41 protein-coding genes and 1 rRNA gene are annotated in these 52,429 nt (G+C 46.3%); 21 read left to right on the forward strand and 21 right to left on the reverse strand.

Features of this window, described 5'->3' with window-relative positions:
- Positions 1 to 273 precede the first annotated feature (273 nt).
- Positions 274 to 1,611, reverse strand: a complete 1,338-nt coding sequence (locus QT987_RS19945; RefSeq protein WP_333243333.1) for a hemolysin family protein — start codon at positions 1,609 to 1,611, stop codon at positions 274 to 276.
- A 516-nt stretch (positions 1,612 to 2,127) separates the two neighbouring features.
- On the opposite strand from QT987_RS19945, the gene mfd reads away from it, so the two are divergent.
- Positions 2,128 to 5,685, forward strand: a complete 3,558-nt coding sequence (mfd, locus tag QT987_RS19950; RefSeq protein ID WP_333243336.1) for a transcription-repair coupling factor — start codon at positions 2,128 to 2,130, stop codon at positions 5,683 to 5,685.
- Positions 5,686 to 5,817: 132 nt separating this feature from the next.
- Positions 5,818 to 6,471 (forward strand): S-layer homology domain-containing protein, encoded by a 654-nt coding sequence (locus tag QT987_RS19955; RefSeq protein WP_333243339.1) that lies wholly within the window; start codon positions 5,818 to 5,820, stop codon positions 6,469 to 6,471.
- 261 nt (positions 6,472 to 6,732) lie between these two features.
- On the opposite strand, the gene QT987_RS19960 is transcribed toward QT987_RS19955, so the two are convergent.
- Both QT987_RS19960 and gyrB read right to left on the reverse strand, forming a co-directional pair.
- Positions 6,733 to 7,449, reverse strand: a complete 717-nt coding sequence (locus QT987_RS19960; RefSeq protein WP_333154412.1) for a heme oxygenase (biliverdin-producing) — start codon at positions 7,447 to 7,449, stop codon at positions 6,733 to 6,735.
- Between the two features lie 709 nt (positions 7,450 to 8,158).
- Positions 8,159 to 11,404 carry a DNA topoisomerase (ATP-hydrolyzing) subunit B gene (gene gyrB / locus QT987_RS19965; protein ID WP_333243342.1) on the reverse strand — a complete coding sequence of 1,082 codons (3,246 nt, stop codon included), beginning with the start codon at positions 11,402 to 11,404 and terminating at the stop codon, positions 8,159 to 8,161.
- Between the two features lie 257 nt (positions 11,405 to 11,661).
- Here gyrB and miaA point away from each other — a divergent pair, with 257 nt between their 5' ends.
- A complete protein-coding gene (gene miaA / locus QT987_RS19970; RefSeq protein WP_333243345.1) occupies positions 11,662 to 12,567 on the forward strand; it encodes a tRNA (adenosine(37)-N6)-dimethylallyltransferase MiaA in 906 nt (301 codons plus the stop codon).
- A gap of 68 nt (positions 12,568 to 12,635) precedes the next feature.
- On the opposite strand, the gene QT987_RS19975 is transcribed toward miaA, so the two are convergent.
- Both QT987_RS19975 and msrP read right to left on the reverse strand, forming a co-directional pair.
- Positions 12,636 to 12,773 (reverse strand): hypothetical protein, encoded by a 138-nt coding sequence (locus tag QT987_RS19975; RefSeq protein WP_333243348.1) that lies wholly within the window; start codon positions 12,771 to 12,773, stop codon positions 12,636 to 12,638.
- A gap of 138 nt (positions 12,774 to 12,911) precedes the next feature.
- The gene (gene msrP / locus QT987_RS19980; protein ID WP_333243351.1) at positions 12,912 to 13,895 is read right to left on the reverse strand and encodes a protein-methionine-sulfoxide reductase catalytic subunit MsrP; all 984 of its coding nucleotides are present in this window, start codon (positions 13,893 to 13,895) and stop codon (positions 12,912 to 12,914) included.
- A 303-nt stretch (positions 13,896 to 14,198) separates the two neighbouring features.
- On the opposite strand from msrP, the gene QT987_RS19985 reads away from it, so the two are divergent.
- From QT987_RS19985 to QT987_RS20000, 4 genes are all read left to right on the forward strand, one after another.
- Positions 14,199 to 16,487, forward strand: a complete 2,289-nt coding sequence (locus QT987_RS19985; protein WP_333243354.1) for a serine/threonine-protein kinase — start codon at positions 14,199 to 14,201, stop codon at positions 16,485 to 16,487.
- Between the two features lie 387 nt (positions 16,488 to 16,874).
- On the forward strand, positions 16,875 to 17,444 hold the full coding sequence (locus QT987_RS19990) for a tetratricopeptide repeat protein (protein ID WP_333243357.1): 570 nt from the start codon (positions 16,875 to 16,877) through the stop codon (positions 17,442 to 17,444).
- 55 nt (positions 17,445 to 17,499) lie between these two features.
- Positions 17,500 to 18,462, forward strand: coding sequence for a hypothetical protein (locus QT987_RS19995; RefSeq protein WP_333243360.1), 963 nt, complete (start codon positions 17,500 to 17,502; stop codon positions 18,460 to 18,462).
- A 157-nt stretch (positions 18,463 to 18,619) separates the two neighbouring features.
- Positions 18,620 to 18,913: a DUF3288 family protein gene (locus QT987_RS20000; protein ID WP_333243363.1), complete on the forward strand. Its 294-nt coding sequence runs from the start codon at positions 18,620 to 18,622 to the stop codon at positions 18,911 to 18,913.
- 355 nt (positions 18,914 to 19,268) lie between these two features.
- Here QT987_RS20000 and QT987_RS20005 read toward each other — a convergent pair whose 3' ends face one another.
- From QT987_RS20005 to QT987_RS20030, 6 genes are all read right to left on the reverse strand, one after another.
- Positions 19,269 to 20,210, reverse strand: a complete 942-nt coding sequence (locus tag QT987_RS20005) for a hypothetical protein (protein WP_333243366.1) — start codon at positions 20,208 to 20,210, stop codon at positions 19,269 to 19,271.
- An 860-nt stretch (positions 20,211 to 21,070) separates the two neighbouring features.
- A complete protein-coding gene (gene secA / locus QT987_RS20010) occupies positions 21,071 to 23,887 on the reverse strand; it encodes a preprotein translocase subunit SecA (RefSeq protein ID WP_333243369.1) in 2,817 nt (938 codons plus the stop codon).
- 610 nt (positions 23,888 to 24,497) lie between these two features.
- Positions 24,498 to 24,806: a hypothetical protein gene (locus QT987_RS20015; RefSeq protein WP_333243372.1), complete on the reverse strand. Its 309-nt coding sequence runs from the start codon at positions 24,804 to 24,806 to the stop codon at positions 24,498 to 24,500.
- 105 nt (positions 24,807 to 24,911) lie between these two features.
- Positions 24,912 to 25,292: a retroviral-like aspartic protease gene (locus QT987_RS20020; RefSeq protein WP_333243375.1), complete on the reverse strand. Its 381-nt coding sequence runs from the start codon at positions 25,290 to 25,292 to the stop codon at positions 24,912 to 24,914.
- A gap of 37 nt (positions 25,293 to 25,329) precedes the next feature.
- A complete protein-coding gene (locus tag QT987_RS20025) occupies positions 25,330 to 25,644 on the reverse strand; it encodes a hypothetical protein (protein ID WP_333243378.1) in 315 nt (104 codons plus the stop codon).
- Between the two features lie 91 nt (positions 25,645 to 25,735).
- Positions 25,736 to 26,674 carry a ribonuclease Z gene (locus QT987_RS20030; protein ID WP_333243381.1) on the reverse strand — a complete coding sequence of 313 codons (939 nt, stop codon included), beginning with the start codon at positions 26,672 to 26,674 and terminating at the stop codon, positions 25,736 to 25,738.
- 264 nt (positions 26,675 to 26,938) lie between these two features.
- Between QT987_RS20030 and QT987_RS20035 the strand changes: the two genes are divergently transcribed.
- Entirely contained in the window at positions 26,939 to 28,114 is a 1,176-nt protein-coding gene (locus QT987_RS20035; RefSeq protein WP_333208884.1) for a SpoIID/LytB domain-containing protein, read from the forward strand.
- Positions 28,115 to 28,584: 470 nt separating this feature from the next.
- A complete protein-coding gene (locus QT987_RS20040; protein WP_015174403.1) occupies positions 28,585 to 28,809 on the forward strand; it encodes a hypothetical protein in 225 nt (74 codons plus the stop codon).
- A gap of 191 nt (positions 28,810 to 29,000) precedes the next feature.
- Here QT987_RS20040 and QT987_RS20045 read toward each other — a convergent pair whose 3' ends face one another.
- On the reverse strand, positions 29,001 to 30,323 hold the full coding sequence (locus QT987_RS20045; protein WP_333243385.1) for a hypothetical protein: 1,323 nt from the start codon (positions 30,321 to 30,323) through the stop codon (positions 29,001 to 29,003).
- Positions 30,324 to 31,074: 751 nt separating this feature from the next.
- Between QT987_RS20045 and QT987_RS20050 the strand changes: the two genes are divergently transcribed.
- The 3 genes from QT987_RS20050 (at position 31,075) to QT987_RS20060 (ending at position 33,041) form a co-directional block, all read left to right on the forward strand.
- Positions 31,075 to 31,596 carry a photosystem I assembly protein Ycf3 gene (locus tag QT987_RS20050; protein WP_333039118.1) on the forward strand — a complete coding sequence of 174 codons (522 nt, stop codon included), beginning with the start codon at positions 31,075 to 31,077 and terminating at the stop codon, positions 31,594 to 31,596.
- Between the two features lie 238 nt (positions 31,597 to 31,834).
- Positions 31,835 to 32,116, forward strand: coding sequence for an Asp-tRNA(Asn)/Glu-tRNA(Gln) amidotransferase subunit GatC (gene gatC / locus QT987_RS20055; protein WP_006635952.1), 282 nt, complete (start codon positions 31,835 to 31,837; stop codon positions 32,114 to 32,116).
- Between the two features lie 208 nt (positions 32,117 to 32,324).
- Complete coding sequence (locus QT987_RS20060; protein ID WP_333243388.1) at positions 32,325 to 33,041, forward strand: TrkA family potassium uptake protein; 717 nt, start codon at positions 32,325 to 32,327, stop codon at positions 33,039 to 33,041.
- Here the strand turns inward: QT987_RS20060 and QT987_RS20065 are convergent.
- The 3 genes from QT987_RS20065 to QT987_RS20075 all read right to left on the reverse strand — a co-directional run bounded on the left by QT987_RS20065 (position 32,998) and on the right by QT987_RS20075 (position 38,174).
- Entirely contained in the window at positions 32,998 to 34,629 is a 1,632-nt protein-coding gene (locus QT987_RS20065) for a sodium:proton antiporter (RefSeq protein ID WP_333243391.1), read from the reverse strand. The two genes, QT987_RS20060 and QT987_RS20065, sit on opposite strands and share 44 nt — an antisense overlap.
- A gap of 117 nt (positions 34,630 to 34,746) precedes the next feature.
- Positions 34,747 to 35,274 carry a hypothetical protein gene (locus QT987_RS20070; protein WP_333243393.1) on the reverse strand — a complete coding sequence of 176 codons (528 nt, stop codon included), beginning with the start codon at positions 35,272 to 35,274 and terminating at the stop codon, positions 34,747 to 34,749.
- A gap of 185 nt (positions 35,275 to 35,459) precedes the next feature.
- The gene (locus QT987_RS20075; RefSeq protein WP_333243396.1) at positions 35,460 to 38,174 is read right to left on the reverse strand and encodes a cation-transporting P-type ATPase; all 2,715 of its coding nucleotides are present in this window, start codon (positions 38,172 to 38,174) and stop codon (positions 35,460 to 35,462) included.
- Between the two features lie 431 nt (positions 38,175 to 38,605).
- On the opposite strand from QT987_RS20075, the gene QT987_RS20080 reads away from it, so the two are divergent.
- Positions 38,606 to 39,010, forward strand: coding sequence for a BON domain-containing protein (locus QT987_RS20080; RefSeq protein ID WP_333243399.1), 405 nt, complete (start codon positions 38,606 to 38,608; stop codon positions 39,008 to 39,010).
- Between the two features lie 258 nt (positions 39,011 to 39,268).
- On the opposite strand, the gene QT987_RS20085 is transcribed toward QT987_RS20080, so the two are convergent.
- A complete protein-coding gene (locus QT987_RS20085; RefSeq protein WP_333243401.1) occupies positions 39,269 to 39,655 on the reverse strand; it encodes a hypothetical protein in 387 nt (128 codons plus the stop codon).
- A gap of 171 nt (positions 39,656 to 39,826) precedes the next feature.
- On the opposite strand from QT987_RS20085, the gene rppA reads away from it, so the two are divergent.
- The 5 genes from rppA to QT987_RS20110 all read left to right on the forward strand — a co-directional run bounded on the left by rppA (position 39,827) and on the right by QT987_RS20110 (position 45,814).
- Positions 39,827 to 40,504 carry a two-component system response regulator RppA gene (gene rppA, locus QT987_RS20090; RefSeq protein ID WP_333243404.1) on the forward strand — a complete coding sequence of 226 codons (678 nt, stop codon included), beginning with the start codon at positions 39,827 to 39,829 and terminating at the stop codon, positions 40,502 to 40,504.
- An 18-nt stretch (positions 40,505 to 40,522) separates the two neighbouring features.
- Positions 40,523 to 41,803, forward strand: coding sequence for a HAMP domain-containing sensor histidine kinase (locus QT987_RS20095; RefSeq protein ID WP_333243407.1), 1,281 nt, complete (start codon positions 40,523 to 40,525; stop codon positions 41,801 to 41,803).
- An 85-nt stretch (positions 41,804 to 41,888) separates the two neighbouring features.
- Positions 41,889 to 42,440, forward strand: a complete 552-nt coding sequence (locus QT987_RS20100) for a DUF3124 domain-containing protein (RefSeq protein WP_333243410.1) — start codon at positions 41,889 to 41,891, stop codon at positions 42,438 to 42,440.
- Positions 42,441 to 42,757: 317 nt separating this feature from the next.
- Positions 42,758 to 43,717 carry an aldo/keto reductase gene (locus QT987_RS20105; protein ID WP_333243413.1) on the forward strand — a complete coding sequence of 320 codons (960 nt, stop codon included), beginning with the start codon at positions 42,758 to 42,760 and terminating at the stop codon, positions 43,715 to 43,717.
- A gap of 225 nt (positions 43,718 to 43,942) precedes the next feature.
- A complete protein-coding gene (locus QT987_RS20110) occupies positions 43,943 to 45,814 on the forward strand; it encodes a serine/threonine-protein kinase (protein WP_333243416.1) in 1,872 nt (623 codons plus the stop codon).
- 131 nt (positions 45,815 to 45,945) lie between these two features.
- On the opposite strand, the gene QT987_RS20115 is transcribed toward QT987_RS20110, so the two are convergent.
- Both QT987_RS20115 and QT987_RS20120 read right to left on the reverse strand, forming a co-directional pair.
- Positions 45,946 to 46,587 (reverse strand): Uma2 family endonuclease, encoded by a 642-nt coding sequence (locus QT987_RS20115; protein ID WP_333243419.1) that lies wholly within the window; start codon positions 46,585 to 46,587, stop codon positions 45,946 to 45,948.
- Positions 46,588 to 46,642: 55 nt separating this feature from the next.
- Entirely contained in the window at positions 46,643 to 47,149 is a 507-nt protein-coding gene (locus QT987_RS20120; protein WP_333243422.1) for a hypothetical protein, read from the reverse strand.
- A 140-nt stretch (positions 47,150 to 47,289) separates the two neighbouring features.
- Between QT987_RS20120 and QT987_RS20125 the strand changes: the two genes are divergently transcribed.
- Complete coding sequence (locus tag QT987_RS20125) at positions 47,290 to 47,502, forward strand: hypothetical protein (protein WP_333243425.1); 213 nt, start codon at positions 47,290 to 47,292, stop codon at positions 47,500 to 47,502.
- Positions 47,503 to 47,740: 238 nt separating this feature from the next.
- Entirely contained in the window at positions 47,741 to 48,142 is a 402-nt protein-coding gene (locus QT987_RS20130; protein WP_333243428.1) for a hypothetical protein, read from the forward strand.
- A 309-nt stretch (positions 48,143 to 48,451) separates the two neighbouring features.
- On the opposite strand, the gene QT987_RS20135 is transcribed toward QT987_RS20130, so the two are convergent.
- The 3 genes from QT987_RS20135 to QT987_RS20145 form a co-directional block, all read right to left on the reverse strand.
- The gene (locus QT987_RS20135; protein WP_333243431.1) at positions 48,452 to 49,387 is read right to left on the reverse strand and encodes a branched-chain amino acid ABC transporter permease; all 936 of its coding nucleotides are present in this window, start codon (positions 49,385 to 49,387) and stop codon (positions 48,452 to 48,454) included.
- Between the two features lie 111 nt (positions 49,388 to 49,498).
- The gene (locus QT987_RS20140; RefSeq protein WP_333243435.1) at positions 49,499 to 50,449 is read right to left on the reverse strand and encodes a branched-chain amino acid ABC transporter permease; all 951 of its coding nucleotides are present in this window, start codon (positions 50,447 to 50,449) and stop codon (positions 49,499 to 49,501) included.
- 163 nt (positions 50,450 to 50,612) lie between these two features.
- The gene (locus QT987_RS20145) at positions 50,613 to 51,869 is read right to left on the reverse strand and encodes an ABC transporter substrate-binding protein (RefSeq protein WP_333243432.1); all 1,257 of its coding nucleotides are present in this window, start codon (positions 51,867 to 51,869) and stop codon (positions 50,613 to 50,615) included.
- 484 nt (positions 51,870 to 52,353) lie between these two features.
- On the opposite strand from QT987_RS20145, the gene QT987_RS20150 reads away from it, so the two are divergent.
- Positions 52,354 to 52,429: ribosomal RNA gene (locus QT987_RS20150) — 16S ribosomal RNA — on the forward strand; the annotation flags it as partial.

Raw genomic sequence — 52,429 nt, forward strand, 5'->3', positions numbered from 1 at the left:
GATTTTAAAATCCCAAAAGCCTTTCGACCCCAATTATTTGACTGCTACCCCTTGACAGGTCAAGACAGTATCTACGGGTATTATGTCGATGGATTAAAATTACATGGTTTTTAGTTTTAGGTTTTTGGCTGGCTGGGGGAGCGATCGCCCGTTGAGTTGAGATGATTTATCGTTGGGTGGGGGCGGGTTTTTGAGATTGTTTGTTTCCGGCGATGATGGTTGGTGAACCCGCCCCTACGGGTATTATGTCGATGGATTAAAATTACATGGTTTTTAGTTTTGGGTTTTTGGCTGGCTGGAGGAGCGATCGCCCGTTGAGTCGATCGGCATTACCAAGATTTTATCAACTCGGTTCCCGTCCATATCGACTACTTCCACGCGCAAACCGTTCCACTCAAAATGCTCGGCTGCTGTGGGAATTTTCCCCAAATTTGTAATCACAAAACCGCCCATTGTGTGGTAACTTCCTTTGTGTTCGGCTGACAATTCTTCGATTCCAAATAGCTCAAAAAAATCTTCGACTGCTAGCATTCCGTCTAACAGCCAAGAACCGTCTTCGCGCTGCACGGTTTGAGGTTCGTCAGCATCTTCAATCGAGGGAAAGTCGCCAACGAGTTCGACTAAAATGTCGTTGACTGTAACCAATCCTTGAATCACCCCGTATTCATCTACTACCAAGGCAATTTGATTGCTAGATTGTTTGAAAAGTTCTAATACTTTTAAACCCCGCGTGCTTTCCGGTACAAATAACGGTCGTCGTAAAGAAGCGCTTAAATCTAGGGGTTGACCAGTTAAAGTCCGAGACAGCATATCAGTAACGTGTACTAAACCGACAACGTTGTCGAGTCCTCCTTGACACACAGGAAACCGAGAATGACCACTGCCGAGCATTTTTTGGCGGTTTTCTTCCACTGAGTCGTCGAGATCGAGCCAGGTAAGATCGGGACGCGGGGTCATTAAGGCGCTGACTCGCCGATCGCCCAAACGAAACACTCTTTCCACCATATCTTGTTCGGCTTCTTCAAAGGTTCCGGCTTCTGTTCCTTGCTCTATTAAAACTTTAATTTCTTCCTCTGTAACTTGCGGTTCTGTAGAAGGCACAATCCCCATGATCCGCATCACTAAGTCAGTGGAATAACTTAACAGATAAACCGCAGGAGCGCCAATTTTTGAGAGCATTCGCATGGGAATTGCTACGCTTGAGGCGATCGGCTCTGGGTTGTTGAGTGCCAGCCGCTTCGGCACGAGTTCCCCGATAATTAAGGTCAGATAAGTGATGGTTAAAACTGCTACTACTGAGGCGATCGTCTGAGAATAGGGGCCCAGGGCAGGAATCAACCGTAACAAAGGCTCCACCCTTTTAGCAACCGTCGTTTCCCCAAAAGCGCCCGACAGAATGGCTAGCATCGTAATCCCGATTTGAACTGTCGGCAAGAACTGATTGGGGGCATTCGCCAGATCCAAGGCTACACGGGCATTGATCGAACCTTGGTTGGCCATCTGTTGCAGTCTCACCTTCCGTACAGAGATGATGGCCATCTCTGACATCACAAACAAGCCATTGAGGAAAACCAGCAGGAGAACAATCAGAAGGTCTATATTTGAGGACATTTCTAAAATTTTCGGTAGTAACGGCGAAGCGCTCTGCCCGGTTAGTTGATTTGAGATTTGAGATTTTAGATTTTAGATTGACGACGCCACCAGTATCTGGGGGATTTCCCTCATATCTAAAATTCTTCGATCTTCACAACTTGAGTACGTGGCAGGGTATCCGTCTTTGGGTGCAGTCACAGGAGAGGTCTGGAAGCTGCGAATCTCGATCGCAAAATCGAAATTGTTGTCAACCTGGCCCTATATTAACGGAACTGGCTCGCTCAAGATCGCCGGATCGACATATTAAAGCACAAATCTATCTCCAGTTAAGTTCCCAGGCGTCAATCGATTTTAGATTTTAGATTTTAGATTTTAGATTGAAGCCTTGACTTGCGCGAGATGAATCACGTGGCGGGTATCCTGGATGCTTTCGGTCAACAGCAGAGCGGCACAATCATGGATGTTTGTCGTACAATCTCCTTAACAGGCAAAGGGAAAGAGCCTTCGCCGATCAGGGATTAAAATTAAAAGCGCATGACTTTCTCTTCAATAATTCGTACCCTGGGGCGATCGCCCCTAGCAACAGAACTCCTCAACAAGCTCAAGCGCCATCGCTACGTGCAACTGTCCGGCGTAGCCCGTTTGCCCAAAGGTTTAGTAGCTTCCGCCCTCGCACAGCAAGAAGGGCGGAGTTTACTGGTAGTGACAGCAACTCTAGAAGAAGCCGGCCGTTGGGTGGCAGGGCTGGAGGCTATGGGCTGGCAGACTGTGCATTTTTACCCAACTTCCGAGGCTTCGCCCTACGAGCTATCTTACTCCGACGAGAACGAAATGACTTGGGGACAAATGCAGGTGCTGGCGGATTTGGTCGAGAAACGAGAAACAAACCCTAATTCTAAGCCGATCGCGATTGTAGCCACCGAAAGAGCTCTCCAGTGTCACTTGCCCCCGCCTGCTGCTTTTGAACCCTACTGTCTGACGCTGAAGCGAGGTGCGGTTCAAGACTCGAAGATACTTGACCGCCAACTTGTGTCGATGGGGTACGATCGAGTGACTCTGGTAGAAATGGAGGGCCAGTGGAGTCGCCGGGGCGATATTGTCGATGTGTTTCCGGTAGCGGCGGAGTTGCCAGTGCGGCTGGAATGGTTTGGGGATGATTTGGAGCAAATTCGGGAGTTTGACCCGTCTTCCCAGCGATCGCTCGATAAGGTCGATCGATTAGTTTTAACCCCTACTAATTTTAACACAATTATTAAAGCAGTTTTATCTGAAAAAAAGGTTGACGAAATCAACCACATAGGCTCGGTTGACACAGAAAATGAAGGCGAAAAATTTGTCCGCAGGCTGTTGGGTTTAGCCTTCGAGCAACCTGCATCTTTGTTGGATTATTTGACTGAAAATACTTTAGTTGTTATTGACGAACCACAAGGGTGCGAAGGTCACAGCGACCGCTGGTTTGAGAATGCACAGGAACAGTGGAATAATTGCAATCGCGAATCGACAGTTGCTGGTGAGGAAACAGAAAACTTGCCAATTGCTAATTTAAAAGTTCCGAAAATTCACCGCACTTTTGCTGAATCTATGGCAGATGTCGCAGCTTTCGAGAGGCTAGAACTTTCAGAATTGGCAGAAGATTCTACAGCTAAAAAAATTCAAAGCTCTGCGGAGGGCGACCAGCTACCGTCTGCGATTAATTTGGCTTCTCGGCCTGTGCCGGTGATGCCTCACCAATTTGCGAAGCTGTCTCAAATGCTCAGGGAAGAGCGCGATCGGGGTTTTACCATTTTTCTGGTTTCTGCTCAACCGAGTCGTTCTGTTTCTTTGCTTTCGGAGCACGACTGTCCGGCTCAGTTTGTGGTGAATCCGCGCGATTATTTGGCGATCGACAAGTTGCAATTGCAGCACATTCCGGTTGCTTTGAAGTACAGCGGGCTGGCAGAATTGGAAGGTTTTATCCTACCGACTTTTCGGATAGTTTTAATTACCGATCGGGAATTTTACGGTCAGCATTCTCTCGCTACTTTTAGCTACGTCCGCAAGCGCCGCCGCGCTGCTTCTAAGCAAGTAGACCCGAATAAATTAAGCCCTGGTGATTATGTGGTTCACCGCCAGCACGGAGTGGGTAAATTTCTCAAGTTGGAACGTTTGACGATCGATCGGGAAACTCGCGAATATTTATTGATTCAATACGCTGACGGTACTCTGAGGGTGGCGGCAGATCAATTGGGCGCTTTGTCGCGGTTTCGGACTGTAGCCGATAAAGTACCGGATCTAAACAAGCTGACAGGTCAAACTTGGGAAAAAACTAAAACTAAGGTTCGCAAAGCTGTTAAAAAATTGGCAGTGGATTTGCTGAATCTTTATGCTAAAAGAGCTAAACAAACAGGTTACGCTTTTCCTCCTGATATGCCTTGGCAACAAGAATTAGAGGATTCTTTTCCTTACCAGCCAACGCCGGATCAGTTGAAGGCAACTCAGGATGTGAAACGCGACATGGAGGGCGATCGACCGATGGATCGTTTGGTCTGCGGCGATGTCGGTTTTGGTAAGACAGAAGTGGCTCTGAGAGCGATTTTTAAGGCGGTTACGGCGGGCAAGCAGGTGGCTTTGCTCGCGCCGACGACGATTTTGACCCAACAGCACTATCACACGCTCTCGGAGCGTTTTTCCCCTTATCCGATCGAAGTTGGTTTGCTCAATCGCTTTCGCACTGAAACCGAGCGCCGAGAGATTCACAAGCGTTTGGCGACTGGGGAATTAGATGTGATTGTCGGTACTCAAGCTGTTTTGAGCAAGGCGATTAAATTTCGGGATTTGGGCCTGTTGGTGGTGGATGAAGAACAGCGGTTTGGAGTTAAGCAAAAGGAAGCGATTAAATCTCTCAAAACAGAGGTAGATGTTCTGACTCTGACAGCAACGCCGATTCCCCGGACTTTGTATATGTCGCTGTCGGGGATTCGCGAGATGAGTTTGATTTCGACTCCGCCTCCTTCCAGACGCCCGATTCAGACGCATTTGGCTCCCTATAACCCGGAAGTGGTGCGATCGGCAATTCGTCAAGAATTGGATAGAGGCGGTCAGGTTTTTTACGTGGTGCCGCGGATTGAGGGGATTGATGAGTTGGCCGTTCAGTTGCAGGAGATGGTTCCGTCTGCCAGAATTGCGATCGCCCACGGTCAAATGGAGGCGTCGGAATTAGAATCAATCATGCTGACTTTCAGTGCGGCGGAGTTTGATATTTTGGTGTGCACGACGATTATTGAGTCGGGTTTGGATATTCCGCGAGTCAATACTATTTTAATTGAAGACGCGCAGAAGTTTGGTTTGGGTCAGCTTTACCAGTTGCGGGGACGGGTGGGACGCGCGGGGATTCAAGCTCATGCTTGGCTGTTTTATCCCAAGCAGAACCAACTTTCTGATGCTGCAAGGCAGCGGCTGCGGGCAATTCAAGAGTTTGCCCAGTTGGGTTCGGGCTATCAGTTGGCTGTCCGAGATATGGAAATTCGCGGTTCGGGTGATGTTTTGGGTACTGAACAATCTGGTCAAATGGAGGCGATCGGTTTTGATTTGTATGCTGAAATGTTAGAGGAGGCGATTCGCGAAATTAAGGGTCAGGAAATTCCGAAAGTTGAGGACGCGCAAATTGACCTCACTTTGACGGCGTTTATTCCTGCCGATTACATCGCAGATTTGGATCAAAAGATGAGCGCTTACCGGTCTGTGGCTTCTGCTAATACCCCTGAAGAATTACAGCAGATTCAGGCTGATTGGTGCGATCGTTATGGGCCAATTCCTCTGCCAGCCCAGCAACTTATCCGTGTGGTCGAACTCAAACAAATCGCTAAAAAAATCGGTTTTTCTCGGATTAAGCCGGAGAATAAGCAGAACATAGTTTTGGAAACAGCTATGGAAGAGCCTGCTTGGAATTTGCTCAAGGCTAATTTGCCGGAACATTTGCGCTCTCGTTTTGTCTACAGCAAGGGGAAGGTTACTATTCGAGGTATGGCGGTTTTGACGGCCCAAAAGCAATTAGATAATTTGATTGATTGGCTGGGTAAAATGCAGGGCGCTTTGCCAGAAGCAAATGTTTGATTTTAATATATAATCCCCAACTCTAGCGCACCGCCGAAACCACAGAATAATTCCGATGGAACCATAAAAAATATTACTGCTGTTTTCATGATGGTTTTAGCGACAGAAAGGATTAAAATCGTGAAAAAGTTAGTGAGTATTTTTTTGGCGATCGCGCTAATGCAAGGAGTCCCAATGGCGGTTCAATCTCAACAAATAATTGACCCGATCGATCGGGTTGTGAGTGCTGGATTGATGAATAAAGATGCCAGTGGCAATTTTAATGCTGATGGCCTTGTCAGTCGCGCCGATTTGGCGGTGATTTTAGTGAAAACTTTTGGTTTGGAACGCCGGAAAACAGCTCAGAAACCGGATAGGGAAGTGCCGGACGTACCGAAGAGTTACTGGGCTTACAGTGCGATTCAAACTGCTTTGAAAACGGGAACGATGAGTGGATATCGCGACGGAATGTTTTTCCCAAATCAAAGGGTGACTCGCGCTGAAGCTTTGGCGATTTTTGCTCAAGCTTATGGGGTTTTTCAGTTTCCAGATCCCAGCATTTCCGAGATTTTAGCTAAGTATCCCGATGCAGGCGAAATTCCTAATTGGGCTAGAAAATCTATAGCTACTGCACTTTATGAAGGGTTCGTTAATGTTGATGTCGCAACTAATAAAATTAATCCTTTGAAACCGATGACTCGTGGAGATATCGCTTACGCTTTGAGCAAGTATTTGGAGCGACAAGTAAGGCCCACTTCTTTGCCTGTCCCCGACGAGGAGCCTCCCGATCGCGGCATGGGAAGGTGATAGTGTTTAGTTGTGATATCAAATCCGGTAGCATCCGAATTATTCCTCTCTGTATTCTCTCCCTCTGCGTTCTCTGCGCCCTCTGCGGTTAAATAATCCCGATACAACCGGAAACGATATGAGTTAAAAAGTCGATCGCCCGCAATTCAAACACCATGCAAAATCCCGGAGATTTGGTGACTGTAAAAGCAGCCATCAAACCCCCAGGATTTAAGTTTTTCCTCTTAAACGAGGCTCAAATTATCCCCAGTGAGCTTTAACTCAATCAGCAGTAGCCAATTCGGTACTGGCACCACCGCGCTTCCGTGTCAGGGTATTGAAAAGCATCTGACCGACTGCTTTAATCAAATTGCCCTCTAACTCCATGAACATCTTCATGTTCATGCCAAAAGCTGCATTAGCTTCGTCAACAATTCGCTCTGCTGTTGCTTCGTCAATCGGCAGTTCATTCATTGCCTGACGGTAGTTAGCCTTGAATTCTTTTTCATCAGGAATATCCTGGAATTCATAGAAAGCAGTGCCTTCTCCGTCGGAAAGATTCATCCCGCGCTGGGCAATTCCCTTCAGGATTTGTCCGCCGGATAAATCGCCAAGGTAGCGAGTGTAAGAGTGAGCTACTAACAGTTCTGGTGCGGTCGCCGAAATCTCTCGAATGCGCTGCACATAAGCTTTAGCTGCGGCTGAGGGGGCTACTTGTTCGCGCCAATTCGCACCGTAGTAGTAAAATAAATCTTGCTCTAAGCTGTGTTTGCGATTCAACTCAGAAAAGTAAATTTTTGAAACAACCGGATGCTGTTTTTGGCGTTCCATTTCCTCTTCCATTGCCGAGTAGACAAAGTAGAGGTTTCCTACTAACTTCCGGTAAGAAGTTTTTTCTACAACGCCTTTTAAAAAACACTTGACAAAACCGACGTTTTCTGCCATTGTGTGGGACTTTTTGGTTCCCTCACGCAATTTGGTCGCTAAATTGATGCTCATAAAAAAATTCGGTAAGTGGGAAACTCAGCGTCTTTAGACCTGAGAGGGAAACGGCTCGGCGGTCGAAACCGCCGTCAATCTTTGCATTACACGAGGATTGCTAGATGGGAGTGTAATGAATGTAATGTAATTTCGATGGGACACTTCAGCTAGGGGAGCGTGCATCGAAATTACCCTCTCAAATTTGGCAACCCGCGATCGCATAATGTTTGCTCTTTCGAGCCTCCCTTTCGGGGTGATGTTAGCTTCGACAAAGTTAACGGCCGGTACTATATCTAGGACACTGATTTAACCCAATAAGTCTGTTTAATCCTAAATTTCTAGAGCAAGGAACTAGCTTCGCATTCCCTGGTAGGTCTTTAACTCTTACCGTTAACGTAGTACCAAGGTACTGAGTCTGGTCAACTGCGGTTTAAGTCTTAGGCTAGAAGCCCAATCTCTTTAGACCTGGGTCGTTGACGCTATATTTGTCCAACCTTCTATTTTTGTGGTAGCTGATGGATGCGCCAAAAATCTAAAATTTACCTAAGTGTTTACCTTAGATCGATTTGATGAGAGATTGTATTAATTTTTATAACAAAACCTAGAAACATCAAAGGGCCCTGATGCCCGATCGCCCGAAAGGGCAGAAGGCATCAGGGCCGCAAAAGTTTAGTCATGAGTCCTGAGTCATTAGCTGCTAGCTAACGACTCAGGACTCAGGATTAATTTAGATGTCCAAGTCGAGGAGGTTGAGTTTGGGGCCGTAGGTTTCAATGAATTCGCGGCGGGGGGCGACACGATCGCCCATTAAGATCGTAAAGATGCGATCGGCCTCAGCAGCGTCTTCAATCTCAACCCGTTTCAGCGTCCGAGTTTCTGGGTTCATCGTTGTATCCCACAACTGTGTCGGCATCATTTCACCCAAACCTTTGAACCGCTGAATGGTGTAGTTAGCATTCGCCGGAAATTCATTGCGGACGAGATTGTTCATTTCGCGATCGCTGTAACAGTAGTAATGATTGCGTCCCCGTTCCACTTTATAGAGAGGAGGACAAGCAATGTAGATGTAACCTTGTTCTACAAGTGCCCGCTGATAGCGGTAGAAGAAAGTCAGCAACAGCGTGCGGATGTGAGCACCATCTACGTCAGCGTCAGTCATAATTACGATGTGGTGATACCGCAATTGACCCGGATCGAATTCTTCGCCTTTGATGCCCAAACCCAGGGCTGTAATTAACGATTGAATTTCGTTATTTTTGTAGATTTTGGCGTCGTCGGTTTTCTCAATGTTGAGAATTTTACCGCGCAAAGGCAGGATTGCTTGGAATTGGCGATCGCGCCCTTGTTTGGCACTGTTGTGGACAAAAATTCCCGCCCCTAATGCAAAGTTGTGACTGTTGGGCACTTCGATGTCGTAGACATCGTAGCGTTCCTCTACAGCTTCGATCTTGACAACGCGGTGGTTGTAATTCCGAACCGCTTGGCGAGCATATACTTCATCACCATTAAAGTAGCGATCGCAAAACGTCTCAAACTTCAACAAAGTCTTATCACCCTTCATGCGGCGATAAAGATTGTAAGCATCTACATTCATCCAACCTTCTTTCAGGTGGACTGTCTTCAAAGCTTCCAGCGTCTGGCGGTAATAAGTTTCCTTCAAAGTCGCTTTACGTTTCTGGCGAAACTCCGGCGTCCACTGTTCCTTAGTTTTTTCGCGCCGCCACTCCAACAAATTCTCATCTTGCCACTGTTCTTTAGCAAGTTGAGAATGAGTCTCCCGTGCTTCAGGATTGTTAGCAAAATGATTACTCACCCGTTCCGACTGAGCCAAACGGTTTTCTTCGGAACTCCAATACTCTTGCTGGGCTTGGTTCAGCAGTTCATTATTTTGCTGGCGATAAGTTTCATCACTATCGTAAAACTCCCGCCACTTGCTCATCATGTAAGCTTTATACTCTTCATCTTCCCACTGAGCTTTCGCCTGTTCCGAAAGAATTTGTAGCGTTTCAGGCTGCCGCATCCGCTCTTTCATCATCGCCCGAAATTCATCGGTCATGTGAGCTTGACGGCTCTTTTCAATGACATCGGGCCTGTGCAAGGTTTTCTCAAGGTTCGCGCGGTGAAGAGCCAAGTGATCCTCAGCAGGCAATCGCTGAATATTTGTCGGATTGTTGTTGAGTTTGTTAAAGTCAACGTGATGGCGGTGATTGCCGTCAGATGCGAGATAAACGCCATGTTTCAGGTTGTAGAAATCCGCTAAAAGATGGGTGTAAATCCACTTATCACTGTTGGGATTCCAAACCATTTCGTAACCGTTAAGTCCCTGACCCTGTTTGTTTTTTTCCGACAACTTGCTGTGGAACGGCATTAATGAATCTTCCGGTGTCAGCATGGCGGCTGCTTTGTAAGTGCCATCCCGCAACATGAATGGATGGTCGGGAGTGCAAGTTATTGTCTCCCCATTGTCTAATGTCAGTTTGACAACTTCAGCATTTGCTTTAGTCATCCGAGCATTAGTTATTCGCTCAAACCCGATGTTTCCACTCTCGCGAATGGTGTAGCAAAAGTGTTCTTTACCTTCTGCTTGTTCGTCAACTATCTGTTTGATAGTTTTTGTGGTGCCGTCAGCTAATTTTATTTCCTGAGATGAAAAAAAACAGCCCCCCGCTGAATCCCCCTCGACCAGGTATATCTCAGACAGGGCGGGGTCTCTGGAGCTACAGTCCGCTAATTTTCCCGGCAAAGGAGACGATTCTAAGACAGATTTTCGGCGCACTAAATCGCGGGCACGACGGGCAGCTTCAGCGGCCTTAAATGCCTGAATTGCTTTTTCCAAAATAGCGTCGGCTACTTGGGGGCGAAACTCTAAATATTCTGTCAATACTTCGCCTACCAAGGAATCGACAATTCCCCGAACTTCTGTATTTCCTAGCTTAGTTTTAGTTTGACCTTCAAATTCAGGGTCTGGGACTTTGACAGAAATCACTGCTGTCAAACCTTCGCGCACGTTTTCGCCGGCGAGGTTGGGCTCGTTTTCTTTGATTTTGTTGCGCTTGCGGGCGATCGAATTCATCGTCCGCGTCAAAACAGCCTTCAAACCTTCTAAGTGCGTGCCACCGTCGATCGTCCGAATGTTGTTAGCAAAACCTAGAACGTTGTCGCTAAAAGCATCAACGCACCACTGCAAGGCCACTTCTATTTGCACGTTGTTGCGTTCTCCTTGCACGTAGATCACTTCTTCGTGCAGAGGCTGCTTTTCGCGGTTCATGTAGGCGATATATTCCTTGATTCCGCCCTCGTAACAGTAAGTTTCGATGCGAGGTTCGCTACTTTTGAGCAGTTCCAAACGGTGGTCGCTAAACGTAATTCTCACGCCCGCATTCAAGTAACCCAATTCTCGCAAGCGCCCCGCGAGTGTAGTGTAATCAAATTCAATGCCAGTGCTAAATATTTGAGTATCTGGCAAGAAAGAAACTGAAGTGCCGGTGCGAGTGCCTTTGTTGGGCTTGGCAGTAAGTTCCGTAACTGGATTGCCTCTCTCGTAGCGCTGTAAATGTTCTTTTTGGTCGCGCCAAACTGTCACTTCTACCCACTCGGACAGCGCGTTAACAACAGAAATACCTACACCGTGCAATCCTCCAGAAACCTTGTAGCCACCACCGCCAAATTTACCGCCGGCGTGGAGTACAGTCATTACTGTTTCTATTCCCGATTTGCCAGTCTTGGCAACGATGCCGGTCGGAATACCCCGGCCGTCGTCTGTCACGGTAACGGAACCGTCGGCGTTGATGTCAATCTCGATGTGAGTGCAGTGGCCAGCCAGCGCCTCATCTATGGAATTGTCCACAACCTCGTAAACTAGATGGTGGAGTCCTCGCGGGCCGGTGGTACCGATGTACATCCCCGGTCGTTTACGGACTGCTTCGAGACCTTCGAGAACTTGAATCTGGTCGGCGCTGTAGCTGCTGGTCATACAAAAATAGCTCCAATAATGAGGCCTAAAGCCCCGAAAGCTTCTAAAATGGGAAAACTCCTAAAATTATAGCACAAAACCGTTAAAGGCTATGCTAGGGCTTTCTGAAGGGAAATTTATCGGGGGGACGGAGGGGAATAGTTTGGAGATTGCTTCGCGACTCCCAGGCGTAGCGCGGTGAATCAGTGAAGGGAGAGAGGGGAAAGCATGGATAGGAGAGGATTTGAGAGTTTTTATAGGGAAATGTGCGACAGCTTATGTCTAAATTAATTACGATTTGTGGGGCGACGGCGACGGGGAAGTCGGGAGTGGCTTTGGCTTTGGCGGGGCGACTGCAATCTTCGATTCTGAGTGCGGACTCTCGTCAAGTGTACCGCGAATTTGACATCGGAACCGCAAAACCGACGGCGGTCGATCGCACTTGTGTACCGCATCACTTAATTGACATCTGCGATCCCACAGAAACTCTGACACTAGCAGATTACCAGCAACAAGCTCAAAATTTAATTGCTGCTGTCGATTTTCCTGTTTCTCCTCCCCTGTTGTTGGTTGGAGGGACGGGCTTATATATTAAATCGATCGTGCGCGGTTTAAAAATTCCGAGGGTAGCACCGATGCCCGAATTGCGATCGCAACTTGCAGAACTCGGACAATCTCAATGTTACGCGATGTTGCAGCAGGTCGATCGCTCTGCGGCTGAGAAAATTCACCTCAATGACCCAGTAAGAACTTTAAGAGCACTGGAAGTATTTTATGTCACCGGTCGCCCTATTTCCGAACAGCAGGGCGAAACTCCTCCCAATTATCCTATTTTACAAATTGGGTTGGATTGCGCGATCGAAGTTTTGGTCGATCGTATCAAACAGCGCACCGAACAAATGCTAGAACGCGGTTGGATTGCTGAAGTAGAATATTTGTGTAAAAAATACGGCTGCGATTTGCCACTTTTGAACACGCTGGGCTATCAGGAAATGAAACAATATTTGGCTGGCGACATTAAGCTGGAAGAAGCTAAAGAATTAACAATTTTGCACACGCGGCAATTTGCGAAGCGTCAGCGGACATGGTTTCGAGCCTATCCTGAAATTGAATGGTTCGATGTTAGCATACCCGATTTGTGCGATCGAGTTTGGCGGAGGGTTGCAGAGTTTTGTGAACAATAAAGAGTTTTTTTACCGCAGAGGGCGCAGAGGGCACAGAGAAAGAGTAAGGAGAGATGTAAGTGTTATTTTTAATTTGGCAAAATTTCTCTAATTCTTTGCCGAAACAAACGCACAGCAGCACGCTGTCCGACTGTTCTGCTTTGTGCGATGAAACCGGGAATTTCAGCAACTGGTAAAAAGGGAAATGCTAAACTGCGATCGCACATTTCATATTTCCCTTTTCTCGTTCCCAGGATCTGCCTGGGAATGCCTGAATCCGAGGCTCTGCCTCGCACAAATAGGGAGGCAGAGCCTCCGGATCTGCGTTCCTAGGCTGAGCCTAGAAACGAGGGGAAATCCGTCAATTAACTGTACAAACTCGCCACATATTCGCCGTAACCGTTATAGGGCAAAGTTGGGCGAGTTTCCCACGACCAACTGTTACCAGGGCCGACTATGCGTTCGCTGGCCTGCGACCATCTGGGGTGCGGCTTGTCGGGCTCGACATTTGCTTCAAAGGCGTATTCGTTGGGGCCGATTGTATTCCAAAAAGTGGCGGGCTGTTGTTCGACAAATTCAATTTTTACGATCGACTTTGCGCCCTTAAAACCGTATTTCCAAGGAATCACTTGCCGCAGCGGCGCACCATTTTGTTTTGGTAGCCTTCGGCCATACAAGCCTGTGGCGAAAAATGCTAAATCGTTCGCCATTTCTTCAATTCGCAGGCCTTCGGTATAAGGCCAAGGATAAAATTGCGACATCAAACCGGGGCCGGGAGTAATTTTGGGGTCGTAAAATGAGGTAAAGCGAACGAATTTAGCCTTCGATTGCGGTTCGACATCGGCCATCAGTAATTTCATGGGAAATCCGACCCAAGGAACTACCATCGCCCAGGCTTCTACGCAGCGAAATCGATAAACTCGTTCTTCGATAGGAAATTTTTTGTAGAGGTCGTCAATATCATAAGTGCGGGGATTTTTTACTAAACCTCCTACTTCTACTTTCCAGTTTTCTGTTGGCAAAGCTTGAGCGGCTTGCCAAATTGATTTTGTGCCGCCGTATTCGTAAAAATTGTTGTATTTTGTCGCTAAGGCTTCGTCGGTAATCGCTCGATCGACTTTTGCAAAGGCGGGATTCCGGCTCAATTCCGAATATGCTTGGGTTGAGCTTTGCTCCAGAGCAGCTTTTGAGCTAGCATTGCTTTGGCAGCCAGTCAGCGGCAGCAGCGAAGCTGTCACGCCGGCGCCAATTAAATTTGTCATGAACCGACGGCGGTTGAGAAAGGCTGTTTCTGGGGTAATTTGGGGTTCGAGAATTTCCCAAGGTTTGGGAACGCGAATTAACGGCATAAGTAATAGTTAAAAGTTAGTAGTTAGTTTGGGAAAATGTGCCTAAGTTTTAATCTGTTAGTGGATTTGACATGGGAAATTTGAACTTTTAGATTCACTCCCTAGAACAAAGAATCGCGGATATTTGGCAAGCTCTCGCGATTGATTTGGTGCGATCGCAATGCAAGTATTCGCAATGACAGTATAGCTTAATTCGGTAACAACTGAGATATTGCACCATTCTAAAGAACAAGCTTTCGGGCCTGTTCCACAAAGAATGATTTTCTTGTGGGGAGTAGGGGTTGGGCAGGAGAGCCCGCCCCTATGCTCGACCTATTAAACCTTGCTCGCAGGAAAGTCAGCAATTATTTACGCGCGATCGACGGCAGCAATTGTGGCGAAAATCTGGGAAACAATTATGATCAAGCAAAGATTCCAATTAATTATTTAATTTGTCCACAGGAAGCGGCACGCACCGCCCCGCTTTCCTCCCCCACCAGCAAGAATGTCGGACGGGGGTCTCCAGCGGAAAGACAAATGAGTTACTGCACCAATCCCCATTGCCAGAATCCCCAAAATCTCGATCGCGCGACAGTATGCAAAAGTTGCGAGTCGAACTTGCTGCTAAAAGGCCGCTACCGAGTTTTTCACACCCTCGGTCAAAGTCTCACTTGCCGCACCTTCTTTGCAGTCGATGAAGACCAGCCTTCGCAACCCCGCTGCATCATTCAACAGTTCTGCAGCTCAGCAGCCGCAGACGGTGGCACACAGCAAAACCGGACATTTCGCGGCTCAGCCTCAGTTCTCGACGAGTTGGGGAAACATCCGCAAATACCTAAACTGCTGGCATCTTTTGAACTCGAAGGCTGCCAGTATTTAGTGCAAGAATACATCGAAGGCCGCAATTTAGCCGATCGGCTTTCAGAAAAAGGTGTTGTTAAAGAAATTCAAATTTGGTATCTGCTGAGCGAATTGTTGCCCGTCCTGCAATTTGTTCATGAAAATCAACTGATTCACGGAGATATCAAACCGTCGAATATTATTCACCGCAAAAATCCCCAAGCATCCCCAGCTTGGGCAGGGAAAGAGGATTTACATTCCGTGTCTCAGGAAAATTCCTCTGGGCTAGTTTTAGTCGATTTCGGCGCGGCAATTCGGGCTAATAGTGGCCCGATCAAAACAGAAACGGTGACAGGTTCTGCCGAATACGCGGCGCCGGAACAAATTAAAGGCCAAGCGATTAAGAGCAGTGACATCTACAGTTTGGGCGTCACTTGCATTCACTTGTTAACGGGAATGTCGCCCTTTGATTTGTTTGACATCAAAGCCGAAAGTTGGGCTTGGAGGCATTATTTGAAAGTACCAGTTTCGGCGCGACTCGGCCGCATCCTGGATAAAATGGTGCAGCGAGAACCATCAAAACGCTATCGCTCGACCGAGGCAATTCTCACAGACATGAAATACGGCCCGGCACCGGTAGACGTGATTCTCAGCAAACCCAAGTGGACTTTGGCAATGTGGGGAGCAACTACGGTTGCCCTGCTTTCCGTAGTGCTGGGTGTTCGCTTGCCATCTCCTGCACCGCAGGCTTTCACTTCTGGTGAGCCTGCTTCTAGCATTCCCGAAATTCGGTTCAATCCGCCCCCGATGCAGAATTTCAGGAGTAAGGCATCGCCGTCAGGGCCTGCTGTACGCACTCTGGCGGATCAAGACAAAAACCCAATTTGGGCGGTAGCAGTTGCTCCCCAGGGCCGCGTGATCGTCAGCGGAAATAACGACGGCACAATTCACTTGCGGCACAAGCGTCACGGCAAGCTGCTCAAGGTTTTAGCAGGACATTTGGGGCCGGTGTGGTCGGTGGCTGTCAGTCCCGACGGCAGGACGATCGCCAGCGGCGGCGTTGACGGTACGATTAAATTGTGGAGTTTCTATTCTGGCAAGTTAATTCGGACTTTGGACGGACACCAAGACGGCGTGTTCTCGGTGGTTTTCAGTCCCGATAGCCAGACCGTGGCCAGTGTCGGTAAGGACAAAACTTTGAAGTTGTGGCAAGTCGAAGGCGGGGCCGAGTTGGAAACTCTCAAGGGGGTTTTGGACGAGGTGCAGTCGGTGGCTTTCAGTCCTGATCGAGAAACTTTGGCGATCGGCAGCAGCGACGGTAAGATCAACCTGTGGAACTGGCAGACTGGGGAATTCAAAGACACTTTTTGGGGTCATTCCGAGGCGGTTTGGTCTCTTGCCATCAGCCCGGACGGTCAAACTCTCGCCAGCGGCAGTTGGGACAAGACGGTGAAGTTGTGGGATATCAGCCCAAATCATCACTCCCAGAAGCCCGACGGTTCTCTGCTGCGGACTTTGAGTGCCCATTCCGACAAGGTTAAGTCCTTGGCTTTCAGTCCCGACGGAGACAAACTCGCCAGCGCCGATTTGAGCGGCACTATCAAGCTGTGGCGGCTGAGTCCCGGCCAGCGGTGGCAGATGAGTCCCGCCGACACGGTGGTCACGCTGAAGGGTCATTCTACTTGGGTGGATTTGGCTTTTAATCCTCAAGACAAAACTCTGATCAGTGGCAGTTTTGACGACACGATTAAGGTGTGGCGACTGTATCCTTAATTTTTTCGATCGCCCGTTCGATCAATTTTTGAACAGCTAGGGCGATCGAACATTCAGTTAATTGATATATCAACACTTCGGACAGTTTCAATGCCCACGCATGGGGTGTTAGAAACCTGGTTTCTATGAGTTTTGCTAACAGGAGCGAGAAATATAGTCAGCAACCGGGTTTCAGATCGTCAAGAGTGCGTCCAGAACTTTGCTGACTTTTATCTCGCTTTAATCGGAGTTCCCTAAAACCTCTATGCTACGGTTGGTAATCAAAAACTGTCCGAACTGTTGGTACAAAAACAAATTTAAAATTGAAAATAGTCATAATATCCCTAGAAATCGCGGTTGCTAACTAACAGTTGTGGTAAAGTAGTTTTGGCTGTTAAAGTAAAATCTATGACCGCAAATTCCGAGTTAGCAGAGCAGTATTTGTCAGCGGGCGAGAGCCTCCAGAAATCAGGAAAACTTGAGGAGGCGATCGCTCAATATCAAAAATTACTAGCCATTCCAGCAGATAATGCGATCGCACTCAACAAGATCGCAGAAATTTATTATACGCAACAGAAATATGTAGAGGCGATCGCCTCCTGTTACCAAGCACTTCGCCAGCAACCCAATTTCGCCGCCGCCTACAAAACTCTAGGCAATATCCTGCAAGCCCAAGGCAAAATAGAGGCGGCGATTCGCGCCTACTCCAAGGCGATCGAATTCGATCCTAATTTTGTCGAAGCCTATGTTAACTTGGGCAGTATGTTTTACAAACAAGGCCAGCTCGATGACGCCATAACTTACTATCAAAAATCTATCGTTATTCAACCAGATTTAGCCGTCGCTTATTGGAATTTAGGCAAAAGTTTGGAAGAGCAAGGTCGAATTAATGAAGGTTTATTTTATCAAAAAAAAGCTCTAAATTTACAGCCGGAGTTAGAAGCTAGAAGCAATTTAGTAAAAAATCACACTTACTGAAGAGGAATGTTATAGTCGGAATAATTCAATTATTAATGATGCAAGCTGGATCAACATGGAAATTAGCCAGAATCCGCTCCAATTCCTAACGGCTAAAGTACAAGAAACTGTTGCCGATACCCAAAACTTAGCCAACGAAATCGCTGCTAAAGTTGAGGAAAGTGCAACTGTATTAACAGGGTGGGTACAATCAGCGCCAAGTTCAATGGTTAGTGCTGGGGCGATCGCCACTCAAGAAGCTTTTAAAATAGCACATAACATCCGTTTTGAGAACCTGCCAAGAAATCTGCAATTGAAATTTGCTAGGGCTGGCGTGCGTGACGGAATGCGAAATGTTAAAGAAGCAGCAAAAGTATTTGAATCCATACCCGCCCAAATTCGTGCCCAAGGCCCAGAAGCAATTCGCAACTTCTGTCAAGATAAAGATTGGAGTCACATCCAAGCGCACGTCAATGGAGGCGGAAGCGAAGCTGCTAACGGGATTTTTGAATATTTTTGGGTGAATCGTGCTCGCGGTGGTGTAGACATGACTGCTGCAGAATTAGCAGTCGCTAAGCAAGTTTTAGCGGATGCAGCGTTTAAAGCAGCAGTTGCGGAAATCGTTGGGGCTGCAATGAAAGGGGCGATCGCCGCCGCAGTAATTGAGTTAATATTTTCTATCTTAGAAAACTCGCTATTGTGCGTTGAAGGCAAAATTACCCAGTCAGAGTTAGTCGAACAAGTCGCCACCGCCACCGCCAAAGCTGGCATTGCTGGTGGTGTTATTACTGGCATTCTGTTAACACTGTGCATGATATTTCCCCCCATTGCCGCGCTTTTAGGTGCTGCTGCGATGCCCTTGGCGGTTGCAGGTATTGGTTTTATGGGAATTCGCGCCTGGGAAATCTTTTGTCAGGGCGATCGACTATTTGGTATTACTCAACAAACACAAAAATTTCTGGGGATGACTGAAGCGACAACACAAGCAAATAATCAGAATCTTGACTTTTTCAAGAAGTCGAAGTTTTTGGTATTCTGATGATTGGGAAATATAAATATGTAGTTAAACACCAAAAATAATCCTAGAACAACCTGAATTGTAGGGGCGGGTTTTACCAACCATAATAGCCTAAGACTAATAATCTTATAAACCCGCCCGCTCCCATGTAATGTTTATTTCTACCCACTTACTTAATATGGATTCATTAGAAAAAACTCAAGATCAGCAGCATCCGCAATACAAGCGCGATCGAGCCAGTGTCGATACTTTATTAGCAGGAGAAGCAACCGAATACAATTTATCGGAATTAGCAAGATTAATAATTCGCTACCGAGGATTTCCCGGCGCTAGAGATATCCAAGCAGACTTAAAAAAAGTCCTGCAAAAATGGAATTATACCGAAGAAACTCTTTATGAACAAACCCGCCAAATTCACGCTACAGGTGAGGTTTACAGGCGACAAAAAAGCGATCAAGAAGATTGGGTCTAACTTTAGAAACCGGGTTTTTGGCAGTTTCTGCGGGCTGTAACGCGTCTTCTCGTAAAAAAAGCCGGTTTGTGACCAGTCGTGCGTCTACGAGTATTAAAGCAAAGTGCGATCGCCTCAAGTCAAACTCAAAGGCGATCGCACTTAATTCCACTCAACTAGGCCTGAAAAGCCCGCGCTACAGAAACTACCTTACAACAAAAACATTTGTTGTAATATCGCTTTGAGCAACCGCTTCAACCATACCCAAATAGTTAGTGCCGACGTTAATTGCCGTAGCACTGACAGCAACTCCTCCATTCAGATTCAAACTTACAGCTTCATTAGTTTCTAACCACTAAATCGCCCGTACTGCTATTTATTGACAAGCTACCCTCGTAAAATACATCCCACAACTCGGGCAGGGTGTCCAGCTTCCTGTGCTTGGATCGAATTGCAATGTACCCCTGTTGCTTCCACTTGCCAATTGGAAGTTCACAGCCTTTCCATATCCCCTCAACCGACAAAACGTATCTGCCCCCAATTGGCGTGCGTTAGGATCTAGCCCATTAGCACCTTTTAGCGCTACATCAATTGGGATACCATTTTCACCGACAGGATTTTCAAAAAGGCGGATGCCACTGTTACCTCCATTTGGCGTTGGAGTTGGTGGTGTAGGCTGTGGTTTAACTGGGGTAGGCGGTTGTGGTAATTTGCACCAGCTAAACTCTAAATCATTCAAAGCAGTATCATCTCCCCTTCCTTGCTGACCTTCAACTTTCGCGCGAACACCACAAATTGCCGAATTCGGCGGACCTGTTACCCAATTTGGTGTCCAAGCTCCCCATTGAGCTCCACCAGATGCTTCAATTACAGTGCTATTACTATTACTACAGCCAAAAGTTACAGAATTTGCTCCTGTATCATCACCATTGCCTTGTGGTGGTTCTACTTTCAGTTTAAATGCTGTTGCATAACTTCCTTTCGGGCAATTAGCTCCTTCACCCCAATTCCCCCAAAATCCCGGATGTGGTACAATCCGCTCGACCATGTTTCCCGCACGATCGTAACAATATAAGGCAACAGCATTGAGTGCAGTATCGTCGCCCCCACCTTGATTCGGTTCAACCCTCATCGAATATCCACCCACGTAGCTACCACCAGGGCAATAAATTGCGGTAGACCATCCTCCCCAAGGTGTGGCATTAGGAGCATTTTTTACGCCAGTAATGTCATTGCGAAAAGAAGCAGCACTAGCAGTCAAAGCGCTAGTGATAAGAGAAAGCGCTAAACCGCTGGCAATCCACACATTATTTTTCATAACTAAACCTCTCAATTGTGATGATTCTGGTCAATCGTCAGGGGATATTTTTTACACTCCCCGATAGCAATAATCCGGACAGTTTTTAGGCGTTGCTGAATTTAGGTAGGAATTCACATTTCCCAATTGCTATAAGACCCGGGAGGGTGAGTTTTGTAACATCAAGCGAAAAGTTGATTCATACCGTGAATCAGCAACACCAGTTTGTATATGGCCCAATGGCTTATTCTGTAGGACTTTGAGCCACTGTGGATAATTAAATCAATGTCAGCTCCACCCCGCTCGTTGCATTTAATTGGACTTTATTTATCATCCTTGCGCCGCGTAAGCTTGTAGTCTCGTTCCAAAAACTGTCCGGAGTATTGCGATAGCAAAGGCGGTTAAAAATTAGGCTAAAATGAAAGAGCGACAGTCAAAGTTCAAGAATTCACTAAATTGTAATACCCTTACTTTGCACCACTATTTGTGATGTATCCCCACCCAATAAAAATTATGGTTGGGGCTTCCGATATAGTGATGGGATGAGCCAGACGGAGCTATTTTCTGATGTATTCTAGCTTCTTTAATGGCTAATATCGTTTCCGGTTGGAACGGAATTATTTATATATTTGGATGGTCAGTGCGAGCGAGACGCTCGCACTACTCTATACTGCATGATTCCGATTTAACCGGATTTGATATAACTTCTTTCTGGCACGATCGCCCTTTTTCTTAACAGACTTCTTGGCAGAAACAGATGAGAGTTTTGACTCAGACGATTGTTGGTTCGCTTTTATTGGTTGCATATCGCTAACCCCACCCAAATCAAAGATTATGGGTGGAGACTGCGCGATCTCATTTTCCTTCAATTTTCAACTGCGTCAAACCATCTCTGGTGAAACTTGCATTGCCGGCTGCGGCTGGAACTGGAACAGCGAATAAACCACATTGCGGCGGATATCCGTCATCATGTCCAAGAACAGCTCGTAACCTTCAGTTTTGTACTCGATCAGCGGGTCTTTCTGGCCGTAACCGCGCAGCCCTACAGACTCCCGCAAAGCATCCATTTGTTGCAAGTGTTCCCGCCACAAAGTATCAATTTGCTGCAAAATAAAGAACCGTTCCGCATCTCGCATCAATTCAGCTCGGATTGCATTAACTTCCGCTTCTTTAATGTCGTAAGCATTGCGGACTTGTTCGTGCAGGAATGTTTTAATTTCCTCAACAGACAAATCTTCTAGCTGATCCGGTGTCATGTCAGCCAGCAGATAAACAAATTCCTTCACCTTGCTGACAAGTTTGTCGAGTTCCCATTCTTCCGAAGGTAAATCGGGATTGATGTATGCTCCCACGATGTCGTCCATCGTCTGTTCGGCATATCTAATTACCTGTTCTTTCGAGTCCAAACCTTCCAATACTCGGCGACGTTCTGCATAGATTGCTCGACGCTGATTGTTCATCACTTCGTCGTATTCAAATACCTGCTTGCGGATGTCGTAATAGTAGGTTTCGACTTTTTTCTGAGCGCCTTCGAGGGAACGAGTCAGCATTCCCGATTCGATCGGCATATCTTCCTCAACACCGAAAGCCTTCATCATACCGGCCACCCGTTCGCCGCCGAAAATCCTGAGCAAATTGTCATCCAAACTCAAGAAAAACCGTGTAGAACCCGGGTCTCCTTGGCGTCCCGCCCGGCCGCGCAACTGATTGTCGATCCGGCGCGATTCGTGGCGTTCGGTACCGATGACGTGCAAGCCTCCCAACCGCACGACTTCATCGTGTTCGGTGCTGGTAAAAGCATCGTACTCCCTGCGAGTTAAATTGTAAGCTTCCCGCAATTTTTGAATTACGGGGTCTTTTGTCGGCGCTTTTTCCGAAGCTATAGCCACGATATCATCGGCTTGCAATTCCGTGAGCGATCGCTCGCCGTACTCCTTCACCGCCAATTCCACCGCCGCTTTGAGCATTTGCTCAGCATCTTTCGATAGCTGCGTCGGGAAAATCTGCGCCGAAGCTTTCCAAGACTTTACCTTTTTCGCAGTTTGACCAAAACCTTGAGGTGCGGGGCGGCCGCCAATACCGGGTACTTGCACCAGCGAAAACCCGTCCTCATCTTCGGGTTGCACAATCCGGGGCATAAAATACTCCCGCAACTTGAGGCGCGCCATGTACTCAGAATTACCGCCCAAAATAATATCAGTACCGCGTCCCGCCATGTTGGTCGCGATCGTGACAGCGCCTTTGCGTCCGGCTTGAGCAATAATTTCTGATTCCCGCTCCACATTTTCCGGTTTAGCATTCAGCAAATTGTGAGGAATTTTCCTCTCCAGCAGCAGCCGCGACAGCAACTCAGACTTTTCCACACTCGTAGTACCCACCAGCACCGGCCGACCGATCTCGTGCATTTCCGCGCATTCTTGGGCGATCGCATTCCACTTCCCAGGCTCCCCCTTATAAACCATATCCGAAAGGTCAGTACGGCTGGTAATCCGGTTAGTGGGAATCAGCGTTACTTCCAGATTGTAAATCTTCTCAAACTCAGTCTCTTCAGTCTTCGCCGTCCCCGTCATCCCCGACAGCTTCGGATAAAGCAAAAAGAAATTCTGATAAGTAATTGTCGCCAGCGTCTGAGTTTCCGGCTGAATTTCCGCCCGTTCCTTAGCTTCGATCGCCTGGTGCAAACCGTCACTCCAGCGCCGTCCCGGCATCACCCGGCCGGTAAACTCATCCACAATCACGACTTCGCGATCGGCATTGACGATGTAGTTAATATCCTTAATAAACAATTCCTTCGCCTTAATCGCATTAAAAATGTAATGCGCCCAAGGGTCAGCCGGGTCGTACAAATCCGTAACACCCAACAAATTCTCAGCTTCACCAAAGCCTTCATCGGTCAGTAGCACATTCCGAGCTTTTTCGTCAACCTCGTAATGTTCTTCATTTTCCTTTCTCAGAGCAGCAGCCACCTCAGCCGCCCGGATATACTTCTCACTGGGGCGTTCCACCTGGCCGGAAATAATTAAAGGCGTCCGTGCTTCATCAATCAGCACCGAGTCAACCTCGTCAATCACGCAAAAATTAAAAGGACGCTGCACTACATCTTCCATGACAGTAGCCATGTTGTCCCGCAAATAGTCAAAGCCGACTTCGCTGTTAGTCGCGTAGGTAATATCGCAGTTATAATTTTTCTTTCGTTCCACCTGATCCATGCCCTGCTGAATCAGTCCCACAGTCAATCCCAGGAAGCGGTGCACCTGTCCCATCCATTCCGCATCCCGCCTTGCGAGATAATCGTTGACGGTGATGATGTGTACGCCTTTACCGTTGAGGGCATTGAGGTAAGCCGGTAGCGTCGCCACCAAAGTTTTGCCCTCACCGGTTTTCATTTCGGCAATTTGGCCTTTGTGGAGGATGATGCCGCCGAGGAGTTGGACATCAAAGTGGCGCAGTCCCAAAACCCGCTGTCCCGCTTCCCGCACCACTGCAAAAGCTTCCGGCAAGATTTCGTCTAGGATCTCTTTTTCTTCGTTGATAGATTTAGCTTTTGCCAGACGTTGTTGAAACTCGGCCGTTTTTCCTCTGAGGCCGTCGTCTGAGAGTGCGCGGAAGTCTTCTTCCAAAATATTGATATCAGCTACCCAAGGCTGAAATTTTCTCAGTTTGCGCGCGTTGGGATCGCCTAGCAGATTTTTAAACATGGCAGGAGAGGCAGATTTTTAATAATTTAGCTATTAGCTTTCAGGGTTACGGGCTGTAGTGTTAGCCACAACATATACCCTCCCCGATTGTAGCAACCATTGGGTCTCCTAGGCCGTCGCTGGGGGCGATCGATCGATTTTAGATTTTAGATTTTGGATTTTGGATTGAAGAATTGACCGAAAGCATCCAGGATACAAGCCCCCGGATTCATCCGTCCAGAAATAAAAAACCTGTATCCGATAAAGGAGCCCCCCAATTTATCCGTGGGGTCAATGCTTCAAATCTAAAATCTAAAATCTAAAATCTAAAATCTAAAATCGATTGACTTCTCTTGTCCCTTGCTGATTAAGCAAATCATTTCCACAAACTATTGAGTAGGGGCGTTATGCGGGCAGTTTGTGGATTAGGTGTATAGCCCGAAGGCGGATGAGGAGATTTTAGAGCAACGAGAAGTCATTGTAATTATGTCATTCTGAGCGAACCGAAGAATCTCGCTCGATTCTTCGCGGAGTTTACTTGCAGAACCCTTCACTCCGTTCAAGGGTAAACTCCGGCTCGGGCTCAGAATGACAGACAATAGATGCGTAAGTCCTGTAGTCAACAAAACGGTTACTGATTTTTATTGACGAACTTATAAGCTTGATAACCTCCGTAGGTTAAAAGTGCCCCTACTGCCACAATTCCTGCAACTGGCAGAGTCACTGGAGCAGCAACAATAGTTGTGGCTGTCGTTGTCAAGCCCAACCAACCTGCGACACCAGCAGCAGGCACTGTTGCAGTAGTGGCTATAGGTACGGTGGCAATTGTAATTGAACCCGCCAATGACGAACCACCAAGTGAACCACCAAGTGCAGCGATTCCAGCGAGCAAATCGTTTTTTTCCATTTTTATAACTATTATGATAATTACATATTTCATAATTTACTGCATATTTTATGTCCTGTCAATATCGAATCAAAAAAAATTAGGATTTTCCAGTGTATATACCGGGCTGCAACGCAGCTTTTTTAAAGATTGATAATCTCAACTATCCTTAAATTTAGGACACACTTCAAACGCTAATTGTGACCCATAAAAACAAACATCAAACTCAGTAAAAAAATTAGTGCGCCCTAAAAGAATGGGAATATTATTCACCCTAGTCCAGGCAAAAACTAACTGAACTGGCTCAAAGTCCCCTACTTTTGCCAAGACTAATAACCCTTTTGTTTCAGCACTCGCTAAATTCCCCGCTAAAGTAACAGAAAATCTTTGCTCTTCCCAAATTGCCCCTAACTGCACCCCAACATTATAGGGCAAAACATTTACGCTAGCTCCTGTATCCAGTAAACCCATAACCTCCACAGAACGATTTTGATAAGTTAGTGTTAAAGGCAGATACGGAACATCAGCTAAAACACCCATTCCATCTCGTTTAGGTTGAAAAGGATATCGCCTACTATTAAACATTTTGAGTTTGTTTCTGCTCAATTTCTAGGAACTGCGTCAATTGCTCTGCTGCACTATTAGAAGTATGTACTGAATACATAATTTCAGCAGATTCATTACCCATGACAATTCCTTCTTCTTTTGCCAATTCGGCTATTAAAAACAGCATCATTTGAAATTTTTCAGCACGGGACAATTGAAGCAGTTGGGCTAATAATTCAAGATTTGACATAAAACGCCATTGAATTCGTTTTTCTATTTTACCATGACCTTGAGATTTAAACCACTCCATAACAGCAGTGTCAATCCTTAATTCCTGAACAGGCAAGATGCCTGTTCCACAATCAAAATCAAATTGACTCTTTGTGGAGCAGGCATCTTGCCTGTTCTTGAGAATAGTGCAACATCTCAGATTAACCCTACTCTTCAACAGGCCTGGGCACTTCGTAAGTCAAAAAGTCATAGGCCATTTTCGTATTCGGAAAAATAGCCTGCGCTTCCTTGAGCAAATCATCCAGGACGATCGCATTTCCAGGAGCATAACGCGGGCTAAAATGCGTCATAATTAGCTGTTTCGCCCCAGCGATTAAAGCAACTTGAGCCGCCATTGTCGAAGTTGAATGCAGGCGATCGAAAGCCATTTGAGCATCTTGATGAGCAAAAGTAGCTTCATGCACCAACAAATCAGCATCCTTCGCTAATTCCACGGCCCCGTCACAAAAAACCGTGTCAGTACAGTAAACAAACTTCCGCCCGACTTGATCCGGGCCGCAAAAATCCGTACCTTTAAACTGTCGCCCATCCTCTAACTTTACCGTCTTTCCTTGTTTTAATTGACCGTAAAGTGGCCCGGAAGGAATGCCCGCTGCCTTCGCTTTTTCTACATCAAAATGTCCCGGACGATCTTTCTCAGTTACTCGATAACCAAAAGCAGTAACTCGGTGCTTCAAAGGGCCGCAGCTAACAATATATTCGTCATCTTCATAGATGACTCCCTCGTGAATTTTGTGTACCTTAACCGGGTAAGAAAAATGAGTTTGAGAATAACGAACGCCAGCTTGCAAATATTCTTCAAGTCCCGGAGGCCCGTAAAGATCGATGCGCTTGACATTCCCCGCCAAACCGCAGCTAGCCAGCAAACCCATTAAGCCGAAAATGTGGTCGCCGTGCAGGTGAGTGATGAAAATGCGGCTTAGTTGGCTGACTTTGAGCTCGCTGCGGAGAAACTGGTGCTGAGTTCCTTCGCCGCAGTCAAACAGCCAGAGTTCCGCTCGCTGGGGCAAGCGGAGGGCGATGCTGGAAACGTTGCGCGATCGCGTGGGTACGCCGGAGCTAGTTCCGAGAAATGTAATCTGCAAGAGTCAAATCACCTCAATTAAGTCTTAAAAAATATGTTACATATATCCAGAGTGCGGCTGATCCGACATACAGGAAATAGTCGCAGGCAGGAACCGGGATAAATCGCTGTTCCTGGGAACATCTACTTGCTAAAATCATTTTCGACAAGCGCACAGAGTGCCAAACCCAATTCTAACGTTTTCTTTCTTCCGTTCCCCTTCCTTTTTCCCTTCCCTTCCCTTAAAAATTCTTAAACTCACACAGCACAGGAGGAAAATTTTCAAATGCAGTCAGGAGTATTCTTTGTTTCCGTTCTTTCGACATTAAAAAAACGCTACTTTTGGATTTCCTTGTTGTTTTGGCTGGCAATGGTAGCCCCAGCACAGGCCGCGCTGATCTTGCGAGTGGCGGTACAAGACGGGGCAAGTCAGGTAAAAGTCGGCAGTTCTACTAAGGCTGCAATCCGCGACGGTAGCGGGCGCAATTTGGGCGAACTGCCGGCAAACAGTTCTCAGTCGGCTCAATTTCGATCGGGAACAGTGGCAATTGGTCGCTGGGCCGCCAACCAAGTTTGGATCGAGCCGACGGGGAACGGTTATGTCTGGATTGGCGATCGGTGGTATCGGGGACGCACGCTTCTAGTTCCTCAAAAAGGAGGCTTGACTGCCATCAACTACGTCAATATCGAACAATATCTCTACAGCGTTCTCGGCGCCGAGATGAGTGGCAATTGGCCTCAAGAGGCTTTGAAAGCCCAAGCAGTCGCCGCCCGTTCCTACGCTATCCACCAGCGCCTGAAAAGCGAAACCGACCTTTACGACGTGGACAGCACTCAGTATTCGCAGGTTTACAAAGGACTGCAAACAGAATCTTCTGGCACTTATTCTGCAGTCGATGCAACCGCTGGTCAAGTTCTGGCCTACAACGGTCAAATTATTTTAGCCGCTTTCCATTCTGCGTCTGGGGGACATACTGAAAATGTCGAGGATGTTTGGACAGAACCTCTGCCTTACCTGCGTGCTGTTCCTGACTTCGACCAAGGGGCGCCGGTTTACCAATGGAAAGAAAATTTTTCTCGCGCTCAAATCAGCAGTAAGATTTCTGGCGTGGGCAATGTGATCTCGATGAAGCCAGAACGCACTACCGCTCACGGCAGCGTTTTGAGGATGAAAGTAGTCGGAGATGGCGGTTCTAGGGTCATGACTGGCGCAGATTTACGCCGAGTTTTAAATTTGAGGAGTACGCGGTTCACCGTGATTCCTCAATATGGGGGCGGTGGGAACTCAAGGAACAGCGGCCAAGCTCCTACCGGTTTTCAAGTTGCTGGCAAAGGTTTCGGCCATGCTGTAGGAATGAGCCAGTGGGGTGCCTACAATTTGGCCAGGCAAGGATACGGCTACCAGCAGATTTTGTTGCACTATTACCGAGGTGCTACTTTGGCTAGAATTGCAGTCCAGTAACTGCTGGGAGTGGGCAAAAAAGAAGTTCGGCAACGGATTATGTAACGGATGTAACGGATGTCAGGAAGAAGGAAGAAGGAAGAAGGAAGAAGGAAGAAGGAAGAAGGAAGAACGGAAAAACAACTATTCCTGTATCTCTGACTTCCGTGTCCTGAATACAAGGAATTGGGAACTTGTACGGCCCTTCGACTACGCTCGGGAACCGCGTAGTGGCAGGCCAGAAACCGCGTAGCCGAAGTATTGGAAATTGGGAATTGGGAATGACTAATGACTAATGACTAATGACTAATGACTAATGACTAATGACTAAGCTGTCACGCATTTAAATTGCATATTCAGGGCGGGCGAGACGCCCACCCCACAAGAATTAGATTGTTTTTTGACATTCTATTTAAATGCACAACAGCTTAATGACTAATGACTAATGACTAATGACTAATGACTAATGACTAACTACATTAAGGATTGCTATGCAAAAGTGGGAGTATTTATTTGTGGATGCGAATATGTATCCTTTTGGAAACAAGCTGATTAGTTTATATGTAAACGGTGAAGAACAGCGAGATTGGAAACAAGGCTCGCTGCATCTATTTGTCAATCATTTGGGGGAGGAAGGATGGGAACTTGTGGCTCTGGATCATGACTCGAAGTATGACCAAAATTGTTTAATTTTTAAACGCCCTAAGCTTATTTAATAAAAATTAGAGTAGGAAAAATTATGAGATCAATAAAATTTGATATTTGCCACAATTATTAGCAATGAGATCAAAGCCCGTTCCCCAACAAAGATATTTTATTGTGGAACAGGCATCCTGTCTATTCTTGAAAATGGTGCAAAATTTTAGCAACCTAACTTAACAACAAACAACGGTTTTTTTCATTAGTATTACAAGTTTTCGGATCGATCGATCCGGCGCTGCCATTCGGCATCTATTTTGGCTGACTGTTCTAGTTCTTGTTGGGTTAATTCTGTTTCTGTTGTATAAGCTAAGTCTTCTCCAGTCAGAACGTTTTCTGCTGCAAATTCCTGGGCGTAGGCTAGTTTTTTGAGCAAGTTGGCATCGGGTTCGTTTAATAACATTGCTCGCTGCTGACGCTCTTGATTGCGGGATTCTATCCGGCTATTTTTCCATTGAATCCAGAAGTAGCGAATTAAAGGAATTGCGAGAAATCCGACGCCGTAAATCAGGATCATGGGATAAACAGCGCTGACGAAACCGATAAATCCACCTGCGATTAAATTATTAGTTAATAGATTCCCCAAAACTAACGCACCGACAAGATTGACGGCTCCTAACCCTGCTGCGAGCATGATTTTGCCGGAACTGGCATTGCTGAAACGCCACAGCATTTCTCGCAAATAAGCTGCTACTGGTTCAGAATTTCTCTCGGTGGCTGTGGTTTGCAATTGCGGAAAATGGTAGACTATTTGCCCTTCGGGACTGACTTCGGGGCGGCCGTCAAAACGGGCGAGAGCCGGTAACATATATTCTTCGTATTCTCGGGCGTATCCTTGTCCGAGATTGTCTAGATATGGGGCAATTTGTTCGGCCGCGACTGCGCCTCGGTTATTGCGAATTGCCGTGGCAATATCGCTCCATTTACGCTCTTCTAGATTTTTATTCGGATTGCCATCTCCAAATAGAAATGAGAAAACTGCTTCCAGAAAACTCATCTCGGGTTTTTGGTCAGTTAAGCGCGATCGCTGCTGGTAGTATGGTTGGTCATGGTTCCAGTAAAATATCCAGCTTAAGTCGTTCCAGAAGTAGGGAAAAAAGGAAAAGCCGCCGCCTCTGCCGCCCCCGCCGCCACCGTCTCCTCCTCCCCCGTTATTGCTGTCGCTGCTGGAGAGTAAACTGGAGATTAAAATAGTGATAGCAACAAAAATTAAGAGGATGGAAGCTACCAGCACTATGCCAAAAGATATCCGAATCAGGTAAAATAAAACTCGCCAGATTTTTTGCCACCATTCCTGCAACTGCAAGCGCAAGAATTTGTTTCGCAAAATATCTCGAAAGTTCTTGGGAAATAGGTAGGCAATGTCGCCGGATTCTGCTACTTGCAGGTTGCCGCCTGCTTCGGAGGCGAGGGTTAACAGTTCTCGCTGGGCAAAATTGACATCTAATCCAGCTTTTGCCGCCACGTCTCCAACCGTAACGCGGTAGCCAAGTTGTTCGACGGCTTGCATAATGGTGGGATTCGGAGCCATAGGTTTCTCTCTGTGAAAATTACCCGGTTATTTTTATTATATATTGCGGGAATTCGAGCTGGTTTTGACGATCGGCTTTCTGATTTTTTTTGAGGCTGCCCTTGACAATCAAGCATCCAGGATACCCGCCACGTGATTCATCCGTCCAGAAATAAAAAACCTGTATCCGATAAAGGCGCCCCCGAATTTATCTCGCGCAAGTCAATGCTAAAATCTAAAATCTAAAATCTAAAATCTAAAATCGATTGACTTTGGGGCAAAATATTGCTAGTGTTTTGCCGAATAACTTTTAAGTATGGGCTAAACTCGGATAGCTTAATAAAACTTTGTGATGGAATTTCTCCTCGGCAGGTTATTTGCTTGTTTGCTCTGAGGGTCAAGGAGGGGAGATTATGGCTACATTTATTGGGTACGATGTGCGATCGCCCGTAAGCGTTGCTTCCACAAGAGGATAGCCCCTGCACCCCAGGCAGAACATTTCCTTTCTGCACGGTTTTTGTAAGTTTTGTGTAGAGTGCCAGAGATATGTTAAAGAAATCTAGTTTTTTTGCCAGTCTTGCAAGAGTTCTATAAAATAGATAGAGCTTGCGCGGGTGTTAAACCCAAGGGCGTGTTTTAAGGTTCGCAGGTGCGATCGACTAAACTTTTTAGCGCCCTCAACACAACGGCCCACTACAATAGTGGCGCAATTATTAATAGCAAAACTTTACAGGCTAATTTTTCTGATTAGCCACTAACCAAAGAATCGCATATGCCAAGAACTCAACGCAACGATAACTTTATTGACAAAAGTTTCACGGTAATGGCTGATATCATCCTGAAGATTATGCCGGCCAAAAAGCAGGCGAAGGAAGCTTTTGCTTATTACCGGGATGGTATGTCAGCTCAAGCAGATGGCGAATACGCTGAAGCGCTGGACAATTATCATGAAGCGCTGAAGCTGGAGGAAGATCCTTACGATCGCAGTTATGTCTTGTACAATATGGGGCTGATCCATACTAGCAACGGCGAACACGATAAAGCTTTGGAATATTACAGCGAGGCTTTGGATCTCAATCCGAGAATGCCACAAGCACTGAATAATATTGCTGTAATTTACCACTATCAAGGGGAAAAGGAAAAGGAAGCTGGCAATATTGAAGGCGCGGAAGGGCTGTTTGATAAAGCTGCGGATTATTGGAAGGAGGCTATTCGCTTGGCCCCAAACAATTACATTGAAGTGCAAAATTGGCTGAAGACAACAGGCCGATCGCAAATTGATGTGTATTTTTAACTAGGATGGGCATGGGGCATGGGGCATTCGTTATTTGTTCTATAGCAATCCATGCAGGAGTCGTAAACTTTTTACCCCACCCCAACCCTCCCCTTATCAAGGGGAGGGAGTAAGAAATTCACAAATGATGCGAGGATTGCCATATGTTTGTTGTTTGTTATTGTTCTTAATAACCAATTCCCCATTCCTCATTCCCCATTCCCCATTCCCCATTCCCAATTTCCCATTACAGATTTTTATGATTGACAGAGAAGAAGTTCGGAAAGTAGCGAATTTAGCGAGATTGGAATTAACGCCGGAAGAAGAAGAGCAGTTTACTGGTCAACTTAACGGTATTTTGGATTATTTCGAGCAGTTGAGTGAACTCGATACGAGTAAGGTGCAGCCGACAACGCGGGCGATCGATGTTAGTAATGTAATGCGATCGGACGATTTGCAACCTTTTGCTAAGGGAGAAAGTATTTTGGAAGGAGCTCCCGATCGCGATGGGGAGTTTTTCAAAGTGCCTAAGATTATGTAGGGTTCCCGCTGCGTAGCTAACTGAGGAAAATCACTTGTGGGGCTGGCTCCCATGCCAACCACACAAGCAGATTAAACTAAGTGTGGAACAGGTAATAAGTAAGCCCGGTATAAGCCACCCCACAAGCAGATTAAACTGATAGAAACCAAAAACAATCTCACTCATAGGGATAAATCTGTAAAGTTCATTCTTGGGGTGAAAAAGAGTCATGTACGTATTAATTGGTGGAGCAGGAATGATGGGGCTGGGTTTAGCCCAGCAGCTATTAAAAGTCGGTCATACGGTTGCCATCATCGATGCCGACCCGCTGGCCTGTCGCTTTGCTCGTGAAAAAATCGGAGTAATGGCATTTGAAGGCAGTGCGGTGAGTACAACGGTTCTTCTGGAAGCAGGAATTAAACAAGCAAACGCAGTCGTTGCAGCACTCAGGGATGATGCACTGAATTTAGCGCTGATCACCCTATCTAGGAGCTATGGCATTTCCCATATTGTGGTGCGAATGCGCGATCGCGAATTCCTAGAAGCCTATCGACTTGCTGGAGCCAGTCACATCATCAGCACTATTGATTTGGCAGTTGGATCAATGGCGAATGCGATTGAATATCCCCAAATCGAGTCGATGATGCACTTTGAACACGGGCAAGTCGAGGTACTAAAGCTGCCAGTTCCAGGCGATTGCAAGGTGGCAGGTCACACCGTTGCTCAAATTGCTCAAGACCCTCGTTTTCCAAAAGGTTCGCTGATTATTGGTTATCAATGCCATGCCTGCGCCAATCTGGAGATTCCGAACGGCAATACTGTTCTAGAAGCAGGTTCTACTATTCTTGTCGTCACCCGTCCAGAGTTAGTTCACCACATGATTGATTACCTCGGCATTCGCGCTAGTCATCTGCCAACGTTAGAAGTTTCTCATCCAAATCTTTGATGTAAGGATGAACCAGATCCTCTGGGACAATTCGCTTGCGGAGGGCATCGCTAACTGCTCCTTTTTCTGCTAGCAGCAATCGCCGTCGAATCGTATCTAGCCCGCTGCGATCGCCCTGTACTTGCCCGGCCCGATGTTGATTGTAGAGATCGCGCAGCACTCGCTCAGAGTGCGCTACTCGTGCTTGATATGATGCCCATAACTCCTCGTAAACTGCCTTCGGCAACACACCAGATTTCAGCAAACTATCTAGCTCATCTTGAGCCGCTTTGGAAGCAATCAACTGAATTTGTAACTGCCCAGCTTCCTGCATTACATCAGAAACACGGCTGATTTGTAACCGTTTTACTAGCCAGGGTAAACTTAATCCTTGTCCGACCAAGGAGAATAAAACTGCACCGAAAACCAGGGCAATGATGTTATCTCGTCCTGTCAATCCCAGAGGAATACTAAGCGCCAGTGCCATCGAGAGTGAGCCTTTGATGTTTCCCAGAAACAGAACGTGTTGCCAGCGCAGGGGAATCGGACGATCGAACCACCGCAGCGCCGCTAACAACAGATATACCGAGAGAATCCGTGCGAGTTGATACGCCAAAATAACGAAGAGAATGGATGGCAAAATTCTCCACAGTGTCAGCGGGTTAATCTCAATGCCGATCAGCAGAAAAATAAATGTATTGACCCCAAAACCAGCGTACTCCCAGAAGCTGAGTAGCGTAATTCGATCCGAGGCTGATGTAGTGCGAGAAAGCCCCAGATTGCCAAAAATGAGTCCGGCGATAACCACAGCCACCGCACCGGATACCCCCAAAAATTGCCCGATTTGGAATGTTCCTAACGCCAGCGCAACAGTCAGCAAGAGACTACTCAATGGGTCATTTAATCGAACAAATATTGGCAGACTCAAGTAACCTAAGATGACACCCACGAGTCCCCCACCCAAGGCAACCACGAGCAGTTCTTTAAGTCCTCCCACGACGGTAAGAGAACCTGTAGCATAAACAACTAGAATCAAATTGAATGAAACCAGGGCAGCCGCATCATTGAACAGAGTTTCTCCCTCAACAATGGTGGACAATCGAGAAGGCACACGGATCTCTTTAAAAACCGCAATCATCGAGACTGTATCAGTGTTTGCCAGAATGACTCCGATCAGCAACGCCGGAATCCAGTCTAGCCCCAGCCCAAATTTAACCAGAACAGCAATAATTGCTGAGGATAATATCGAGCCTGGGCCCGCCAGCAGGGCGATCGGCTTAAAGGTGCTGCGGAGACGGCTGATATCAGTATTGATAGCTGCTTCAAAAATCAGAATTGGTAGAAAAAGATTTAATACTAAAGAGGGGTCTAAACCAATTCGACGCGACAATACCTCCGTAATGGGCAAGCCTGCTAACACTAAGCCCGTCACATAGGGAATTCGTAACCGTTGGGTTACGAGTGCCACAACAGTTGCAATCAGCAGCAGAATGATCAAGATGATGACTAATTCAGAAATAACTCCTGCAGTTTGGCTATTTGTAGCAGGATCGCTGCCCAACAGAGGTGCTTGCGCTACAATCGACTCGATCGCCGATATTCCTGTCATAAATTCGTTTTCCTCACAGAAATTGACAGATTAACTACGGTTTTAGTCTACAGGAAACGGTTCACTATGCTGTAGGCGGAACCGCAAGGTAATTGTCTTTCTTATATTACCTTGAATTTATGTAGCATCAGAGACACGCCACGTCAGAATCTCCCAACGTTTAAGGACAGGTTCAGCAATCACGATCTCATTTTCTCTTGCCTCCATCACGATCAAATAATCTCCCTGGTTAAATCTGTCATTGTAAATTCTTGCTTGTTCTTCTGGCACCAACCATCCTTGAAGTGCGCCATATAGACCGCCAGCAGTTGCTGCAATCCCACTTCCAAAGAAAGTTGCTAAAATGCTTTCCACTGCTAATGCCTGACCAATACCGGGAATTAGCAGGCTGCTGAGTCCAACAATTAAGGCTAGTGAACCTAGTCCTATGCTGCCGTATATCGCGCCTACTTGTGCGCCTGCTGCTCTTGTGATTACAATTTGGTGCACACCCAGAGAGTCCAAATCATTATTGTTAGAAGGTTGAGCAATCACTGAAATTTTGTGCATGGGGAAATCGCTACTTTTTAGCTCAACTAGCGCCTGTTTTACGTTTCGATGATTAGTAAATAGGCCGCTAGCACGTTTGAGATTTTGGGAAGTCATGATAAATATTCGATATTCAACGCTACAAAATTGGTAAATATAGCCTTTCTCAGTAACATGAGGTGTACGCTTGATAAGCGGGCATAGGCCTCCGTGGGCATAGGCATCCGTGGGCATACCTCACCAAGATTGAGAACTGCTGTAGTGTGTAAAGCCGCTTTGAATGACCTCATCACAAAAACTACTTAGTTCAGAGGTGCAAAACGCTTTAGCAAAGCTGACAAAGCAATCATTGGCAGTCCGAATCCGATACAAATTAAGCCTTGGATTGGGTTCAAAGCTTCAGTGTTGAATAACTGATTCATAATGCCCCATTGGCTAAACAGGAATTGGAGAATGAAAATAGCCCCAATGCCGATCGCTACCGCATAGCCAACTGATTCATCTTTACCGCGCAGTTTGGAGACGATCGCCGGAACGAAGCGACTGATGCTTAATAGGTAAAAAGCTTCCGCCGCCACCAATGCTTGAATTGCCATTGTCCGGGCTAGAGCTTCATTGCCTGTGGTTTGGACGATCCATTCAAACATCCCAAAGATCACAATCCAGTTAAATACCGAAACTGTCAGAATCCGAGCGGTCAGCCTGCGAGACAGCAGCGGTTCATTGGCCCGTCTAGGTGGATGTTGCATGACATCGGGAGAGGGCGGCTCAAATGCCAACGGTAAGCTCAACGCAACTGAACTGACCATATTCAGCCAGAGAATTTGTACTGGCAAAATGGGTAGTGGAGTTGCCAAAAGTACGGCAATCAAGATGGTCATGGACTCTCCACCATTCACGGGCAGGATGAAGGCGATCGCCCGCAGCAGATTCTTATAAACCGTGCGCCCTTCCTCAACTGCTTTCTCGATCGAAGCAAAGTTGTCGTTTGTCAACAGCATATCCGCTGCTTCTTTTGTAACTTCGGTGCCCGTGATGCCCATTGCTATCCCAATGTCAGCTTGCTTCAGGGCGGGAGCATCGTTAACTCCATCTCCAGTCATCGCCACAATCTCGCCCTTAGACTGAAGTGCTTCGACAATGCGGAGCTTTTGCTCTGGTGCGACACGAGCAAACACGCAGCTTTGTTCAACAGCATTGGCGAATTGCTGCTGATTCATTTGAGCGAGTTCTTGACCCGTAAAAACAAGAGCCTCTTGGGTTTGATTTAGTCCCATTTGGTGCGCGATCGCTGCTGCTGTTTTGGCATGATCGCCCGTAATCATCTTGACCTGAATTCCCGCAGATCGACAGGCTTGAATCGCTTGAATCGCTTCGGGGCGAGGCGGGTCGATCATGCCTTGCAGACCCAGAAAAGTTAACCCTTGCTCAATATCAGAATGGTCAATTGAAGATTGAGAAGCGGGTACAACTTTCTTGGCAAGTGCCAGAACTCGTAACCCTTTTTTCGCCATTCTGTCCACGGTTTCCTCGATCGGCACGGGGTTGAGGGCGATCGTCTCTCCCTCTTCATCAAGCATCTGGTGACACCGCTTGAGAATTGCCTCGATCGAACCCTTGACATAAATCAACCGTTGTGGGCGATCGTCATGCAAGGTTGCCATGTATTGAAACTGAGATTCAAACGGCAGTGTATCGAGCCGGGAAAACGCTTCCTCCAGTTTCTCAGTAATTAACCCCGCTTTGTGGGCTACCGCAACCAGCGCCCCTTCCGTTGGACTACCGACTACAGTCCAGTTTCCATCTTGCACTTCTAGATGGGAATCGTTGCACAAAAGTCCTGCTTGCAGGCATTCATATAAGGCAGGTGCGTTTCTCAAGTCAACGGAATGTCCATTTACAGAAATTTCCCCGTCTGGTGCATATCCTCCACCGCTAACCCGATATCGCTTTCCACCGGCATCAATCTCTTGAACTGTCATTTGATTCTCAGTCAAGGTTCCAGTTTTGTCGGAACAAATCACGGTGGTGCTCCCCAGCGTCTCAATTGCCGGAAGTTTGCGAATAATGGCGTGCTGCTTTGCCATTTGGGAAACCCCGATCGCCAGTGTCACCGTTAAAATCGCCGGTAAGCCTTCAGGAATTGCGCTGACGGCAAGCGCCACAGATGCCTTGAATACCTCAACCCAAGAAAATCTCTGGGCAATGCCTGCAGCAAAGGTGAAGGCAGCCAAACCTAAAATGACATAGAGCAAGGTTTTGCTAAATTTGTCAATTTTGCGACTCAGCGGGGTTTCCAGTGTGGTACTTTGCTGCATGAGTTGGGAAATGTGTCCCGTCTCGGTCATCTCACCAATGCTGACGACGAGTCCGCGTCCTTGTCCAAACGTTACCAGGCTTCCTGTATACGCCATGTTCGTGCGATCGGCCAGTGCAGCGTCTGCCTCTAGCGCCTGGGATTGCTTCTGAACCGGGACAGATTCTCCCGTTAACGCTGACTCATCGACTTGTAAGTCACGGACTTCGATCAGCCGCAGATCCGCAGACACTTTATCCCCAGAAGACAGCAAGACGAGATCGCCAGGAACCAGTTCGCTGGATGAAACCACTTGCTTTTGACCGTTGCGGAGAATGGTTGCCTCAGTTGCAACAGATTTTGCTAAAGCGGCGATCGCATTCTCTGCCTTTGACTCTTGAACGAAACCAATGGTGGCGTTCGTCAGAGCAACCCCCAAAATTACCCCTGAATCAATCCACTCTTTCAGAAATGCTGTTACTATCCCAGCAGCTAACAAAATGTAGATTAGTGGCTGATTCAGTTGCTGAAAAAATCGCAACCAGGCACTTTGCTGCTTCTGAGCCGTTAGTTGATTGGGACCGAGGATCTTGCGCCGTTCGGCTGACACGTCGGAAGATAGACCTATTTCCAGGTCAGTCTCTAAAATCCGAGCTACTTTCTCGACAGAAATGTGATGCCAAGAGTGTTCTACTAATTTTTCTACATTGGTTGCAGTCATAACGTTTCTTGTCAAGCCAACTGCTTCTTTGTTATTTCGTCTTGTTTCTAGCGTCATTGATGAAAGTGAGGGAAAAGTGAGCGACTGATTTCTGTTACTCACATTTGGATCACATTTGCTCCCTATACTTAGGCAGAGAACCGATTAAGATAACTTATAAACTTGCCAACCTTAGTTCACTCGATTTGATTTATTGTTACCTTTTATTAAAAGGGTTGTAAAAAGCATTACTTTTGATGGATGAACTATGGTACATTTACTTATACAAGTTCTCAAAAAAGTGAGGTATGCCCTATGCCCACGGAGGCCTATGCCCATGAGTACCTCATAGGAGAGCTCGAAAGGCTATATTGAGTTCAAATCCTCAAAGACTTCATGCTGAGGTTTATCGGCAAAATTGCGTTTCACAACAAACAAAACAAACAAAGAATATGCAATTATTAAAGCTATTGGTGCAAGGAATCAGCGTCAGCACTGTTGCTATTTTGGGTTTAGGTGCTTGCACCTCCCCCAATACTCCACAGACAACTGTTCCATCTACTTCTGCTCCCACAACTGCCACTGGAAATACGACTGTTCCAACCACTCCAGCGCCTGCAACCACGACTGCACAGACGCCTCAAAATCAAGACATTGACGATATTGCCGATCGCGTAGAAGATGCCTTGGACTCCGATACCACCCTCAAGCAATTCGATTTGGACGCAGACGATCGGGATAATTCGATTGTGTTAACAGGGCGCGTTCAAACTGCAGAACAAAAAGCATTGGCAGAACAAATTGCTCGGCAAACAGCAGCGAATGTTTCCATCAATAACGAAATCGTCATTCAGTAGTTCCTAACAGCGAAGTGGCAAGAGCATGTGGCGCTTCTTGCTACTTAAAAAATTGCGCGATCGCAGTGAGGAAACCTATGGATTTGGCAACCTTATTTGACTGGAATTCTTGCAAAAATAAATAGGACGGGCAAGATGGCCATCCCACAAAAAAAAATAACTCTTGTGGGATGGGCCGGAGAGCCCGTCCCATCAATTGATGAAAAGGATTTTTGCAAGAGGTCTACTGGATACGATCGCAATATTGAAACACTAAACTTATTCAACAATTTCGTAACGGACTAACTGGCGAACATTTTGACGTGATAACTGGAGTTCTTGCGCGATCGCTGCCTCTATCTGGGTTGCGTCAGTCATTGGCAATTCTAATTCCAATCGCTTCAAAATGGGTTCTGCTGTTTCTACCGCAACCTGGGTGGTTCCTTGTTTTCGGTTAATCACCGCGTTGATCAGCAATATATTGACAGACACCGTTGCTTTAAGCTGGGTATCTGCCTGAAGTTTATTCTTTACTATCTGGGGTTGTTGTAATTCTTGAGCCATTAGGAAACTGGAACCGATCCAAAACGCGATCGCCACAAACGGCAATGGCAACCAAAACTCTGCGCCTGATGCTTTTAGCCAACGTTTAGTAACCTGCCACATAAATTTTTACCCCACCCCAACCCTCCCCTTGCCAAGGGGAGGGAGTAAGAAATTCACCAATGATTTAGGATTGCTATATTTGCACTTTAGTGGAGTTAGCGGTCTGCTGAAATCCTACTCAAGGACGATGCGTCAAATGTTTCAGTTCGATATGCCCAATTAAAGAAAAATATGAGAGTTTTGCTGGTGGAGGACGACCCAAAGCAACTGATGCCGCTTCAAACAGTGCTGTCTCAAGCAGGACATAGCGTGGATGGGGTAAAAGATGGAAAGACGGCACAGTGGCTGTTGTCAGAAAAAGAATATGATTTGTTGATTTTGGACTGGATGTTGCCACATATCAGTGGGGTAAATCTCTGTCGTCAATATCGATCGGCAGGGAAAACAGCGCCGATTTTGATGATTACGGCAAGAGATACCACGCCGGAAAAAGTGACCGGGTTAGACGCAGGTGCAGATGATTACCTGGTGAAACCGATCGACTTGGTTGAATTCATGGCACGAGTGCGGGCATTAAGACGGCGATCGCCCCTTTGGCAAGGAGATACGCTCAGCCTTGAGGATCTGCACCTCCACCTCGATACTCTTACTGTTGAGCGACAAGGTGCAACCGTTTCCCTCTCCAGTCGCGAGTTTCAGTTGTTGGAGTATTTTATGCGTCATCCCCGGCAAGTTTTGACTCGGAATCAGATTGAACAAGGTGTGTGGGAATGGGGGACTGAACCAGAGAGCAATGCGATCACTGTTCTAATTCGCAAACTCCGCCAACGCTTGCAGGCTGTAGGATCGGCAGACTGGATTGAGAGCATTTACGGTATGGGTTATCGCCTCACTTCCCCTCTCAAGTAAAGATCGTGAAGGCAAGTCATGTTTAATCAAAGTCGTCGCAATCTGGCTCGTTGGTTCACCCTCTCCATGGGAAGCATTCTCGTGCTGTTTGCGGGGGTGATTTACCGGATTGAGGTAAAAGATAAATTGGAGGCACTCGATCGACTTCTCTATGACAAAACTAGAGTCATGGCTGCCAGCGTGCATTATGAAGTTCGCCAAAACCAGAACCAGGTCGATCTGAGTCATGTTTCGTTGTTAGGTAGTGGTTCGCATCCCCTTGCTGAAGATCTGATTTACGTGCGCTGGTATAACGCACAAGGGCGGCTAGTTCGTTTTTTTGGGAATTCTCCTCCCGAACAGTTAAATACGCCTTTTGGTTATCTCACAGTTCGATCGACCGATCCACTTTTGGGAAAAGGAATCTGGCTGCGTCAGGTGACATTACCCGTTGAAGGTAGAACAGGGGTACTCGGTTATCTTCAGGTTGCAACTCCCCTGACAGAAACTCAAAACAGGCTCACTGAGCTTCAGATTGTGCTAACTCTCGCTGTCCCGCTGACACTGGGCTTAATTGCCATCACAGGTTGGTTTCTCAGTGGGCTGGCCATGCAACCGATTCGGCAAGCCTATCAGCAGCTTCAGCGCTTTACAGCCGATGCCTCTCACGAGTTGCGATCGCCCCTGTCTGCCATTCTCACTAATGCCCAGCTTGGGTTGCTGATCGCGGCTGATGATACACGTTACCATCCTCCCTTAGAAAACATTGTAGATAGCGCAAAATCCATGGGAGCCTTGGTGAATAATTTACTGCTGTTGGCTCGTCATCAAGGGCGACTTGCGCCCGAATCGCTCAGGTTAATCAATCTCAACGAGTTCCTCAGCAATTTAGCAACCCAGTTTCTCGCACTTGCAGAAGTCCAAAATATCAAACTAACCTGCGAATCACCGGAACAACGGATTGAATTGTTGGCCGATCCTGATTTGCTACGGCAAGTAGTCGAAAACTTGCTTTACAATGCCTGTAAATATACTCCCGTTGGCGGAACTGTAAAGATACGCCTAGTTCTTCATTCCAATTTGGCAGTCATTCAGATAATCGATACGGGAATCGGTATTCCAGAAGCGGACTTACCCTATATTTTCGATCGCTTCTATCGAGTAGACACCGATCGCTCGCAGGAGAGTGGAGGCTTTGGGCTGGGGTTGGCGATCGTCCAACAAATTGTCAAGGCACACAGCGGACAAATACAGGTGACGAGTGCAGTGGGCAAAGGCTCAACGTTCCAGGTTGAACTGCCCCTCAAACCTTATCACTAAACCGCCTCAAACGAGAGAGAAGGTGCACTCTGCTTTCTGCTTTAGACGTAACTGCAATGTATGTGATGTATTTGGATGAATGCCGATGAAGCTGAAACATGATTTTTGGGTTGGTTGGGCGCTAGGGGCGATCGTCCTGAGCTCTTGCTGGGACCAAACTACCTCACCAAGACAACAACCCGATATAAAACGTGAAATTTCACTGAAAGCAGTCCCGTTAGATAAAACAAAAGTTGTGATGGGACAAACCGTATATGTCCCTATTTACTCACATATTTATCACTACAATAGCAAGGATCAAGTCATGAATTTGTCAGCCACGCTCAGTATCCGCAATACGGATCTGACAAATTCAATTATTATCACTTCGGTGCGTTACTACGATAATGATGGGAAATTGATTAGGCAGGACATTAAGAGTCCAGTAGAACTCAAGCCGCTTGCTTCCACAGACTTTTTCATTGCAGCAGATGATACAAGTGGAGGATCAGGTGCAAACTTTATTGTGGAGTGGGTTGCAGAAAAAACGGTTTATGAGCCTGTCATTGAAGCTGTCATGATTAGTACCTCTTCTTCTCAGGGCATTTCATTTATCAGTCCCGCCAAAGTTCTCAAGCAACACAAGATGCAGCAGTGATTTTAGAGGATTAACTTATTGCTTTACAAAGTAGTTTTATACTATCATAATGGGGGCATCTCATATTTGTAAAAACACTTCTTCGGGCTTCTTCCTTCTTCCTTCTGATTTTTTTCCTACTGGCTCCTGATTCCTAACTCCAATTTCTAGCTTGGTTGCAAAAGTGTGATGCTGCTCTTTTTAATTTTTAACTTGGTACATCACTATTTATTGCAAAATAAAACTATAGCATTACTGTGCATGACTACCCAACTTTTTTCTGTTAAGATTAGAGAGCTTGAGGGTGAATACTAAAAATATAAATGAGGACTTAGGGTATGCAAAAGCGACAATTGGGGACATCACAAATTCAGATTACCCCGATAATTATGGGGACTTGGCAAGCTGGGAAGCGGATGTGGGTGGGAATTGAGGATGCTGAAACTGTCAAAGCAATGCGCGCGGCTTTTGAGGCAGGTATTACCACCTTTGATACGGCTGAGGTTTATGGAGAAGGGCATTCGGAACAAATTATCGGTCAAGCACTTTCAGATGTGCGATCGCAAGTAGTTTATGCTAGCAAAGTTTTCGCCAACCACCTGAAACCCGATTTGTTAATCGAAGCATGCGATCGATCGCTAAAAAACCTCAACACCGATTATATCGACCTTTATCAAATCCACTGGCCCGCCGGCACTTGGAATTCCGAGTTAGTGCCAATTGCAGACACAATAAACGCCCTGAACAAGTTAAAAGAACAGGGAAAAATTCGGGCGATCGGCGTTTCCAACTTCTCCCGCGCCCAAATAGAAGAAGCCGCCCAATACGGACGCATTGACAGCCTGCAACCGCCCTATTCTCTGTTTTGGCGCTGGGTAGAAAAAGATGCGATGTCCTATTGTGTGGACAATCATATCTCCATCATTGCCTATTCATCTCTAGCTCAAGGAATATTGACAGGTAAATTCGGGCCAGAACACAAGTTTGAAGAAGGCGACCACCGCGCCAAAAATAAGCTGTTCATCAAAGAAAATTACGACCGAGTGCAAACAGCATTAAATCAACTCAGGCCAATTGCCGATCGCCACCAGATAAGCTTGGGCAACTTAGCTTTAGCCTGGTTGATTTCCCAGCCGCAAACAAATGCGATTGTCGGCGCGCGCGACGGGGAACAAGCAGCCGAAAATGCTAAAGCTGCTGAGGTAAAATTGAGTGAAGAGGAATTAAAAGAAATTGACGCGATCGGGCGAACAGTCACCGACCATTTAGACGATAACCCCGTTATGTGGAACTTCTAAAACAGAACTGACGCAACTGGCATATATAGTAAGGTATCCCGGAACTCACGCCCAGATCACCATTCTCGCTTAACGGGCTAGAAGCCCGTTCCACAAAGAGTGAATTTCTTGTGGAATGGGCTTCTAGCCCGTTCTTAAAAAGCTAATGAGGTATAATATCTACTGCGCTGTGGAAATATTCAAAAAGTTAAAATCAAAAATCAAAAATCCGCAATCTAAAATCGAATGAGTTACTGCCTAAACCCCAACTGTTCCAAGCCACAAAACCCTCCCGCAGCCAAAATTTGCCGAAATTGCCGTTCAAAACTGCTGCTGCGCGATCGCTACCGGGCTATAAAGGCGATCGGACAAGGCGGTTTTGGTAGAACATTCCTCGCGGTTGACGAAGACAAACCCTCAAAACCTCGCTGCGTCATCAAACAATTTTTACCCGCAGAAACCCAACTCATCCCCTCAGCAAGCAATCGCAACAGCAAAAAAGCAGCCGAACTTTTTGAACAAGAAGCAATGCGATTAGACGAGTTGGGAAAACACCCCCAAATTCCCGAACTCTTAGCCTATTCCATCCAAGACGGCCGACAATATGTAGTCCAAGAATTTATCGACGGGCAAAATTTAGCACAACTTGTAGAAACAGAAGGCAGATTTAGCGAAAATCAAATTCAAGACTTACTTAATAGCTTATTACCCGTCCTTCACTTCATCCATTCCCACAACGTTATTCACCGAGACATCAAACCAGGAAACATCATCCGCCGCGCAGACAAACAATTAGTTTTAGTAGACTTTGGCGCCGCCAAAATTGCCACAGGTACAGCATTACTTAAAACAGGAACCAGCATCGGCAGCCCCGAATACATCGCCCCCGAACAAGCTAGAGGCAAAGCATTTTTTACCAGCGATTTGTACAGTTTAGGCGTAACTTGTTTGTATTTGCTAACTCAAGTTTCCCCTTTTGACCTGTTCGATCCTGGTGAAGATGCCTGGATATGGCGTCAGTATTTGGCAAACAACCCAGTCAGTGAAGAACTAGGGAAAGTTTTAGACAAAATGATTGCCAATGCTACCAACCGCCGCTATCAAACGGCTGTTGAAGTATTAAAAGAAATCAATCCCCAAGTTGCGATCGATCTAGCAATTCCTAAAACAAGTTCCAAGTTAGTTAAACCCGGAAAAACTCCCGCCCAGCCCCAACAGCAAACCTATAACTGGCAATGTCTTCACACCCTAACAGGTCACAAAAACTTAATTTACTCTGTGGCTTTCAGCCCCAACGGAGAAGTTGTAGCCAGCGGCAGCGATGACAAAACAATCAAGCTGTGGCGAGTAGAAGACGGGCAAGAAATTGTCACCCTCACAGGACACGCCAATTCGGTTTATACAGTAGCTTTCAGCCCGGACGGACAGATGCTAGCCAGCAGCAGCCACGACAAAACTGTCAAACTTTGGCGGATGAAAGATGGACAAGAAATTCGCACTCTGATCGGTCACATTAACTCAGTTTACAGCGCAGCTTTCAGTCCCGATGGCGAAATTATTGCTAGCAGCAGTTGGGACCAAACAATCAAGATTTGGCGCATCAAAGACGGGCAAGAAATTCGCACCCTTGCGGGTCACACTAATTTAGTTTATTTTGTTGCTTTTAGCCCGGATGGCGAAACTCTTGCTAGTTGCAGTTGGGACAGAACAATCAAGATTTGGCGCGTCACAGATGGGAAGCTAATTCGCACACTTACAGGTCATACAGACTCCGTTCGCTGCATAGCTTTTAGTCCAAATGGAGAGTTTTTGGCTAGCGGTAGCCATGACAATACTATTAAAATTTGGTGGGTCAAAGATTGGCAAGAAGTTTTAACTATCACAGGACATTCTTGGTATGTTGATTCTATTGCTTTTAGTCCCGATGGCGAGATTCTGGCTAGCAGCAGCAATCAAACTCTCAAGATTTGGCGAGTGAAAGACGGTCAAGAAATTTGTAATATTGGGGGTCATACTAACTCGGTCTATTCTGTTAATTTTAGCCCGGAAGGAGAGTTTTTGGCTAGCGGCAGCAGCGATAAAAGTATTAAGATTTGGCAGAATATGATGTTTGTTTAATTAGCCACAATCAAAGTTGTTTGTAATCCTTGGGCGGGGGCAGGTTTATCAGAATTGTGGGTTTTAGGCAATTATTGTTGGTGAACCTGCCCCTACAGGAATTATGGTCAATTCACCGAACACGATATGATTCAACCGTTTTCCCTTTCAATTTTTTGCCGCAACTCCCGAATTACAGCACTTGTAGGGCGATCGCGCGACATTTGCCAGCATTCCTCCACAATTTCTGATACATTAAAATTGGTAAAATAACGGCTAACTGAACTTTCGACATATCGATCGTTTTGCAAGTCGTAAATTCTGAGCTTATTTTTCTTAAACAGCCACACTTCAGGCACTTGATAAGGCAAGTAATCATCTAAATCCGTGTAGCTAGTTACGTCTACTTCGATTACTAGATCGGGCGGCGGTTCAACACCCCAAGCAATCCGATCTTTACCAATAATTGTCGCACAACTATCGATATAAAAACAATAATCTGGTTCAATTCCTCTTACCTCCGGCAAATCCATCGTAATTGGTGTAAACGCTTCATAATCTCGCCCCAAGTAATCTAGGAAAACCATTGCCACCATTGCAATAATATGAGATTGTTTTCCGTGAACTGGTAAAGGGGACATTAACAAAATCTCTCCTGGTCGATATTTGATGCGTGGAATTGAACGATCGCCCAATTGTTCTACAAGTGCTTGGTAATCCTGCCAACTACCAGGCAACCTCACAACTGTTCCTGGTGGCAACTGAATTTTTTCGGGCGTGACGACTGCGAACATAAAATTTATACCTCCTGACTGAGGATGTGTGTTTTAAACAACTAAAAGCTATTTATCAATCTATCTGCCTCACTACCTTCAAGGCTAACCCTACCACCTCTGCAATTTGCTCATCCTTCAATCCTAACTGTCGTAATTTACCAATCATTTCAATTTTAACTTGATTCGTGCTGTCCTGGCAGTCGGGAGTCGGAGGCTGACTTTTGTCTGGGGTAGGAGTGGGTTTTTCTGAGCAGGTCTTGATATAGTTAATGGTGTTGCTATTACCATCAATATTATTACTATTATTTAAAGCAATCTTGATAGTTGATTGCCGTTTTAGGACAGATTTAAGATTACGTTTATCCACGGGTTCGCCGAAAACATCAGATAACATTTGCAAAAGCTCGTAACCTATATCCTTAGCATGACCCGCCGTACAACCGTAAGTATCTGCAATATCAGAATACTTTTGTCGCTTCAGTATTCCCTCGATAATTTTACGCTGCAAGTCATTGAGATGTTTGCCTGTATTAGCGCTGAGCACTTCATCTACAAATTGCAAGATATGGGCAGTGTCCATCAGTAGGGGGGTCGGAGAACTATCGTTAGTATACCCGACTTTATCCGTCTTTATCCGCCTTTATCCGCCTTGCATCGCAATTTTAGAAATGCCCGTCTTTTTCCGTCTTTTTTCGCTTTGCAGTTTTGTGCGATCGGTCTATGATACGGAAGAGCTACAAAGCAGCTTGGTTGGTAGAAGGGACTGGGCATCTAATCTTAATCTCCAACAGCGACCGATGGAGCTTTACTATTTTGCGAGTTGCGATCGCACTTCTAAATTATCTTAGAGATTTTGGGCGATCGGCTGTATTCGTGAACAAAATTTCATCTACCAGTTTTCAGGCTTCTAATGTCTATCGATCGGTCAGATAGGCAGGTTTTGCCGATATTATCCGATCTTTGAGACATTTGAGCAAATTTTTCGGGAAAGTTCAGACTCAATCCGACTGCCAGGGCGATCGGGCTTGGGTTTTGATTGGGTTAAAGCAGAGCAGAAGGTGTTCGGACTGTTCGGAGTTAAACCGCAGATGTGCGGGATAAGCCGAGCAAGAAGAGTATTGTACTGCAACTGCGGGACAATTAATAGTTAGACCAAAAGCAGGAGGATCAAATGGGATTAATGGCTGGCAAAATTACAGAAGTAGGTATACCCGGTGCGGACGTAATTGTGAGTGCTTCAGCGCTGATTATTGGACAAATTAATCGGAATGAGGATCGCCTTGAAGAGGCATCTAGACGAGGCAGCCTAGTTGCATCTTATTGTGAGCAAATGTATCATCAATTTTCACAAGCCAATCCCCTAATAAGGGCGTGCATTGTTACTGTCTCGACCTTACCAAAGGAAACTTCCAACCTAAGCTGGGTAGGTAATGAACAAATCTCAGAATGGGGATACTCTGTTGAAGTGGGATTTCAAGGAGGTTGGATAAGGAATAATGGGAATCGAGGGTTTGAAAATTGGTGTGTTTGTGGAGCCAACCACCAAGATAACAACGTCATTTATATTGACTAATGAGAATTTGCCGTTTTGTCCACACTTGTGGCCTAGTTTTCTTCTTCTGGGGCAGCAATGGCTCGATGATTTCCCACTCTTTGTCACTCACATCGCTCCAATAACCCATTTTTAGCCTTGACCTGCTTAACTTGACTGATTTTACCCGATCGCCTGCTGTGAAGTCGATCGCTAAAAATATCTCAAATGGGTTCTATAGATAGGCGATCGATCAAAAGTGTGGATCCGATCGCCCCTTACTTTTTTATGGATAGGCGATCGATAAGGAGTGGGGATGCGATCGCACCTTTCTGTACTCAACATCTAATTTTAAACAGAAGTACGATCGCCCTTCTTCCACCTCTTCAACAACTCCGGCGTAACCAAACCTTGCGGAAAAAATATCGTCCCCAAAACAATCAGCAACCCAAAAATAATTAAACGTCCATCCCGCAGAAATTGTGCCAACCAAATCGGCAATCCCTGAATAGTCGCCATCCCCCTCAAAACCTCCGGCAAAGCAGTAAACACCATGCCACCCAAAACTGCTCCCAGAAAACTTCTGCTACCACCAATCAACACAGAGGTCAAGTAAATAATACTAGCATCAAAAGTCCCTTGACGGGCATTCCAAGTATTCAGGAAATGAGCACTAACTGCACCCACAACCCCAGCTAAAACAGCACCTAACGTGAAAGCCAAAACCTTATAAAAAGTTGGGTTAATGCCGATCGCATCTGCCGCCAACTCATCAGCCCGAATCGCCGCAAAAGCCCGCCCCACCCGAATCCGTTCTAGCCGATAGACAATCGCCATACTTACCAACAGTAAAGGTAGTACAATCCACAAATACTCGATCGGCGTCCCAAACGGTTGCGGAATCCCAAAAATGCCCACAGCCCCACCAGTAATGTCCAGATTCAGCGATAAAACCCGCAAAATTTCCACAAAAGCAATAGTTGCGATCGCCAAATAAATCCCACTCAAACGCAGCGCCGGAATGCCCACCAAAATCCCCAGCAACCCCGAAACAACCCCTGCAATTATCATCTCCACCAACAGCAATGGTAGAGGAAACAAACCCCCTGTCGTCTTAAACACCGTCGTAGACAAAATCGCCGCAATATACCCACCCAACGCATAAAAACCAGGGCTAGCCAGAGACAATTGTCCAGTCATTAAAGGCAAATACAGCGACATTCCCAACATTGCACCCAGCAACATCGAAACGATTAAAAACCCGTAAGTAGTAAAAAATGTAGCCATAACTTTCTTTATTTCTTAGTCCGCGAAGGCGGACTTCGTTTGTGTAGAAGCGATTTCAATCGCCGAATCATCTTCGTTTATAATAAAAGCGATTTCAATCGCCGAATTATCTTACACCTTCTGAATCAAACGCCGACCCAACAAACCCTGCGGTCTAACCAATAGCATAATAAACAATATGGCAAAAGCAACAGCATCCTTATAAGCCGAAAAATCTCCTGGCACAAAAGCCTCCACCAAACCAATGATAAACCCACCCAAAACTGCCCCAGGAATACTCCCCAACCCACCCAGCACAATCACCGCCAAACCCTTCAAACCAAAAGCAATACCAAAATACGGCCCAGCAATACTCACACTCGAACCCACCAAACTTCCCGCCAAACCAGCCAGAAAACTGCTCACAAAAAACGTCAACACAATGTACCTATCAGTATCAATCCCCAATAAACTAGAAGTTGTCGCATCTTCAGCCACAGCCTGCATTGCTTTGCCAAATTTAGTGAAATTTATTAAGTAAGTTAAGACAGCCACAATCGCAACTGACACCACAAAAATCACTATTTGAACAGTCCGAATCGGAATAGGTTTATCCGCTGTCCCGAAGTTAATTGCTGCAGGTAAATAGCCGTAAGTGTTAGCAGGAAAAGTGTAAATTTCCGCACCGACAAGATATTGAATGATATTGGCGATCGCAACTGCCACACCCAAACTAGAAACCACCGTCAGCAGAGGATCAGAGAGTCGGCGGCGCAAAGGTAAAAAAGCAATTCGTTCAACAATTACTCCTACCAAACCAGCCATGACACTTCCCAAAATTAACGCCACAGCAAAAGGCAACTGCACGGGAATTCGAGCATTAGCCCACAACCCATTAAAACCGAAAGTACCTCCCATCAGCGCATAGGTGAAATAAGCACCCAAAGTAAATACTGCACCGTGAGCAAAATTAATAATTCCGAGAATAGAAAACACCAGCGTGTATCCCAGGGCAAAAATAGCATACACGCTGCCGATCGACAAACCATTCAAAAATTGTTGCAAAAACAGAGTTAAGTCCATCACCAGTTAGAGATTCGGCATCAACATTAAATCATTCAAAAACCAACAGCATACAATTTTTACTCTGACTTCTGACTTCCCCCCTTGGGGGGCAGCGGGGTTAACCTCAGACTCACACTCAATAACTCATCCGTGTATCCGTGTCAAAATCTGTGTCGTGCCCTCATTTCAAAAACTCAAACTTACCATTATTACCATCAGCCTCCATCTTAATGCGTGCCACATAAAACTCTTTCTGATTAATCTCACCTTCAGGCGTAAAAGAAATTTGCCCCAAAGGCGTATCGTACTTGCCCACCAGCAACTGCTGATTCAAATTTGTCCGCAACTCGGACAACGGCTTTTCGCTAACCTTAGACTTAGCATTAATTGCCTTTAATGACTCCACAAAAACTTGTACGCCAGTAAAAGCCTGAGCGCTAAACTGAGGCGGTTCTTTCTTGAATTGAGCGCGATAAGCATCGCGAAAAGCCTTATTAACTTCATTTTCGTATTCCGGGCTGTAGGCTTGGGCAATCAAAACCCCATCGCAAAGAGCCTTGCAAACAGGAAATACATTAGAAGTATTCAGACCGTTGCCCCCAATGATAACGCCTTTGTAACCCAACTCCCGCAATTGCTTAATTAAATTGCCTCCATCCGCGGCCAACCCAGAAATAATGATTAAATCCGGCTTGACATTTATCCCATTAGTGGCTTGAGATTGGAAATCTGTATCAGTAGTCAAGAATTTTTGGACTGTTGCCAATTCCAGTCCCATATCTTTAACCGTTGTCTGAAAAGTTTCAGTCTCAGATTTGCTAAAAGCATCATTCTGAGCAAAAAACACGGCTACTTTCTTAATATTGGGATTTTGCTTGAGGGCGGCTTTAACTGCATTTGGTGCTACCACGGCGACAGGCGCGGAGACTCTGGCCACATAATCGCCAATCTGGGGAATGCCTTTAGCCGTGTTGGAGGGGCCGAGTACGGGAACTTTTGCTCGATCGGCGATCGGAGCGGCACTAAAAGCTTGCTGTGACAGAGTTGGCCCTACAATACCAACCACCTGATCCTGATTGATCAGAGTATTGAAAGCATTGATCGTCCCTTGTTCATCTCCACCGGTATCTTGGAACACCAGTCTAATCGGCGTCCCATCCACACCGCCCTTATCGTTGAAATACTTCTCAGCAATTTTTGCGCCAGCCACCTGTTCCTGACCCAGCAAAGCCACATTGCTAGTTTGCGCCACCCCAATACCTATAGATATAGTGTTGGAACTCCCCCCAGGCGAACCCTCTGGGGAAGCACCGGGAGATGGCGAAGTCGCCGGAGATGCTGTAGTAGAGGTTTGGGGAGTGTTCGTCTGACTGCAAGCCAGCAGCAGTGAAGCGCAGGTAATGAATAAGCCACTAGGGCGAGCGGCAGGTTTTTTCATAAGCGGGCGATCGAACATCTATATATAAAACAGCTACACGTAGAGATATTCTACCCATGCGCGGTAGATACTCCCCTCAAAAGTCCAATCTTGCCCAAAAAAAAGACCCCTTCCCGGAAAAAGGAGTCAGCCAGCGGAGGCAGGATCGGAAATCAGTAGCTCAAACCCTTGGTGTGTATAGGTTCCAAAAAACCTCAAAAATATTTTCACAAAACGCTTGACAACACCTTGCGGAATAAGTATATTAATAAAGCGCCAGAAGGGAAGCGGTTCAAACAACCGCGAACTAAAGGTAGAAAACTGAACCTAGAAAAAAGAATAGTTTGAAAGCTTAAAGCACTATTAACCTCGTCAAAAAATTAAGATAGAGAGTAAAAGCGAGAGCTGAACTCAATATCGCAAACAACGAGAAAAAAGTCAAGGGAAAAAAACCAGCTTTTATAGCTGAGTAGAAAGAACTTGACGTAAGCCAAAAAAACAATCCAACACGGAGAGTTTGATCCTGGCTCAGGATGAACGCTGGCGGTCTGCTTAACACATGCAAGTCGAACGGAGTAGAA

The sequence above is a fragment of the Microcoleus sp. SVA1B4 genome, assembly GCF_036700545.1.
Classification (GTDB): domain Bacteria; phylum Cyanobacteriota; class Cyanobacteriia; order Cyanobacteriales; family Microcoleaceae; genus Microcoleus.

What these genes read in the sequence shown, in the direction of transcription:
- QT987_RS19945 (WP_333243333.1), bottom strand. Translation starts at nt 1,611, where the DNA reads ATGTCCTCAAATATAGACCTTCTGATTGTTCTCCTGCTGGTTTTCCTC.
- mfd (WP_333243336.1), top strand. Translation starts at nt 2,128, where the DNA reads ATGACTTTCTCTTCAATAATTCGTACCCTGGGGCGATCGCCCCTAGCA.
- QT987_RS19960 (WP_333154412.1), bottom strand. Translation starts at nt 7,449, where the DNA reads ATGAGCATCAATTTAGCGACCAAATTGCGTGAGGGAACCAAAAAGTCC.
- gyrB (WP_333243342.1), bottom strand. Translation starts at nt 11,404, where the DNA reads ATGACCAGCAGCTACAGCGCCGACCAGATTCAAGTTCTCGAAGGTCTC.
- miaA (WP_333243345.1), top strand. Translation starts at nt 11,662, where the DNA reads ATGTCTAAATTAATTACGATTTGTGGGGCGACGGCGACGGGGAAGTCG.
- QT987_RS19975 (WP_333243348.1), bottom strand. Translation starts at nt 12,773, where the DNA reads ATGTGCGATCGCAGTTTAGCATTTCCCTTTTTACCAGTTGCTGAAATT.
- msrP (WP_333243351.1), bottom strand. Translation starts at nt 13,895, where the DNA reads ATGCCGTTAATTCGCGTTCCCAAACCTTGGGAAATTCTCGAACCCCAA.
- QT987_RS19985 (WP_333243354.1), top strand. Translation starts at nt 14,199, where the DNA reads ATGCTCGACCTATTAAACCTTGCTCGCAGGAAAGTCAGCAATTATTTA.
- QT987_RS19990 (WP_333243357.1), top strand. Translation starts at nt 16,875, where the DNA reads ATGACCGCAAATTCCGAGTTAGCAGAGCAGTATTTGTCAGCGGGCGAG.
- QT987_RS19995 (WP_333243360.1), top strand. Translation starts at nt 17,500, where the DNA reads ATGGAAATTAGCCAGAATCCGCTCCAATTCCTAACGGCTAAAGTACAA.
- QT987_RS20000 (WP_333243363.1), top strand. Translation starts at nt 18,620, where the DNA reads ATGGATTCATTAGAAAAAACTCAAGATCAGCAGCATCCGCAATACAAG.
- QT987_RS20005 (WP_333243366.1), bottom strand. Translation starts at nt 20,210, where the DNA reads ATGAAAAATAATGTGTGGATTGCCAGCGGTTTAGCGCTTTCTCTTATC.
- secA (WP_333243369.1), bottom strand. Translation starts at nt 23,887, where the DNA reads ATGTTTAAAAATCTGCTAGGCGATCCCAACGCGCGCAAACTGAGAAAA.
- QT987_RS20015 (WP_333243372.1), bottom strand. Translation starts at nt 24,806, where the DNA reads ATGAAATATGTAATTATCATAATAGTTATAAAAATGGAAAAAAACGAT.
- QT987_RS20020 (WP_333243375.1), bottom strand. Translation starts at nt 25,292, where the DNA reads ATGGGTGTTTTAGCTGATGTTCCGTATCTGCCTTTAACACTAACTTAT.
- QT987_RS20035 (WP_333208884.1), top strand. Translation starts at nt 26,939, where the DNA reads ATGCAGTCAGGAGTATTCTTTGTTTCCGTTCTTTCGACATTAAAAAAA.
- QT987_RS20040 (WP_015174403.1), top strand. Translation starts at nt 28,585, where the DNA reads ATGCAAAAGTGGGAGTATTTATTTGTGGATGCGAATATGTATCCTTTT.
- QT987_RS20045 (WP_333243385.1), bottom strand. Translation starts at nt 30,323, where the DNA reads ATGGCTCCGAATCCCACCATTATGCAAGCCGTCGAACAACTTGGCTAC.
- QT987_RS20050 (WP_333039118.1), top strand. Translation starts at nt 31,075, where the DNA reads ATGCCAAGAACTCAACGCAACGATAACTTTATTGACAAAAGTTTCACG.
- gatC (WP_006635952.1), top strand. Translation starts at nt 31,835, where the DNA reads ATGATTGACAGAGAAGAAGTTCGGAAAGTAGCGAATTTAGCGAGATTG.
- QT987_RS20060 (WP_333243388.1), top strand. Translation starts at nt 32,325, where the DNA reads ATGTACGTATTAATTGGTGGAGCAGGAATGATGGGGCTGGGTTTAGCC.
- QT987_RS20065 (WP_333243391.1), bottom strand. Translation starts at nt 34,629, where the DNA reads ATGACAGGAATATCGGCGATCGAGTCGATTGTAGCGCAAGCACCTCTG.
- QT987_RS20070 (WP_333243393.1), bottom strand. Translation starts at nt 35,274, where the DNA reads ATGACTTCCCAAAATCTCAAACGTGCTAGCGGCCTATTTACTAATCAT.
- QT987_RS20075 (WP_333243396.1), bottom strand. Translation starts at nt 38,174, where the DNA reads ATGACTGCAACCAATGTAGAAAAATTAGTAGAACACTCTTGGCATCAC.
- QT987_RS20080 (WP_333243399.1), top strand. Translation starts at nt 38,606, where the DNA reads ATGCAATTATTAAAGCTATTGGTGCAAGGAATCAGCGTCAGCACTGTT.
- QT987_RS20085 (WP_333243401.1), bottom strand. Translation starts at nt 39,655, where the DNA reads ATGTGGCAGGTTACTAAACGTTGGCTAAAAGCATCAGGCGCAGAGTTT.
- rppA (WP_333243404.1), top strand. Translation starts at nt 39,827, where the DNA reads ATGAGAGTTTTGCTGGTGGAGGACGACCCAAAGCAACTGATGCCGCTT.
- QT987_RS20095 (WP_333243407.1), top strand. Translation starts at nt 40,523, where the DNA reads ATGTTTAATCAAAGTCGTCGCAATCTGGCTCGTTGGTTCACCCTCTCC.
- QT987_RS20100 (WP_333243410.1), top strand. Translation starts at nt 41,889, where the DNA reads ATGAAGCTGAAACATGATTTTTGGGTTGGTTGGGCGCTAGGGGCGATC.
- QT987_RS20105 (WP_333243413.1), top strand. Translation starts at nt 42,758, where the DNA reads ATGCAAAAGCGACAATTGGGGACATCACAAATTCAGATTACCCCGATA.
- QT987_RS20110 (WP_333243416.1), top strand. Translation starts at nt 43,943, where the DNA reads ATGAGTTACTGCCTAAACCCCAACTGTTCCAAGCCACAAAACCCTCCC.
- QT987_RS20115 (WP_333243419.1), bottom strand. Translation starts at nt 46,587, where the DNA reads ATGTTCGCAGTCGTCACGCCCGAAAAAATTCAGTTGCCACCAGGAACA.
- QT987_RS20120 (WP_333243422.1), bottom strand. Translation starts at nt 47,149, where the DNA reads ATGGACACTGCCCATATCTTGCAATTTGTAGATGAAGTGCTCAGCGCT.
- QT987_RS20125 (WP_333243425.1), top strand. Translation starts at nt 47,290, where the DNA reads ATGATACGGAAGAGCTACAAAGCAGCTTGGTTGGTAGAAGGGACTGGG.
- QT987_RS20130 (WP_333243428.1), top strand. Translation starts at nt 47,741, where the DNA reads ATGGGATTAATGGCTGGCAAAATTACAGAAGTAGGTATACCCGGTGCG.
- QT987_RS20135 (WP_333243431.1), bottom strand. Translation starts at nt 49,387, where the DNA reads ATGGCTACATTTTTTACTACTTACGGGTTTTTAATCGTTTCGATGTTG.
- QT987_RS20140 (WP_333243435.1), bottom strand. Translation starts at nt 50,449, where the DNA reads ATGGACTTAACTCTGTTTTTGCAACAATTTTTGAATGGTTTGTCGATC.
- QT987_RS20145 (WP_333243432.1), bottom strand. Translation starts at nt 51,869, where the DNA reads ATGAAAAAACCTGCCGCTCGCCCTAGTGGCTTATTCATTACCTGCGCT.